At 41.0% G+C, this 42927-nt stretch carries 34 protein-coding genes; 17 read left to right on the top strand and 17 right to left on the bottom strand.

Features of this window, described 5'->3' with window-relative positions; genetic code table 11:
- The 3 genes from H6763_03680 to H6763_03670 all read left to right on the top strand — a co-directional run.
- A partial coding sequence (locus H6763_03680) for a hypothetical protein (protein ID MCB9803905.1) occupies positions 1-420 on the top strand: 420 nt, incomplete at its 5' end.
- A gap of 407 nt (positions 421-827) precedes the next feature.
- Positions 828-1094 (top strand): hypothetical protein, encoded by a 267-nt coding sequence (locus tag H6763_03675; GenBank protein ID MCB9803904.1) that lies wholly within the window; start codon positions 828-830, stop codon positions 1092-1094.
- 47 nt (positions 1095-1141) lie between these two features.
- Complete coding sequence (locus H6763_03670) at positions 1142-2059, top strand: hypothetical protein (protein MCB9803903.1); 918 nt, start codon at positions 1142-1144, stop codon at positions 2057-2059.
- 57 nt (positions 2060-2116) lie between these two features.
- On the opposite strand, the gene H6763_03665 is transcribed toward H6763_03670, so the two are convergent.
- The 6 genes from H6763_03665 to H6763_03640 all read right to left on the bottom strand — a co-directional run bounded on the left by H6763_03665 (position 2117) and on the right by H6763_03640 (position 11185).
- Entirely contained in the window at positions 2117-4840 is a 2724-nt protein-coding gene (locus tag H6763_03665) for a hypothetical protein (protein ID MCB9803902.1), read from the bottom strand.
- A 298-nt stretch (positions 4841-5138) separates the two neighbouring features.
- The gene (gene groL / locus H6763_03660; GenBank protein ID MCB9803901.1) at positions 5139-6758 is read right to left on the bottom strand and encodes a chaperonin GroEL; all 1620 of its coding nucleotides are present in this window, start codon (positions 6756-6758) and stop codon (positions 5139-5141) included.
- 25 nt (positions 6759-6783) lie between these two features.
- The gene (locus H6763_03655) at positions 6784-7077 is read right to left on the bottom strand and encodes a co-chaperone GroES (GenBank protein MCB9803900.1); all 294 of its coding nucleotides are present in this window, start codon (positions 7075-7077) and stop codon (positions 6784-6786) included.
- Between the two features lie 130 nt (positions 7078-7207).
- The gene (locus H6763_03650; protein MCB9803899.1) at positions 7208-8092 is read right to left on the bottom strand and encodes a hypothetical protein; all 885 of its coding nucleotides are present in this window, start codon (positions 8090-8092) and stop codon (positions 7208-7210) included.
- Positions 8049-9332 carry a hypothetical protein gene (locus H6763_03645; GenBank protein MCB9803898.1) on the bottom strand — a complete coding sequence of 428 codons (1284 nt, stop codon included), beginning with the start codon at positions 9330-9332 and terminating at the stop codon, positions 8049-8051. The genes H6763_03650 and H6763_03645 overlap by 44 nt, the downstream gene beginning before the upstream one ends.
- A gap of 38 nt (positions 9333-9370) precedes the next feature.
- Positions 9371-11185, bottom strand: coding sequence for a murein biosynthesis integral membrane protein MurJ (locus H6763_03640; protein MCB9803897.1), 1815 nt, complete (start codon positions 11183-11185; stop codon positions 9371-9373).
- Positions 11186-11857: 672 nt separating this feature from the next.
- Between H6763_03640 and H6763_03635 the strand changes: the two genes are divergently transcribed.
- Positions 11858-12670 carry a hypothetical protein gene (locus tag H6763_03635; protein MCB9803896.1) on the top strand — a complete coding sequence of 271 codons (813 nt, stop codon included), beginning with the start codon at positions 11858-11860 and terminating at the stop codon, positions 12668-12670.
- Positions 12671-12781: 111 nt separating this feature from the next.
- Here H6763_03635 and dnaK read toward each other — a convergent pair whose 3' ends face one another.
- From dnaK to H6763_03620, 3 genes are read right to left on the bottom strand one after another with little or no spacing between them, the layout of a single operon-like run.
- On the bottom strand, positions 12782-14752 hold the full coding sequence (dnaK, locus tag H6763_03630) for a molecular chaperone DnaK (protein MCB9803895.1): 1971 nt from the start codon (positions 14750-14752) through the stop codon (positions 12782-12784).
- Positions 14753-14777: 25 nt separating this feature from the next.
- Positions 14778-15362, bottom strand: a complete 585-nt coding sequence (locus H6763_03625; GenBank protein MCB9803894.1) for a nucleotide exchange factor GrpE — start codon at positions 15360-15362, stop codon at positions 14778-14780.
- A gap of 19 nt (positions 15363-15381) precedes the next feature.
- Complete coding sequence (locus H6763_03620; GenBank protein ID MCB9803893.1) at positions 15382-16107, bottom strand: hypothetical protein; 726 nt, start codon at positions 16105-16107, stop codon at positions 15382-15384.
- A 139-nt stretch (positions 16108-16246) separates the two neighbouring features.
- Here H6763_03620 and H6763_03615 point away from each other — a divergent pair, with 139 nt between their 5' ends.
- Positions 16247-16897 carry a 50S ribosomal protein L25 gene (locus tag H6763_03615; protein ID MCB9803892.1) on the top strand — a complete coding sequence of 217 codons (651 nt, stop codon included), beginning with the start codon at positions 16247-16249 and terminating at the stop codon, positions 16895-16897.
- Positions 16898-16974: 77 nt separating this feature from the next.
- Complete coding sequence (locus tag H6763_03610) at positions 16975-17904, top strand: glycosyltransferase family 2 protein (protein ID MCB9803891.1); 930 nt, start codon at positions 16975-16977, stop codon at positions 17902-17904.
- 219 nt (positions 17905-18123) lie between these two features.
- Here the strand turns inward: H6763_03610 and rpsG are convergent, their stop codons facing one another.
- Genes rpsG through H6763_03590 form a run of 4 tightly spaced genes read right to left on the bottom strand, consistent with a single transcriptional unit; the run spans position 18124 to position 26305 of the window.
- Complete coding sequence (gene rpsG, locus H6763_03605) at positions 18124-18591, bottom strand: 30S ribosomal protein S7 (GenBank protein MCB9803890.1); 468 nt, start codon at positions 18589-18591, stop codon at positions 18124-18126.
- Between the two features lie 17 nt (positions 18592-18608).
- Complete coding sequence (rpsL, locus tag H6763_03600) at positions 18609-19019, bottom strand: 30S ribosomal protein S12 (protein MCB9803889.1); 411 nt, start codon at positions 19017-19019, stop codon at positions 18609-18611.
- Positions 19020-19041: 22 nt separating this feature from the next.
- Entirely contained in the window at positions 19042-22950 is a 3909-nt protein-coding gene (gene rpoC / locus H6763_03595) for a DNA-directed RNA polymerase subunit beta' (protein MCB9803888.1), read from the bottom strand.
- Positions 22937-26305 (bottom strand): DNA-directed RNA polymerase subunit beta, encoded by a 3369-nt coding sequence (locus H6763_03590; protein ID MCB9803887.1) that lies wholly within the window; start codon positions 26303-26305, stop codon positions 22937-22939. The genes rpoC and H6763_03590 overlap by 14 nt, the downstream gene beginning before the upstream one ends.
- A gap of 353 nt (positions 26306-26658) precedes the next feature.
- Here H6763_03590 and H6763_03585 point away from each other — a divergent pair, with 353 nt between their 5' ends.
- The 9 genes from H6763_03585 to H6763_03545 all read left to right on the top strand — a co-directional run bounded on the left by H6763_03585 (position 26659) and on the right by H6763_03545 (position 39189).
- Positions 26659-28932, top strand: coding sequence for a DNA translocase FtsK 4TM domain-containing protein (locus tag H6763_03585; protein MCB9803886.1), 2274 nt, complete (start codon positions 26659-26661; stop codon positions 28930-28932).
- A gap of 26 nt (positions 28933-28958) precedes the next feature.
- Entirely contained in the window at positions 28959-29906 is a 948-nt protein-coding gene (locus tag H6763_03580; protein ID MCB9803885.1) for a helix-turn-helix domain-containing protein, read from the top strand.
- A gap of 6 nt (positions 29907-29912) precedes the next feature.
- Positions 29913-31679 carry a DNA primase gene (gene dnaG, locus H6763_03575; protein ID MCB9803884.1) on the top strand — a complete coding sequence of 589 codons (1767 nt, stop codon included), beginning with the start codon at positions 29913-29915 and terminating at the stop codon, positions 31677-31679.
- Positions 31657-32652 (top strand): methyltransferase domain-containing protein, encoded by a 996-nt coding sequence (locus tag H6763_03570; GenBank protein ID MCB9803883.1) that lies wholly within the window; start codon positions 31657-31659, stop codon positions 32650-32652. Before dnaG ends, H6763_03570 begins: the two co-directional genes overlap by 23 nt.
- On the top strand, positions 32642-33400 hold the full coding sequence (locus H6763_03565) for a hypothetical protein (GenBank protein MCB9803882.1): 759 nt from the start codon (positions 32642-32644) through the stop codon (positions 33398-33400). Before H6763_03570 ends, H6763_03565 begins: the two co-directional genes overlap by 11 nt.
- Positions 33401-33565: 165 nt before the next feature.
- On the top strand, positions 33566-34027 hold the full coding sequence (locus H6763_03560; GenBank protein MCB9803881.1) for a hypothetical protein: 462 nt from the start codon (positions 33566-33568) through the stop codon (positions 34025-34027).
- A gap of 4 nt (positions 34028-34031) precedes the next feature.
- Positions 34032-35267 (top strand): undecaprenyl/decaprenyl-phosphate alpha-N-acetylglucosaminyl 1-phosphate transferase, encoded by a 1236-nt coding sequence (locus H6763_03555; protein ID MCB9803880.1) that lies wholly within the window; start codon positions 34032-34034, stop codon positions 35265-35267.
- A gap of 90 nt (positions 35268-35357) precedes the next feature.
- On the top strand, positions 35358-36161 hold the full coding sequence (locus H6763_03550) for a PEGA domain-containing protein (protein MCB9803879.1): 804 nt from the start codon (positions 35358-35360) through the stop codon (positions 36159-36161).
- Position 36162: 1 nt separating this feature from the next.
- Positions 36163-39189 carry a DUF4012 domain-containing protein gene (locus tag H6763_03545; GenBank protein MCB9803878.1) on the top strand — a complete coding sequence of 1009 codons (3027 nt, stop codon included), beginning with the start codon at positions 36163-36165 and terminating at the stop codon, positions 39187-39189.
- A 102-nt stretch (positions 39190-39291) separates the two neighbouring features.
- Here H6763_03545 and H6763_03540 read toward each other — a convergent pair whose 3' ends face one another.
- Positions 39292-39681, bottom strand: coding sequence for a hypothetical protein (locus H6763_03540; GenBank protein ID MCB9803877.1), 390 nt, complete (start codon positions 39679-39681; stop codon positions 39292-39294).
- Between the two features lie 27 nt (positions 39682-39708).
- Between H6763_03540 and rpoD the strand changes: the two genes are divergently transcribed.
- On the top strand, positions 39709-40806 hold the full coding sequence (rpoD, locus tag H6763_03535; protein ID MCB9803876.1) for an RNA polymerase sigma factor RpoD: 1098 nt from the start codon (positions 39709-39711) through the stop codon (positions 40804-40806).
- Between the two features lie 127 nt (positions 40807-40933).
- Here rpoD and H6763_03530 read toward each other — a convergent pair whose 3' ends face one another.
- From H6763_03530 to H6763_03520, 3 genes are read right to left on the bottom strand one after another with little or no spacing between them, the layout of a single operon-like run.
- Positions 40934-41212, bottom strand: coding sequence for a hypothetical protein (locus tag H6763_03530; protein ID MCB9803875.1), 279 nt, complete (start codon positions 41210-41212; stop codon positions 40934-40936).
- 6 nt (positions 41213-41218) lie between these two features.
- Positions 41219-41803: a hypothetical protein gene (locus H6763_03525; protein MCB9803874.1), complete on the bottom strand. Its 585-nt coding sequence runs from the start codon at positions 41801-41803 to the stop codon at positions 41219-41221.
- 13 nt (positions 41804-41816) lie between these two features.
- The gene (locus H6763_03520; GenBank protein ID MCB9803873.1) at positions 41817-42392 is read right to left on the bottom strand and encodes a hypothetical protein; all 576 of its coding nucleotides are present in this window, start codon (positions 42390-42392) and stop codon (positions 41817-41819) included.
- Positions 42393-42559: 167 nt separating this feature from the next.
- Between H6763_03520 and H6763_03515 the strand changes: the two genes are divergently transcribed.
- Positions 42560-42927: class I tRNA ligase family protein (locus H6763_03515; protein ID MCB9803872.1), on the top strand; the 368-nt coding region annotated here is incomplete at its 3' end.

Below are 42927 nucleotides of genomic sequence, written 5' to 3'. Positions count from 1 at the left end.
GGTTTTCCGTACCTCCACCCTATCCAGCTAACCTATAGATATGAGAATCTTTCCGATTATGTCTTCACACCCGAGGGAGAGTTAAGGATCTTTGATACGGTCACAAATGAAAGACTTGCTAAGGAACGTCTTAATGCTGATGGTGCTAGAGCATATCCTGATAGAACATTCTCAGAGGATTTTACCTTTGACTTATGGACGATCGACAATGCATTCCACGACCTCCGTGTGGTGACCCGAACATACAATCAGTTCGATGATGCGTATTTGGAATCGGCCGTCATCATCCCGGGTTTGAATAAGTGGGTGGTGTATGGAATCGGTGCGGTGGTACTATTTGGAGTTTATAGGGTTGTGAAGAAAGTACGGAGAGGCATAGGCAAGAAGGGTGCAAAAGAGAAATCCACCAGATCTAAATAACCCCAGAGGGCATATTTTCCATTACTGTGACAAGAACAGAGCATCTGTGTCTATTTCACTTGACCAACTGTATATGTGGGGGGGTAGAATGTTGAATACTAACCTATATATTTTTATTAGATGATATAAGAATCATATCCCTCAACATTAGCACCTGATGCACGCTATAGGGAGTTGGAGGGAATAGCAACCGAATTATATGAACATGATTCTGATGTCGGTAGAGTTGGGCATATGCATCAAAGGGTTGCCCAGATCCTAGGGATCGAGATCTCATCGGAAACGATGGCTTACTTCCTCTCGAGTTACTTACTGATTATTGGAAGAGCCGACTCGCATCTGATACTACAAGAGAATTTGCACATGATAACGAGAGGATCGGTTCATATATGGCCATAGTAAATTGGATGAAGAAGGCGGGATACAGTGTAGATGAGGCTTCGGTACAAATACTTCCTCTTAGACTTCGACATTCGAATAATCCTGATGACTGGAGTTTGGGTCTGTATATTCAATTTGAGTCTAACGGTAGTACTCGAGAGTTTATGATCGAACCTGCATTAACGTATAGACAGGTTGGAGATGGCTTCCAACCAGTCTTTGACCAGAGAACAATACAGCATTTTTCAGACTTTGCCGGTGCGAGAGAGGTCTGGAGTTACCCTATTAATTAGATAGAAAGGTCACATATTGAATTACATTAAGCATTTCTGACAAGAATATGGTCGACAGATTGACAGCTCCAAATGCTGTAGAGCTCGAAGATCCAGCATCTCAATATCCAACTTTTTGGCAATGGTCTCAAGATCTAGTTGCCCATGACCGAATGGGAGGAATACTGTTAGAATTTTACTCCCAAACTGGTGGGATGCTTGGACTAGACCCAATAGAAATGTTGAATAATGAAAATGCCGTATACACGAGCTTTATTCCTGTTCCGGTATCGCTAGTGGGTGATAATGTTGAAAATCAAGAAAGAGCTGTGCTAGTTGTTTTACTCAGGATAGGGTCGGCATATAGCTCCGTTGTGATTATGCAGAATGATATCGATTATAGTGGTGCCCTACTATCAGTCGCCTCAAGACAAAAGAAGTTGGCAAAAGGTGCAAGGCAAAGGAACCTTCTAGCAATATCTGCAATATCTGGCCTCTCCATGACCCTAGAGGAACTGTCACTGTTTGATAGATGGAATACTCTACATCCATTATTCCAAGCATTACCTGGTGCTGACCAACTCTTGAACGAGAACTTGATCGAAAATTGGGTACCCTTCTCCAGATCTCATGCAGGTAGACATAGCATACAGGAGCTAAGCAGTACCAAAGGTGGTCGTGTACTGATGAAAAACGCCATGGAATACCATGCTCATCATTTAGGTCAAGGCACGCCAAGAGCCTTTCGTTTGATACCAGTACTTGACCCCGATGGAAAAGTACTTTTGTATACTACTTCTTATGATAGGTCTACAGAACTTAGGGAGATAGTTTTTTCAGCAGAAGATTCAGATGCTTATCAGAAGAGAAGAAGCCCTCACAGGCCAGATGACCCGGTCGAAGATTTCCGTAAAGTTGCACAAAAGTTTGATCTACGCACAAGAATGAGGCCAAATGTTGCCCTACCAAGACGGATCTGGTATTAGAAAAGAATCACCTTACCGGGTGGTTCTTACCAATGGCTAATATATCCTTCTTACGACCTACTGAGGAAGCTGCTGATCCACTACTTCTTCTCCTGTGTCCACCGGATTACCCTCTTCATCAACCAAACCAGTATCTACAGGTTCGTCAGGTAATTGTTCTTCGTCAACTTCCTCTCCCTGTAATGGGTCGTCATTCTCATTTGGTAACTGATCAGGATCAAGCTCACCTTGCAGAACTCCGCCATTCTCGATTGCCTGTTCGACTTGAGCTAGTCTATCCTCCATCAATGTGTAAACCTCAGAATCTGTCGCCTCCACAGCCTCAAGGATCTGCAACCCTCTTTCCAAAAGTGCCTTTGCTGTATCGAAATCTTCTCCTGCTATGCTTAATTCCGTGGCCAACAGCAGTGACGGTATATGATTTGGATTGATCTGAAGTGCCCTACTTACTGTCGCACCAGCCTCTTCTAGCTGTTCACCCGCTACATATAGCTGTGCGGCACGGAAGTATGAGAGGTAGTTTGTAGGATTCAATCTCACCGCCCTATCTGTAGCAGCAATACCGGATGCTACATAGCTAGTTAGGTTCAAATTCACTAGTTGAGAGTAAAGATATCCCCTTGCATCCCAATTTGAGAACAGTAATGGACCCAACTCAGTAGCCTGTCTTGTTTCCTCAACGGCTATTTCGATGACCTGGGTCAATTGAGCCTGAACTTGCTGAAAATCTTCACTTTCCTGAGGGTCAGAACCCTCGCCATTCTCTTTGACATATTCGGTCGAGATGGTATTTGCCTTTTCTACGAGGAGATTCATGTAATCAAGGAGTATCAAAGATCTCCTTCTGTGAAATTGTGAATTGTCTGGTTGTAAATTGGTTGCTTGAGCATACAGATCTATTATTTCTGTTAAAGCAGTTTCTCGCTGATCGATCGTATAGTTGCTAGGCTCATCTACTTGTCTGTCTCCATCTGCTTCTAAAATATCTTGTTGTACTTCTATTATTCGATCCTCTGCCTTTAATGCATAAAGATTTGCTCGAAGAGAATTGAAGTTGAGGTTCAACAAGAACACCCCAATTAATGCTGTTATAAAAGCTAATCCTTTGGGTATCAAGTTACTTTTATTTTGTCCCACCTTCTCAACCAATAGATCCAACTGCATAACAAATGTTTCTGCATCTCTAGGTTCGAGAACCGACCCTACGATCACCCTGAAAGATAACAACATAAAGAGAAGGAAATATAGCATAAAGCCGAAATACACCAGGAATGAAGAGATGAAAAGGAACAATAATACGAAATCAAATGAGAGTAAGGTTATTCTGTTGCTATCTGTTCTACCCTTCTTTGTATGATCATTGAATATCTGGTAGATGATCAATACTCCGACAGCCAACCAGAGAAGTGCTCCAAGTACTCCCCTATTACCCATCAACGTTAGTATCTCGCTATTTCCAAATGTGAAGTTTGTGTTTGTGAGGTCTACATTTCCTATTGCAGCAGGCTTATAGATGTTGTAATAGATGGAAAAGGTATCCACACCGAAACCCATCAACCCAATTCCGATATTCTCAGAGAGTGTGTTTGTGACGATCTGCCAGGTTATCTGACTGGGCAAAGCCACCTGTGAGATCGCATCTGTAGACTCTACTAATTTCTCGTTTACAGATGGGATCTGAGTGACCACTACTCCTACAATAAAGAAAGCTACTATCAAAGTGATCAGTGTAACCTGACTACCTGTGAATAATTTTCTATTTGTAAACAGCAAGAAGATCATCAAGCCTAAGACGACAGCTAAAAGTATCAATACAGACACACCCTGTCCTAATGAGAATAAAATAATTGCCAGAAGATCCACCAATGCAAGGATGAACGACAAGATCGACAGAGAGCTTGATCGCTCGCCCGTATTCATTATTTCAATCATACTTATAAGCACGCCACTCCCCCAGAGGACCAGACCTATGACAGCTGCAGCCACTAGTGGAAATCCCGGTACAAAGAGATCATCCATAGACCCTATAAAGCCAAATAGGTTCACTCCCAAAAAAGATAATGTGCTAAAAAATGCTGAGAGTGTGATCCCAATATTTGAGATCAAGAGGATAGTAAAAAAATCAGACCGATTCCTTACAATCGACCTACCAACGAAAAAGAATGCGATCATCGCCGTAATAGCAACAAAACCCGTACCCAAGCGCATATCATATCCGTACATACTGGATCCCAGATCCTTGGAGAATAGTGTAGATAACAAGTATGAACCGAAGATCGTCAACACAGCAATATCCAAGAACCCTTTCATCACAGCAAATCGCCCACTCAAAAACATTTTCATCACCTCTAGTGTGACTAAAAGTATCGTGATAAGTACTAGGAAGATACCTTTTGAATACTCTGACCACCCCCAAGGTATCGGAAGTATAAATGTTGGAATTATAGTCAATGTAAAGAGAAAGAGTGTTTTCTGAATATTTCCTAAGAATCTCAGGATCTTGTCATCCCCATTTTGGCTATTTATTGCAACCTCTTGATCACCGATCTTATCCTCTACTTCGGAGCTTATCTCTTGCAAGTTCCTCACTTGTGAATCTATCGGTGAATGCCTTATCTGTCCATCAACCACCTGATCTGCCATCGTGCGAGGTCTTTCAACAGAGGGTTCCACACTGGTTGAACTGTGCTGTCGATTCTGTTGATCCTCCTCCCGGAATCGCCTAAGTGCTTCCAATGGCGAAGCTCCTTGAGTACTACTATCAACATTTCCTTGAGTCATTTTTTCAGGTGTTAATTTAGTGCCTTATAGTCAGATAATCTTATCAGAATAGGGTATAGAATTCAATTTTATGATCACTCCAACTCCTTCAAAAACATATCCTCACTCCGCCATTCAAAATGCCTTGATCTGTTCGATAGATCTTCATACTCTCCCCTAGTAAACAACCACCCACTCAGACAAATCCACACCTCAAAGTCAACAGAGAGTTGGTATACCACCACTCGAAACAGATGAAAACGGAGGTCTTTCGACCTCCGTACTAATGCCACCCACGTCGCACTATAAGTTAGCGGGATCACATCATCCCATCCATCCCACCCGGCATCTCAGGCGCAGGCTTCTCCTGCTCTGGTTCATCAGCAACAACAGCCTCCGTTGTGATCAACATAGTTGCTACAGATGCACCATATACAAGTGCTAATCTAGTAACCTTAACAGGATCGGTCACCCCATCCTTCATAAGATCACTATACTCACCAGTCTTAGCATTGAAACCTTTTGTACCGTGACTTTTATCTGCGACAACAGCACCATCTTGACCAGCGTTCTCAGCGATCAACTTCAATGGCTCACTCAAAACCTTTCGCAAGATCTCAATACCAACCTTCTCATCAGGATCAGCCAACTCCATACCATCCAATGCTTCTACTGCATTGTGAAGAGCAAGTCCACCACCAACAACGACACCCTCTTCTAAAGCTGCTCTTGAAGCATGCATAGCATCCTCCACCCTATCTTTCTTCTCTTTCATCTCAACCTCAGAAGCCGCACCAACCTTGATCACTGCAACTCCTCCAGAGATCTTTGCTAATCTCTCTTGTAACTTCTCCTTATCGTAATCTGAAGTTGTAGCCTCTATCTGAGCTTTAACTTCTTTTACTCTTGCAGAGATATCTTCCTTTCGGCCTGCACCATCTACAATTATAGTATTATCCTTGTCCACGATAACCTTCTTAGCACTTCCTAAATCTGAAAGATCTATAGACTCGAGTGTTCTTCCGATCTCTTCAGAGATATAAGTACCACCGGTAAGAACTGCAATATCCTTAAGCATCTCTTTTCGTCTATCTCCAAACCCGGGAGCTTTTACAGCCACCACATTCAACGTTCCTCGAAGTTTATTGACAACTAATGTTGCCATAGCTTGATTCTCAATATCCTCAGCAATTATGAGAAGAGGTCTATCTGCTGCCTGGAGGACTTTCTCTGCGATCGCTTGAATATCTTGGAGTGTAGAGAGCTTCTTGTCAGTTATCAGAATGTAAGGATTATCCATCACTGCTTCAAGGGACTCAGCATCAGTGACGAAGTACGGACTAACATATCCTCTGTCGAATTGCATACCCTCGGTATACTCGACCTCATCAACAAATCCTTTAGCCTCCTCTACTGTGATCACACCATCCTTACCCACTTTGTCAAATACAGAAGCGATCAATTCACCCAAATGAGCATCATTATTTGCTGAAATAGTTGCAGCCTGGGCGATCTCCTCTTTTGTAGAGATCTTCTTTGCATTTCCAAGTAAGTGCTTTACAACTTCTTCGACACCTTTATCGATACCTCTTTTAAGAGCGATCGGATTAGAACCTGCTGCAACCACGCGTAAACCTTCACGAGCGATCGCCTGAGCGATCACTGTTGCTGTAGTTGTACCATCTCCTGCATTATCTGCAGTCTTTGAAGCAGCCTCCTTTATCATCTCTACACCAATATTTGCATAGGGATCTGAGAGTTCGATCTCTTTTGCCACTGTGACACCATCCTTAGTTACAGTTTGTGCTCCATACTTTTTACCTAAAGCCACATTTCGTCCTTTCGGACCGAGGGTGACCTTTACAGCATCAGCAAGGGTATCTACACCCTTCATCAGCTTCTTTCTAGCTTCCTCGTTAAATACGATCTGTTTTGCCATTTTTCTAGTAGATTGGATAATTTATTTAGCCTACAATTGCGAGGATATCTTCCTCAGCTAATACAAAGTATTTCTCTCCATCGATCTCGATCTCGTCAGGAGAATACTTTTTGAAAAAGACCTTGTCGCCTACTTTTACAGTAAATTTGAAGTCCTTTTCACCTGTCCCAAGAACAACAACTGTTCCTACTTCAGACTTCTGATCATCTTGAGCTGATGGAGGAATTATCAATCCACCCTTTGTGGTCTCCTCTACTTCTTCAGGTCGGACTACGACCCTTTTCCCTAACGGGGTGATCTTTACTTTCTTTTCTGCCATAACTTGTAAAGAAATTATTAAATTATATAACTTATGAATTTCCTGTTTCGCGAGTTTAGCAATCCACCTCACGAGCTGCTAAAGATTTTAGCAAAATAGAACAAGGTGTCAAGAGAGAAATGTAAAGAGATCAATTACCGGGTGGTTCGATCTTTTTTGCTTTTATAATAACGGAATCTTCAGTCAATTCGATATTCTCATATAGGCGTGACGTCACGCTTCCTTCATCTGTCACCAGTAAGGCCTCACGGTATCCATCATTGACCCTATCCACGATAAATCCCAAGCCGATACTTTTCAGATCGACCCCCGCTACAATTATAGTAGGTATATATAGCTCAGCACTCTCCTGATCTTCTTTAAACAACTGCACAGAGAACCAAGGGATAGACTTGTTCTCATAAGATAGCTTAAATGACATCTCCCAAAGATTTTCTGACGGTTTGATACTTACAGCATCTAAAGATGTTGGTTCATCTATCTGTTGTGCTATGACATCATATATCAACACTCCCAGTTCTCTTGGTGTAAATACAATAAATGTAGTTGTTTCTGCCTCTTCTTGGAAATTCTGTAATTTTGTCTGTAGATCTGCACGTTCATCTTCAGAAATACTATCCTCAGTGATCAGATAGCTTTGATCGCTCCCGGATGTGATCTCCTCTGCATAAGAACGATATTGTGAGACTAGTATAAATATCATCAAGACAAGCAAGAGAATTATGATCAATCCAAATGATACACACCCTGTGAATAGATATGACAAGCAGCTTCTTTTGTGCATCACAGATGGATAATCAGATGGTTGTACGGCTTGAGAATTCTGCATGGTAGAGATCTGATCACCTATAGGTATGACATCTGGTTCAATACCTAAGACAGCTTCACTCTGATAATCACGATCCGAGTGATTGGTAATTCCCCCATCATTATTAAGAGGTTGTACCTTTTGAGGATTACTTTGGATCTGGTCAGGTGTTTTGTTTATTTCTCTGATCAAGATATTTTTCAACAAAGATGACATAATCAGCAATAGATATTCTCTTATCGGAATTCAGGTCCGAACGCATGTTCAATTTCAGATCGTATTTCCATTCAATATAATCTGCTAGGAATATCGCGTAGTCTGCTAAATTCACAAACCCATCAGAATTGATATCTCCTATCAAGACTGGGGACGGTTCAGGAGGATCAGTTGGTGGTATAGAACCAGCAATTACACATACATTATTCGTACACACAGCCTCCGCATCTGTACATTTATAAACCTGAGGGCAAAGGATCCTAGAATTACACTTCAGGACATCATCACGATACTTCTGATAATATTCGCTATTTATCGCGATCTCATCGCCCCCTTCATTACAAGTACAACAGCTTGAGGAAGCTATACGACAATCCGAATCCACTTCACATGCAAACATAGGGTCTGGCGTACCTCCCGGCTCATTCACAACACAGATCCCATCATCAGAACAGGTACTATCGGTTTGACAAGTACCACAAGAGCCTCCACATCCGTCTGTTCCACACTGTTTCTTTGTACAATCAGGTACACAGCTTGCTGGTGCAGCTTTTTCTCTTATATCAAAATTATCCCCATACGAATACATCACAGCCGCTGTACCCGTCACGACCGCTACCCCAATAAGACCCAGCATAACAAGTTGTCCTGCTCTGGAGTTAGACTTTTTCGTTGTTAGATAAAGATACGTAAAGAGAAAGAGCGACATCAAACATATGCCAGCAAGCCACCAGATAGTATCAGCAAGGGTAATGTTTTTGAAAAGATATCCGGTGGTATCAACACCACCATTGGTCACTTGAAAGCTGATCGGCTCGATCAGTATCTCCTGATCTCCAAAATCAGCTCCAACTACATTGATGGTCACATTACCATCACCGGTAACATCAAATACGAGGTCTCCTAGAGTAGAGATCCTTTTTAGATTCTGACCGGGATTCATCAAGCAAAACAAACCAACCTGATCGGAAAATGATGACACGACTTCAGCAGGACAACTCTCATCTATTGGGCGAAATTCTCTAAATTCGATCGGACCTGAATATCTGACAGTCAGGTCATATCCCGGGGCATCTTGCACTAGAAGCCAAGAAACGGAAACCTCGACACGCTTATTGGTAACATTACCAAGTTTTAGGACGACATCGCCAGATGTTTTTGCATGAACAACACTACCAGATAGGAAAAATATCAGTGATACAAAGATAGCCAAATATCTTGCTGTTCTCATACTCAATTTTACAACAAAATCGACAAGGAAAGAAACTTTTACCGCTTCTTACTGAAATAAGGGATGCGTTGAAGAAGCTTACTACCTTTATCTGCTATCAATTCGACCTCTTTGACATTTGTGGTGAAACTCATCAGGACATAAACAACCCCACCGACAAAACTTGTGACAAAGAGAACCATGGCAACATAAATAGTACGTGTAGTGTCAAGCGAGAAGTCGGTCAAGCGGAATACGAAATACATAAATCCGCTCATGACGAGGGTATTTAATGTCATCTTTGTAATAGGTGCGATCAAAGTATCCCAACATACGATCTTAACCTTGCGGCTTAGAAAGTATAGGTTCAGAACCATCTCGATAAAGAAAGCTACACTAAGACTAAGTGATAGACCTCCAACAGATGCATCATAAACATTCCTCGTTGTGAACCATTTTCCGAGATCACCCCATAAACTCCCTGCACTCTGTAGAAAAGGATCTATCCCGCCGGCCGATATCCCTTCTGCAAGCTGGGATGTTACCTGTGAAATAATTGGTCGCCAATCTTGGTAATGGCTAAAGAAGTTCGTAAAATAGTAACTACCTGCGATATTCACTATCACAGTTATGATAGTAGCTACAAGTGGCAATCTAGTTTCATGAACTGCATATAATGCTCTCAGTGTCAGAGCTACAACAGATTGTCCGATAATTGCCAGACCTAACAGAGCAAGAGCCCAAGATGTCACCACAGTATCCCACCAATCGAACTTTCCAGTACCGTAAGCTAAACGCACGATCGGCAATCTAAGTATAACTAGAATTGCAACTGATGGCAGAACTACAAACATCATTTTTGTAAGAGCTTTATTAAAGGAATTTTTGAATGCCTGCATATCGTTCTTTGCATAATCCTCAGCAAACTGAGGAAGCGAGACTTGTGCGAAAGCACCAGCGAATATATGCACAGGGAATAGATGAAGCGATATCGCAAATCTATATGCACTGAGTGCTCCTTCCGTTAGACTGAAACTAATTATTGTGTTGATGATCACATTGATCTGTTCACCAACATACGCGATGATCCTCGGTATCGCCAACCTGAAAATATGTAGTATCTCTTTTGTGTAAAATTTTGCCTGACCATTGATATTACCTATATCCCGAATTCGTAAATGGATCCTGATGAACTGGTAGGTGATCGGCAGTTGAACAATTAGATGTAAAGCCGAGCCTATCACCACCGACCAAGCTAAGCCAGGAACTTTTGCATTCATTCCCCCAACCATGACCCAAGTACCCCCAATCATTCCGAGGTTATATAGTAATGGTGCAAGGGTAGTTATGAAGAATCTCTTATGCACCTGTAAGAATGCCGTAACAACAGAGCTTATCCCAAGTAGGATCGGAGAGAGTAGCATGATCCTCATCAGCTGGGTAAGAAGATCGATATCTGTCGAATTCAAGGTTGATGTTAGGGATAGTGTCGAATGAATATATCCTGAATCTACAAGAAAACCACTTACATCCCGCGCAAAAATGAATATCAATACACTCAGTAGTACAAAGATGATCGACATAGCAAAGATAGTTGCACTCATTAATTTCACTAATCGTTTTTCACCATCTTTGTAAAGCACATCGGAAAATACAGGTATTATTGCAGCATTAACACTTCCTGCGATTAGTATGTTGAAAAGCGTATCCGGTATAAGAAAAGCTGCCCAAAAAATATCGAGTTCCTTTGAGGCTCCAAAATAGCCGGCGATCAACCTAAACTTCACAAATCCTAGCAGTTTTGTGACAAAAAGTATGCCTGCAATGACTGCTACGGTATCTTTGAGTTTGAATATTCTCTTTAATATGCTCATTACTTTTATTCTGAGATCTATATCACATCTTGCAACTATATATCATCACAAGTAAAGCTCTTCAATGCAAAGATCTCGGTATGTAGGACTTTGCTTTCGTGGATCTCTACCTTTGATCACAGCTGTGTGACAGCCAGAAAACCCCGCTGAAACCTCGTCGAACCGCATCAAAACCTTCGATAAACGCCCGAACCCGCCTTGAGTTGCTTCTGAGTTGTCACGGATTCGCCACTAAATCGCCACTAAACAATACCAAATCACCATGAATCTCTACTGGATCATCGCCGAATCACCGTTGCATCTCCACCGGATCACCGCCGACTCCCCAAGGAATCTCGCAAAACCTAAAAATCCCTTTAAGTTCTGACTGGATCTCTTCAAATCTCCTTAAGCCTCTACCCAACCACAACAAGATCGTGATTTGTTCTCCTGGCAAGACCCAAACTACACGGACAGGAATATGATCCCTTAGAGTTACCGTTTGGTCTGAATTATTTCAGCTTCTTTTTAATTATACTTAACGATATCCGATTATTATAGTACATGTCCATATGGAACATCATCTTCCCAAGAACCTGTGTGAACTGTCAACGGATCGGAAGTTCTGTTTGTAAGAGTTGCTACGAACACAACTTCGTCAGATCTTTACCCGAATGTTATAGCTGTCGTCGATTGAACAGTAATTTTTCTACCCATCGATCATGCAGTCGATCATTATCAGCAGTATTCATTTTATGGCAATATAAAGATATTACCAGAGAATTCTTAAGGGAATATAAATTTCATCTTAACCGGTGTGCATTGGATGATCTACGACCGTATTTGGAAAAGCGGTTGGGTGAGGTACAGAGAGGTATTGTAGCTCGGTCGGTTACCGTACAGGGGTCGGGTGCGGTACAGGGGTCGGGTGCGGTACAGGGGGCGGATGCGGTACGGGGATCGGATGTGGTACGGGGATCGGATGCGGTACGGGGATCGGATGCGGTACGGGGTGCGGATGCGGTACAGGGGGCGGGTGCGGTACAGGGGGCGGATGCGATACGGGGGGCGGATGCGGTACAGGGGACGGATCAAACCCCATCAGATCACATTCTGAAAACGATCATCTGTCCGATTCCTACACATCGATATAGAAAGAATCAGAGAGGATTCGACCACACATATGAGATCGCCAAAGAGATATCAAAGATTCTTCAAATCAATATCCGAAGAGATCTACTCACAAAGCGTTTCGACAATATTAAGCAATCCGGACTAAGTAAGGAGCTTAGAGCAAAAAACTCTCAAGATGTTTTCGAATTATCTGGGGTTCTTGATATCAGTAAAGTAAATCAAGTTATTCTAGTGGATGATGTAATGACAACAGGCTCTACGGTCGAGCTTGCAGCTACTATGATCAAAAATAACTACCCTACAATAAACATAATTGGTTTGGTTCTATTCAGAGGGGTAAATAAAAGATGGTCGGATATCCGACCATCTTGAACATATACGATCTAAACGAGTTTATACCAATTAAGACGTTTTCGACTCTTGCTTGTATCTACGGTTAGTTATATATAACTAACCCACTCTAACTACCAGTTACAATTCCAATTATTCAACAACTTCAGCCTCCTGAGCTTCTGCCTCATCACCTTTATCATCTTTATCATTTTTCTTACCATCCTTCTTCCCGCTCTCATCCTTTACCTTATCTTTATCTCCATCTTTTTCCTTACCCTTCTCTTCAGCCTTTTTAGCCTCCTCTTCTTTAGCTGCCTCGGCGTATAGTTTCTCACTCAATTTCTGGACAACCTCGGTTAGCTCGTCTGTTTGTTTCTTCAGATCTTCTAATTCAACCGTTTCATTCTCTAGAAGTTTTTTGACTTCAGCAATCTTCTTCTCCGTATCCTCCTTCATCTCTTTATCCACTTTTTCGCCTAGATCTTTTAGAAGTTTTTCGGTGTTGAAGATCAATGAATCTGCTTCATTCCTGGCTTCTGCCATCTCTCTTTTCTCTTTATCTGCTTTTGCATTTTTTGCAGCCTCATCCACCATCTTCTCGATCTCATCATCCGTCAAACCTGTTGAGGCTGTTATTGTGATCTTCTGCTCTTTTCCAGTTGCTTTATCTACAGCGGCAACATTTAAGATCCCGTTTGCATCTATCGCAAAAGTCACTTCTACTTGTGGCACACCTCGTGGTGCAGGTGGGATACCGTCAAGTACAAATCTTCCTAATGTTTTATTGTCAGCGGCCATTTCTCTTTCACCTTGTAGTACATGTATCTCTACTGCAGGTTGATTATCTGCGGCCGTTGAGAAGATCTGCTTCTTTTCTACTGGAATTGTTGTGTTTCTTTCGATTATCTTTGTCATGACATTACCTAATGTCTCAAGACCTAGCGAAAGAGGTGTAACATCTAGAAGGGTAATATCTCTAACATCCCCAGCGATCACACCACCTTGAATTGCTGCACCAACAGCTACAACTTCATCTGGATTAACAGTCTTATTTGGTTCTTTTCCAAAAAACTCTTTTACTTTCTTCTGTACTGCTGGCATTCGCGTCATACCACCGACAAGTAGTACTTGGTCAATATCTTCCTTCTTCACTTTGGCATCTGCCAATGCTTTTTTACATGGTTCGACAGTAGCATCGATAAGATCTGATACTAATTTCTCTAACTCTGCTCTTGTGAGAGTTAATTTCAAATGTTTTGGTCCTTTTGCATCTGCGGTGATGTAAGGGATATTGATCTCTGTGTTCTCAGCAGAAGATAACTCTATCTTTGCTCTTTCAGCAGCTTCCTTTAATCTCTGCAGTGCTGTTTTATCATCCCTCAAGTCGATACCATGATCAGCCTTGAAACCATCTGCTAGGTGATCGATCAAAACCTGATCGAAATTATCCCCTCCCAGGTGCGTATCACCATTTGTTGAGAGTACTTCGAAAACGCCATCCCCGATCTCAAGTAGTGAGATATCGAACGTTCCTCCTCCTAGATCGTAGACGGCTATGACCTCGTCCTTCTGTTTGTCCATACCATAAGCAAGTGCTGCTGCAGTAGGCTCATTGATTACACGCTTAACTGTAAGCCCTGCTATCTTACCTGCATCTTTTGTTGCCTTACGTTGTGCGTCATCAAAATATGCTGGAACTGTGATCACAGCTTCAGTTACCGTATCTCCTAAGAATTCTTCGGCATCCTTTTTCAATTTTGCAAGAACCTTTGCAGAGATCTCCTGAGGTGTATACCAATTCTCACCCATTTTCACCTCTATTCCACCATTCTTTGCTTCACGCATTTCAAAAGGTAGTAATTTTTGATCTTTCTGTACCTCTGGATCATCCCATTTCCTTCCGATCAGTCGTTTTACCGAATATACAGTACCTTCCGGATTTGTGACAGCTTGGTTCTTTGCAGGCATTCCGACAAGGACTTGCTCTTTATCATCTACAGCTACTACTGAAGGTGTTAAACGACCTCCTTCAACATTACTGATCACTTCAGGTTTTCCTCCTGAAAGATGTGCAACAACAGAGTTAGTTGTTCCAAGATCTATTCCTATTATCTTTGACATATATGATTAAAAAATGAATTTATTTTTATTTTGCGAGTTTCTTACTTACAACAACCCGCGCAGGTCTGATGACCATTTCTCCCATGACATAACCTGGTTGAACAATTTCAACCACAGTATTCTCTTTACCCTGATCTACGACTGCTATCGCTTCATGTATGCCAGAGTCAAACTGATCACCAACATTCACCTGCATAACCTGTATATCCAAACTCTCCAATACTGTTTTCATCTTACTCATAGTGTCGACTAATCCTTGTATCCATGCCTGTACATCATCACCTATCGTCAATTCTGTAACTGCATTCAAACCGTATTGCACATCATCCATCAAGATGAGTAGGTCTTGTGCGATATGCTTACGTAACTGGATGGACTTCATATCCATTCGCTTATCCATAGCTCTTTCAAGGTTCTGATAGTCTGCTAAGGCTTTTTTCATCTGATTTTCGATCTGCTGTTTCTCATCCTCAACCTTATCTATAGTAAGTGCTAACTGCCTGATCTCTTCTTCCAGCTGAACGATCCTTGCATTTAACGAGCTTGGATCATTCTTTGTTGGAGTGTCCTTTCCTTTTGTATAATTATTGACAGAACTTTTCTTGTTCATACTTGTAGTAAGCCTAATCTTAATTCCATCCTTTTAATGAATCACGAACCGAATCCCTTACCGTATTCAGAACTGGGACCACTTTTCTATAATCCATCCTTCTTGAACCGATCACTCCCATATGTCCCGAACGATTATCCCAGAAGTCAAACTTTGTGAATGCCAATGCAAACTCATCAAGATCCTTTATTCCTAATTCTGCTCCTATCAAGACTGTCACCTCATCTCCGTCATAGCGTGAGAACACATTTTTGAGCATATTCTCATCTTCAAGTAGGTCCAGAGTTCTTTGTAATGCTTCGATATTTCTTAGTTCATCATAATTCATCAAAGAGGAGACTCCATAAGAACGAGACATATCGTCCAGAACAATGAAACTTGCTGAAGATGTGTTATCTACCAACAATTCAAGAATCTGACGTATAAGTTGTTCGGGGTAAAATCTCACTCTAAAGATACCTTGACGGATCTTTACTAGTGAAAGGTTATTATCAACTTTTCCGCTCACCCCTTCATTTAGATATAACCTAAAAGCAAGATCGGTTGGTAATCTACCTGAGGATACATGACTTTTATCTAAGTAACCCATATCCATGAGCTTGACCATCTCATTACGTACTGTTGCAGAGCTGACTTTGAGATTATAATTTTTCACAAGTTGAGTAGAACCCACCTCCTGCGGGTCTTTCATATACTCTTCAATTATCGCCAACAATATCTTCTTTTGTCTTTCTGTTAGATACAAGATTTAGCAAATAAAGAGGTTAACTGCCAATGATAATAGTGCAAGCACAAGCCCGTGTCAAGAAATACTGTTTTTATTGTTGCAAAGGGTATTTTCTTCTGATACAATCACACCGTCATTCAACTAAGTATGTTTTACTATGCAGAAAATCAAACTAGAGAAACGAGAGCTCACTGGGAAAAAAGCCAGAAGACTTCTTTTAGGTGGTGAAGTTCCAGCAGTTTTGTTCAACAGGAACGGAGAGTCCTTCAATACAAAAGTCGAGAAAGGTGACTTGGAGCGACTGATGACTGAGGCCACAACATCCACTATCGTAGACATCAATTATGATGGAAGAGAGGTTCGAGCATTGATCAAGGACACCGATTTTGACCCCATCCGAGGTAACATCCGACATATCTCATTCTTTGAGATCGATCCGGATGTAGACATGACCTTTGAGATCCCTATCGGACTTTCAGGGATATCACCTGCAGTTAAGAACAATCTCGGAGTTTTGGTAACACCTACAAAAACCGTAGAGGTTAGAGGTAAAGTAAAAGATATGGTGGATTCAATAATCATCGACATCACATGGATGGCAAATCCTGGTGACACGGTTACATTAGGCGAATTGAAACTTCCTGAGGGACTTACCTTACCTAATCAAGATCACCTCGATAGAGCTATAGTGACGATCGCCCAACTACAGAAACTTGTTGAGGCAGAGGTTGAAGAAACTGAGGATGAAGAAGATGCAGAAGCAAATGAGGGTGCTGAAGGAGCTGAAGAGACAGAAACAGCAGAGTAAATAGAGCTATCTGTGAGAATATTTGTGAATATCATGAGACCGGTGCAAGCCGGTCTTTTTTGTATATAATAGTGAGAATGAACAAGACGACAATAATCATTGCAGGGTATCAAGAGGAAAACGTTATAGGCAGATCGATAAAGGCTCTTGTGACCTCTGCACAAAAAGCAGGTTTGGATTTTCAGATCATACAGGTCTCACCCGACGAACCGACCTTGAGCGCAGGGAATCAGGTCGCTACTGAACTAGGGATAATTGGGCGGTACAAACAGATCGTTGACCCTCTGAAAGGAAAAGCGTATGCGTTGAACCAAGCCTTAGAGGTCTCTACGGGTGAACTCATCGTAATGTCTGATGGTGATGTATTTGTTGACCAAGAAGCCTTAAAATACCTCTTGGAGCCTTTCCAGGACCAAGATGTAGGTGGCGCAACCGGAAGGCCTTTACCCACTGATACAAAAACAACTTTTATGGGTTACTTAGCAAATCTACTCACCACTGTTGCCCATGTGAAAAGAACAAAGGTTTTTACAGAAAGTGTTGGGAGTTATCTGATGGGTGAGAATGCCTACTTCCCTCTTAGTGGTTATTTGCTGGCTTTTCGGAACAATGATCTACGCTATGCACCTGGATACATTGACGATACTTACATTTCGATCCAGATATTCGAGAAAGGTAAGAAGCTAGCTTATTGTCCCAAGGCAAAGGTATTTGTTACATACCCAAAGAACCTCACCGATTATTTTAAACAACGAAGAAGAAATATCGAAGGAAACCGCGAGCTTCATAAGAAGTTTTCAACCTCGGTAGATGATCAAAGAACCTTACGAAAAGAATTGGAGTTTATTCTATTCCCATTGATGTACGCCCAGAGTCCAAAACAGTACATCTGGTCATTATGTCTCTATCCGATACGATCAATTGCTTGGGTATTAGCTTTTGCCGATAGGTTCAAAAAGAAAGATCGGGATAGACCATGGGATCCAGTACGTTCTACAAAAGCCTGAGACAGAGAGATCCTTTCGTACTAACACGAACAACAACTCCACAACACCTCGACAATACCCTAGACCTATATTTAGCGCCTCTATCAATTCATTAGGTATCGGTTTATGTACGGAAAATATGAACGTGTGGGTTTTGACTCCAATTACTAACGGTGTGGAGATTAAAAAAGAGGTCATCAGACCTCTTTTATCATCAGAATTAAAGTTGTTAATAACGATCTACCATCTGAAATGTGCAAAGGCTTTGTTGGCTTCTGCCATTCTTTCAGTATCTTCCTTTTTCCTAGCGACATCACCGGTGCCATTATAAGCATCCAACATTTCCTTCATAAGTATGTTGGTGAATGAATCACCTGTTTTTGACCTTGCAACATCAACCATCCATCGGATCACAAGAGTTTCCTGTCGTGTTGGACTCACAGGTACTGGGACTTGATAGTTTGCTCCTCCGACACGTCGAGCTTTGATCTCTAATGCGGGTCTGACATTATCTGTCATAGTATTTAAGAATTCCAATGGGTCTACTCCTACTTTCTTTGCGGCTGCTTCAAGAGCATCGTAGAACATCTGCTCAGCTGTACCTCGCTTACCATGTAACATGATCTTATTAATAAATCTTGCCATTAGATCATCTCCGTACTTAGGATCTAATTGCACTTTTCTTTTTTTAGCACGCTTTCCTCGCATCTTTGGTCGTGTTGAAATTATTCAGATGATTTTGCACCGTATTTTGATCTTGCTTTCTTTCTGCCTTCTACCCCTGCTGCATCATATCTACCTCTAACAACAATATATCTAACACCTACCAAGTCTCGTTTTCTTCCAGCTTTGACCATAACTACAGAATGCTCCTGTAGGTTATGACCTTCTCCAGGTATATAAGCAGTCACCTCTTGACCATTTGAAAGTCTAACACGTGCGATCTTTCGTAAAGCAGAGTTAGGCTTCTTTGGTGTCACGGTTCTTACCTGAAGACATACACCACGTTTGAAAGGATTGTTCCTTGTAGTGTATTTATTCTTCAACGGATTGAAATTCGTAGCAAGAGCTTTATATCGTCTCTTTAGTTGCTTTGATTTCCTAGGTTTTCTTACGAGTTGGTTAATTGTCGGCATGGGTTGGATTATACAACATAAGTTATTCTATGACTACTTCTTTAAGATCTGTGATCTCATCATACTCAGCTTCTTCTCCGGAAGGAATCTTTCTACCTATCAAAACATTCTCCTTCATACCGCGTAGGTAGTCGATCTTACCGATGATGGATGATTCCGTGAGTACTCTGACCTGTTCTTGGAAGGACATCGCTGACAAGAAACTTTCGGTCTTTAATGCTGAGGTCTTTATACCCATCAATTTCTGCTGTACAAGTGCGATATTCTTTCCTTGTTTTCTAAGTAGTTCATTCTTTGCCTCGGCAACAAACACGTTCACTAATGATCCTACTAACTGATCAGAATCTCCCTGATCCATTATCATTCCCATCCTTGCCATCTGTCTGACAATGATCTCAACGTGTACGTCATCGATCTGTACACCTTGCTCTGCAAAGACTTCCTGAACTCCACGAACAACATATTCTTGAGCTTTCTCAATTCCTGCAACCTCAGCAAGTTTCTTTGGATCTATAGATCCTTCTGTTAGCGGAGTTCCTGCAACAACCTCTTGACCATCTTGTACAAGAACTGTAAACCCAGGAAGTACATTGACCGTTTCTTCAGCCTTCACATATCCCTCTAGCTTCATTATGCCTGCATCTATTGTTACGACACCATCAACTACAGCCTGCTTCTCAGTGCTAAGTTTGTCTATAAACAATACATCTCCAGTTTTTACTTTGTCTCCATGAGATACATTCACCTTCTTAGCTTCACCTACTACATAGATCCGACTGACCTTCTTCTTACCTTTTATGAGGATAGTCGCAGATCCGTCTTCTGCTTTTTCTACATTTACTTTTCCATCGATCTTGGAGATCTCAGCCTCAGCCTTTGGTGTTCTGGCTTCCAAGAGTTCTTCTACTCTTGGCAATCCCTGCGTGATATCAACCTTCATAGCGCCACCGAAGTGGAATGATCTCAAGGTCATCTGTGTTCCTGGTTCACCAATAGATTGAGCAGCGATGATACCAACAGCTTTACCCATTTCTACATCTTCACCCTGTTCGATATCAAATCCATAACACTTCTTACAGATACCCATAGGTGCTTCACATGTAATTGGTGATCGAGCATATAGACTGTCTATCCCTAATTCAGCTGATCTATCTGCAATATCTCTTGTGATAACGTCATTTTTCTTCACAACAACATTTCCATCCTTATCAACGACATCTTGGGATGCTACTCTTCCGTAGATAGTATCCTCAAAAGAGATCCTTCTGATGTCTTTTCGTCTTATCTGATAACCTTCTCCGTCATAACCACAATCATCCATCCTTATGATCACATCATGAGCAACATCGCACAATCTTCTCGTGAGATATCCAGACGATGCTGTTCTTAGTGCCATGTCAGCAACACCTTTTCTTCCTCCTCCTGTAGCTACAAAGTACTCGAACGAAGATAGACCCTCTCGATAGTTACCTCGGATAGGTAGTGGGATCCATTGACCCGCGGAGTTCCTTACTAATCCCTTCATAGAAATGATCTGTCTGGTCTGGATCTGTCCACCGTTTGCACCAGAGTTCACCATTTCATAAATAGCATTATTCTTGTCCAAGTCTGCCCATGCTTCCTCAGCTAACTGCTCGGTGAATTCACTCCACATATTTGTGGAAAGTGCCTTTTTCTCATTGAATGTAAGTAGTCCCTGTTGGTAGTTCTCCTGTAGTTGGATCTCTTTTGCATCCATCTCTGAGATCTTGCTCTTTAGATCTATGCTCACATCACAGTCTTGCATAGCAAATGAGAAGCCAAGATTTGTTGCATACTCAAAACCGAGTGTCTTCAATTCATCCAAAAGCTCAGTTGTTACTTCTGCAGGGTATCTATTCTTAATATCAGTAATGATGGTTTCTATTTCTGATTTCCCTATCCTTTCATTTATGTATGGATAGTCACTAGGTAAATGATCATGGAATATACATCTTCCAACACAAGTCTTGTACATCTCATCATTGATCTTCACATAGATCGCCTCGTCAACACCGATCTGATCCTGCTCATAAGCTCTGATCGCAGAGTTCTTATCTGCAAACAGTCGTGGTTTCTCGACCTCGTTGAGGTCCGTTAATAGATAAAATCCTAATAACATATCCTTAGTTGGACTAGCGAGAACCTGACCATTTGCGATACTTACGATATTTTTTGTTGAAAGCATCTTATCCTTACCCTCTTGTAGTGCTTCTTCGGTCAAAAGAACATGAACAGCCATCTGGTCACCATCAAAGTCAGCATTATATGCCTTACATACTAATGGGTGGATCCTGATAGCATCTCCCTCTACCAATACTGGATAAAATGCCTGGATACTATATTTGTGAAGTGTAGGAGCTCTATTTAGAAGTACAGGTTTATCCTTGATTATCTCCTCAAGAATATCCCATACAACATCTTCTGCCTCATCGATCATCTCTTTAGCTACTTTGATATTTGGAGCGAGTTCATTTTCAATTAGTTCGTGTATAACGAACGGTTTGAACATCTCTAAAGCTACTGACTTTGGAAGTCCACATTGGTGTAATCGCAATCTTGTGTCTCCAACTATCACCGCTCGACCAGAGTAATCCACTCGTTTACCAAGTAGATTCCTTCTAAAGATACCTTTTTTACCTCTAAGTTCGTCGGTAAGTGATCTAAAAGGCAATCTCTTACTATTGAGCATTGGCTTACTTGGTCTATGACTATTATCGATCAGTGCATCTACCGACTCCTGTAACATTCTCTTTTCGTTCCTTAGGATCACATCTGGAGCTCCGATCTCTATCAATCTCTTTAACCTATTATTCCTGTTGATGATCCTCCTATAAAGATCGTTAAGATCTGATGTTGCAAACTTACCTCCTGATAGAGGGATGATAGGTCTCAATTCTGGAGGAATGACTGGAAGAACATTAACGATCATCCATGTTGGGTTTATCTTGTTGATGAGAAAACCCTCTATATACTGAAGTCGTCTGATGTATGTAAGTTTTTTATTTTTGGATTTTTCAGCTTTTATTATCGCCTTAAGATTCTTAACTTCACTCTCTAAGTCAAGCTTTTCTAATAGGTGCTGGATTGCTTCTGCTCCCATTTTCGCTTCAAAGAAGATCAGGTCTCTATCAGCAAGGTCTACATACTCATCCTCAGTCAGGTTTGACCCGATCTCGACTTCATTGATAAGTTTGGCGAGCTTGGCGTAGAACATATCTAACTCTTCCTCATGTGCTGCATACTCTCGCCTGACCTTTGCAACAGCTTGGGATCTCTTATGATTGATCTGATTTGTCTTGAAGTCGGACTTTGATTTATCAAGTTTTGCTTTCTTGATCTCTGCTACTTGCTCATCAAATTGAGCGTTGATCTCGTCCAGATCCTCATCAAGCTGCTTCTGAAGCTCTTCCCTTGCTTTCTTTTGATATTCATCCAATTCGGCGAGTTTCGGTTTTCTTTGTTCATCATCAACCTCGATCACCATATATCTCGTATAGTAGATCACTGAGAGCATCTTTTTGTGAGACATGTCTAATACTATAGACATCTTGTTTGGTACACCATAAGCAAACCAAACGTGTGTCACAGGTACTGCAAGTTCGATATGTCCCATTCGCTCCCTTCGAACATCTTTTGAAGTGACCTCAACACCACATTTATCACATACGATACCTTTATATCGTACCTTCTTATATTTTCCACAGAAACACTCGAAATTCTTTGACGGTCCGAATATCTTTTCACAGAAAAGACCTTCCGGTTCTGTTCGAAATGTTCGATAATTGATAGTTTCTGCCTTTGTGACCTCGCCGTACGACCACTGAAGGATCTGCTCCGGAGAAGCCAATGTCAGCTTCAAAGCATCAAAGTCTGAGTAGTCCTGTCTGAATGTCTTCTTATTCGCTTTCATATTCTACTTCCTCGGTTTTAGTTGAAATTAGATCCATATTGATACAAAGCGCATTCAATTCTTTCACAAGAACCTTGAATGACTCCGGAATATTTACTGCCTCTATCTTTTCGCCATGGATGATCGCCTTATATGCAGCCGCTCGTCCTTTTACATCGTCAGATTTGATCGTCAGCATCTCTTGTAGAGCATAAGGAGTACCGTGTGCTTCTAATGCCCACACTTCCATTTCTCCAAATCTCTGTCCTCCCATTTGAGCTTTACCACCTAGTGGTTGCTGGGTGACCAGGGTGTACGGACCAGTAGATCGTGCATGGACCTTCTCATCTGCAATATGCTTCAATTTCAATACATACTTCACACCTACAGTCACTTTCCTAGGGAACTTGTTACCAGAACGACCATCATATAGATCTACTTTCTGATCCATATCATAACCTTCCTTCTTCAACTGCTCTCTCACCCACTCTTCATTAATATCCTCAAATAATGGGAAGGCGAGATTCTTACCCAGTAGGGATGCATACCTACCCCAATGAACCTCTAATGCCTGACCCATATTCATTCTCTTTACAAACGTTGGTGTCAAAACGATATCTACAGGTTCTCCATCAGCAGTGAAAGGCATATCTTCGACAGGTCGTATAGCCGCAACTGTGTTCTTATCTCCATGCCTTCCAGAGATCTTGTCTCCATAATCTAGCTTCTTTGTCTCTGCGACCCAAACCTTCACCTGCTTCAAGACACCAGGTTTTAACTTGTCATCATTATCTACAGATAGTACTTGTGTATTAACGACAATTCCTTTGCTACCATGCGGAACCCTAAGTGAAACATCCCTTACCTCACTAGCTGATTTTCCAAATATAGCTCTCAAAAGCCTCTCTTCTGCAGTTAATTCCTGCTCACCACGAGGAGCTACTACTCCACCGAGGATATCTCCACCAGTAACTCTAGCTCCTACTCTCACTACACCATCAAAATCTAGATTCTGCAAAATTCGCTCACTCACATGAGGAATATCTGCAGTCAATACCTCAGGACCCAGTTCAGTATCTCTAAGATCTATAGCGTATTCCTTGATATGGATCGAGGTTAGAGCATCATTTCTAACTAATCTCTCAGAGATGATCACCGAATCTTCATAATTGAAACCCTCATAGAACATTAGTGCAGCTCGTATATTTGTACCAAGAGCCAACTCTCCATCTTTCATCGTAGGACCATCAACAAGTATCTCACCCTTCTTAAACTTCTGTCCTAGATCAACGATCGGTTTCTGTGAGAAAGAGGTGTCATAGTTTGACCTAAAGAATTTGGTTAATTTGTATTCTTTCCTCCCCTTTTCTTTATAATTCACAATAAGTGTTGCTGCATCGACCAAGATCACCTCTCCATCATCCTCAGCATAAATACCCCAGCCGGATTGCTTGGCAACGATCTCTTCATATCCTGTACCAACAAGAGGAGCCTGTTGCTTGATCAGAGGTACTGCTTGTCTCTGCTGGTTTGAACCAGTAAGGGCTCGCTTGGAGTCGTCATGATTTACAAAAGGAATAAGTGCCATACCCACACCTGCTTGCTGTGAAGGCACAATATCAATATAGCTCACCAACCTTACATCCTGGATAAGAAAGTCTCCTTCATGCCTCACAGGTACGACCGGTGCAGTTATATTGGCGTACTCATCCTGCTCCACTCCATACATTGTGATATTCTGCTCAGTTTCAGTAGACGCATCTAGATAGACTACCTCTGTGCCTATATAAGGTACGATCTGTACCTCATCCAACTTCAGGGTTGCAACTTTTTTAGCGACTTCAGATGTCATCACCTCACCTGCCCTAGCAATTATCTTGTTGCCTGATTTGATATCCTCAAGAGGTATCCTGTTTTCTAATTCTTTAGCAACACCTTTTACCGTATTGATCACTGGATAGTAAGGTGCTTCGAGAAATCCGTATTTATTGACTCTGGCAAAGACGGCCAACTGGTTCACAACACCAATAGAAGCGCTCTCAGGACTGGTCACAGGATCAACCCTTGAATAATGTGTGTGGTGAACTTCACGTACTGAGAATGATGCTCGTTCCTTTGTAAGCCCACCAGGTCCAGCCGCAGTGATCTTTCTCTTATTTTCTAATTCTGAAAGGATATTTGCCTGATCCATGAACATTGACAGCTGATTAGAGCCAAAGAAGGTCAGGATTGCTGCAGATACAGGTTTTGCACTGATCAACATAGAAGGAGTAAGTTTTGCATCCTCACCATACATACTCATCTTGTCACGTATATTCTTCTCAACCCTCCTAACACCCACTCTCAATTGGTCAACCAACACCTCTCCAACACTCCTCAATCTTCTATTTGAAAGACTGTCGATATCATCCGGTTGAACAACTCCATTATGGATATTGATCAAACGCTTTATTATCAGAATGATATCGTCAACATACAATTTGCACTCATCGCCTTCAACATCGTATGTGGTTCCCAGTTTTCTGTTTAACTGATAACGTCCAACCTTTCCTAGATCAAACCTCTTATTATTGAAGAAATGACCTTTGATGTACTTCTCAGCACTATCAAGTGTGACGCTTTCGTCAGGTCGTACCTTATTGTATACATTTATTATTGCCTCTTCCTTTGTTCGAGTGAAGTCTCTAGCAAGGGTAGATTCGATAAATCTATGATCTTCATTAGTATCTACATCTTTAAAGAGTTCGTGGATCTGCTCATCGGTCTCATAACCAAAAACTCTCAACAGCTCTGTCACCAAGATCTTTGGTCTCTTCTGTGCCAATCTGATCGAGATAACATTATGCTTATTTACTTCAAATTCATACCACTGACCCCTCTCAGGCATCAGTTTTGCACTATAAAGGTTTCGCGTTGGCAACTTGTCAGTCACTTCGAATAGAACTCCCTCAGCTCTTACTATCTGATGTGTCACAACTCTACGAACACCATTGATAATGAAAAAACCCTGATCGCTCATCAGGGGTACATCAGCAATAAAGATCTCTTGCTCCTTGATCTCGCCAGTTCGATTGTTCATCAACTGTGCAGTAGCATAAAGCGGAGCGTCATACGAAAGACCCTTCTCAGTAGCTTCTTCCATACTTCGGTTTGGTTTATCGTATCTAAAATCCTTGAAATACAAGGTCCACATACGCTCCATCGAGTCTTTGACAGGGTTTATCTCATTAAAGAGAGTCTGAAAGCCTGTTTGTAAAAACTCCTCAAAAGATCTAAGTTGAGCCTCGATCAGATCTGGAAATTGTATCTGTTGTAGGTCAACAACTCCTAGGTTGACTCTACCTGATCGATTAGTGTAGGGTGTTCTGACAGCCATATTTACTTTTTCCGATGAGATTATAGATAAAAACCTAGCCGCGACGCGACGGCTTTGACTCACCTATATGTTTCAAATGTGTAGGGACACTAGACCGATAAAAAATAGCATGCGTATAATAAATTTCAGCGAATCGAAGGGATACTAACATATGGATAATGACATGTCAACAGGCATTTCTGTCTGTTGTGCTGATAATGTCGGAATTGTTTAAAACCATTGGCACATGATAGCAAATAAATAAATTTTAGCAACTGTTAATTTATAACAAATGTATCATATCGAATAGTTCAGGACATGATATAAATGCGATAACTAGCATTAATGCTATTAAACTTGTAAAATATCTTGTAATGCCCAAGAAGAAAAAGAAACAACTCACGATACATAGTAAAGAAACGCGTATCTTATTTGGCCTTTCGATCTTTGTTGTCGGTACTACGGTAACATTTTCCCCCTTTTTCTCTGACGCCACACTTTTAGATCAGATCCGTTCATTCTTTGGTCTTTCATCATTATTTTGGGGTATGACTCTGATAGTATTTTCCGCAAGATTCCTGACAGATTCAAAGTATCTACGTAGTTTAAAGACTTTTTCTGGTTTTTTCTTGGCAGCGATAGCCTCATCACTGTTCTTTACCTTTTGGGCTCCAAAGGACGAACTCGAAAAGCTGACAGACTTATCTGGGTACGGAGGAACGATCGGCAGATCCCTTCACCTCTCCTTATATAACGCTGTGGGAGGATTCATCGAATTTATTGTCATAATAATACTCACACTTATAGCTTTTTCTATGATCTCTGGTACAAGTCTGGAGAGCATCATTAATACCATCACTGCGATCTTTGGGATCTTTTCACGTAAGGATGCTAAGCAAGCAGATGGAAATGAAATTGAAGTGGTCGAAGACGGACAGAGTATAAAACCAGAGAAAAAGGGGTTGTTAGGGAGCTTCATCGGTGGCAAAGACACACACCAGGATGAGCTAGGTATAGAGGATGGGTCTGCAGCTGACATCCCTCCATATCAACCTTCAGTAGCACAACCCGGAAATAAAGATGAAATAGACCTTACAACCAATCCGGATCCAGTCGACGTGATAGACAATGGTGGAGATGATGGAGCTGAAGGCATCACTGGACCACAAAAATATTTGAACTGGACATATCCTCCTATAGATCTGTTACTTGAACCGGTGATGAAACCACAGGATAAAGAAATACACAAAAGAAATGCTGTGGTGATAGAAAAAACCTTGAAAAGCTTCGATATAGATTCAAAGGTTAACAAGATAACGATCGGTCCGACCGTTGTACAGTATGCACTCAGTATCACAGTAGGTACAAAAGTATCGAAAGTTAAGAATCTCACTAATGACCTTGCACTAGCTTTGGCAACCTCCGAATCACAGATCAGAGTAGAAGCACCTATCCCAGGCTCATCACTGATCGGTATAGAGATACCAAACCCCACACCAAACTTCGTCTATATCCGGGATCTGATAAATGAAGTGAAGAGTCAAAATGGAGACCTAGAGCTACCACTTGCCCTAGGGAAGAATGTCGCAGGAAAGATCTTCATAAAAGACTTAGCGAAATTACCCCATTTATTAGTAGCTGGAGCAACAGGTACCGGAAAATCCGTTGGTATCAATTCGATACTTACAGGATTACTGATGACAAAAACTCCTGATGAACTAAAGCTGATCCTTGTTGACCCTAAGATGGTCGAATTAGCCCCATACAATAGTATCCCTCATTTACTCGTACCTGTGATAACGGATATGGAAAATGTTGCTCATGCACTTCAATGGGCTGTAGAGGAGATGCACACGAGATATAGATTGTTAAAGCAACTGGGTACAAAAAATATCATTGAATACAATCGAAAATCAGGAAGTCTAACAATGCCATACATAGTAATCGTCATAGACGAGATGGCAGACCTAATGCAAACAAAAGGTCTTGAGGTCGAAGGACACATCTTAAGGTTGGCTCAGATGGCTCGTGCGGTTGGTATACATCTCATCCTTGCTACCCAGCGCCCTAGTGTAAACATCATTACGGGTGTTATCAAAGCTAACGTGCCTGGACGTATGGCATTTAGTGTTTCTACACAGGTAGACTCGAAGGTGATCATCGACCAAGGTGGTGCAGAGGCACTAATCGGACGAGGAGATATGCTTTTCAAATCCCCTGACATTATCAAGCCTGTGAGGATACAGGGGGCTTTCACAGACACGATCGATACTGAAAAACTCGCTGAATTCCTTCATTCACAATCACAAGGAGAGCCAAAGCCGGCAGGGATTTTAGAACCAGAGCCGATGCTAAGAGACGGAACTCTTGTAGGGATCGGTGGTATCTCAGATGAGCCACTTTTTCCGGATGCTGTCGATGTCTGTATCAATGAGGGTAAGGCTTCAGCTTCGATGCTACAAAGGAGATTGAAAATAGGTTACAATCGCGCTGCTAACCTAATTGAGGAACTTCACAAACTAGGCGTTGTTGGACCACAAGATGGGAGTAAACCAAGAGACGTACTGATCCGCAGTAAAGAGGAACTCCTAAACAAGATCAAAGGTCCATCAAATGAATCGCCAATGGTCGAAGATGAGATCGAATGACCGAATACCCCATTTCACAAAATAATATGCTGACGGTAGGTAAGATCCTATCAACAAGACGAGAGGAGCTGGGGCGTTCGATCCTTGAGATCGCCGAGCAAACAAAGATCCAGAAACATTATCTTGAGCTTATTGAGGCTGATGAATTCGAGAAGTTTGATAATGAGATCTTTCTTTTAGGATTTATAAAAAATTATGCAACCGCACTTGGATTAAATACCGAAAAGATCGTAGCGATCTATCGTAGAACGGTTAAAAGATCACCCAAGAAGACCATTGCCATCAGAGATACTACCATCAGAGACCTCAACATCTCATCAAGGTTTGTTATCGGAATGATACTTTCTGCTTCTGTTCTAGCGGTTTTTCTCTTCTTAATGTTCCAACTCTACAATTTTCAAAAAGTACCACAGATTACGATAATCACTCCAGAGAACGATGTGACAGTAGATACAACCCCCCTCGAAATAAAAGGTCTCACAGATGTTAATAGTATCGTACAAGTAAACGGAAATAGTATAGAGATCAACAACGATGGGACATTTCAGGTAGAAGTCGATCTTGTACCTGGAACAAACACAATAAGTATCAGAACCTCAAAGGAGAACAACGTATCCAAGGAAAGCGTAAAGGTCCTTACCGTAATATATGAACCTAAAGAGGAGGTTGTCGAGGAAAAAGAGCCTGAGGTCGAAGAGGTCGTTGTGACAGACTCGATCAAAGTACAGATATCAGGTGGAGATGCATGGGTACAAACTATCGTTGATGGCTCACAAGTTACCGGAGAGATCTTGCCAAATGGTTATGAGCAGTCTTTCACGATCAAAGAGACATTTGAACTCATAACCGGAGTTCCCTCGGTAACCAAAGTTTTTATCAACAACCTAGAGACTCCGGTACAGATACCAGTAGCAGATGGTATTGGTACATTAACCTGTAGCCTAGAATCAACCTCCGTTATCTGCGATAATTAGGACAATATGAATGATTTTCAAAATTCCGCACAAGAGGTCAAAGAACGCCTCGATATTGTCGAAACTATCGAAAAGTATGTGCATCTGAGGAAGATGGGTAAGAATTGGGCTGGAAACTGCCCTTTTCATTCTGAGAAAACACCGTCATTCATGGTGAACCCGGAGATACAACGTTTCAAATGTTACGGATGTGGCAAAGGAGGAGATATATTCAATTTCATACAGGAGATCGAGCATATCGAATTTCCGGAAGCTCTCGAAAAACTCGCTAAAGAGGCTGGGGTTGAGATAAAGAAACGACCAGTAAATACACGATTTTCAAAACTAGAAGATATTAACGCAACTGCCTCTGAATTTTTTTATGCTGAATTACATAAGTATAAACCAGCGCTTACTTATGCGCAGAAAAGGGGGTTGACAGTTGAAACATTAAAGGAATTCAAGATAGGTTTCGCACCTGGTCGCGGTCTTTTATACAATTACTTACATACGAAGGGTTATTCCGATAGAGTGATAATTGAGAGTGGTTTAGTAACTGATACTTCAGGTAGGATAAAGGATCGATTCATAAATCGCTTAATGTTCCCGATATGGAATATCTACGGAAAGATAGTTGCATATTCAGGCCGTCAACTTCCTGGTGATAATTTCGGTCCTAAATATCTTAACACCCCTGAAACTCCAATATTTCACAAAAGTAACACTGTTTTCGGCTTGTATCAGAACAAAAGTGAGATAAAGAAAAAGAACCTCACTATCCTTACCGAAGGACAGATGGATGTCATATCAGCATACGCATCTGGTATCAGAAATGTGATAGCTCCATTAGGTACTGCACTTACAGAACAACAACTTGATTCTTTAGGCAGATACTCAAAAAGATTACTGATCCTGTTTGATAATGACGAAGCAGGACAAAAGGCTCTTGAGCGCGCTTTTCATATCGCGATCTCGAAAGGTTTCAATGTATATGCAACAAACACCGGTGAGTATAAAGACCTAGACGAGTCGATCCAGGCATCGGTAAGCAAAACTAAAAGGACTCTCTCATCAAAGATGGATGCCTACTCTTACATACTTGCACGAAAACTGGATTCTCTAGATCTGACAGATATCACACAAGAAAGAGAGTTGGTAGATTTTCATAAAGAAACACTTATTCACTTAACCGACCCGATGGTTAGAGAGCATCTAACCAAAAAATTTAGGAAGATCACGAAACTAAATCCCGGTGCTATATCACAAGACATTGGTCCAATGAAAGGTACGCCTCCTGTCAAAACCTCTGGAGCATCGAGTCGTGATCGTAAGAATACAGCTCCAACAGATATAAATATCAACGACCCTGAAACTTACCTAATCGCGCTTCTTATCAAGATCGGAGATTACAAAAAATTTCATTCATTAAACATAAATGAGTTTACAAATCCCTTTTACAAAGAAATAATTTCGCAATTCGCCTCATCAGAAGACCCATCTATGCGAACAATTGCCGAATCATCCGCAATAAGTGATCAAGCAAAACAGATCCTTACTGATATAGCTCTAAGACAAGATAAGATCCCGGAACCAAAAGACCCTATATCAAGCCTCAATGAAGCATATATGCGGATCCGAATGACAAATAAGACAAAAAAACTCAATTCGATACAAAGACAACTCGCTATCGCTGAGGAGGAAAATGATGATATAAAGATTGATGAACTCACACAACAATTATTGCAACTAACTTCTCAGATACGTTCACTCGATGACAAAATTAGCAGACTATGATAAATATCATTACGATTACAGTACTTTCTGGGATAGACGAAAGTACGAGGATGGGGCAGAACGAATAGCCTTACGGTCGATACTCAAAGGAGAAAGGTTCGAAAGATTTATAGATATTGGAGGCTCATACGGTAGGCTGACCGACGAGTATTACGATCGAGCTGACCACATTTACATTCTGGATTACTCATTGGAAACTCTTTTGCGAAATAAACAGGAGATACTCTCGAGATTCCCCAACACAACTTTAGTGGCTGCAAATGCCTACTACATGCCTTTTAAAGACTCTGTATTTGATGGGGGGATGATGGTGAGGGTTCTACACCATATTGATGATCAATCTAAACTGTTTGATGAAATATCTAGAATATTTACAAGTGGAGGGAGGTTTATCCTAGAGTATGCTAATAAAAGAAACTTGAAGAATGTTCTTAAACTTAAGAAAGCAGAAAGAGAGAAATTTCTCAACGTGAAACCTTATCAACAACCACAACAGGGTAATAATGAGGGTACAAAGGGAGAATCCGTAGTCTTCTTAAATTATCACCCACTCTATTTAAACGAGATATCAACTTCTGCCGGTTTCAAGACATTATCAGCACGTTCGACTTCGTTTTTCAGGTCGACTCCTCTAACTAAACTACCACTGTCAATCTCACTCTTATTAGAGCGTTTTTTGCAATATACGATGTCTTGGGCACAGTTAACACCAGCAGTTTTTCTAGACCTAGAGAAGAACTCTCCCCATGTCCGAGAAGGTCTTTCTGGGAGAGATTCGAATGGCCTGGAGGATAAAAAAGTGGGTAGTCGCAAAGATATCTCCGACCAGAAAAACCCCCTCTCGATACTTTCCTGCCCGGTTTGCCATGGGGATCTCAATGATATTTCGACAAGTCCAACTTGCCGATCTTGCGAGAGAAAATACAGTTTACATGACGGAGTCTTAGATCTAAGGTACAACAATGAAACCTAAACGAAGTCTCGGACAAAACTTTCTCAGAAATAAGAATCTCGCAAACAGTATTGTGCGGTATGTGCTAAACAGTCAGCCCAAAAGGATCCTTGAGGTTGGACCCGGAACAGGTGTTTTTACTAATCTCTTTATCAAACAGGGAATCTCAGTTGTAGCTATTGAGAAAGATGACGAACTATCTCAAATTCTCTCTTCTCTCAATTCTCCTCAGTTGAAGCTGATCAATCGCGACATTCTGGAAATATCCCGTGAAGAAACAATTAAGCTGATGGAGAAAGATAGCGGATCGGTATGTTTCGGTGCCCTTCCTTACAATATCTCAAAGAAGATAATTTCTCACTTAGTGCCTTTTGGGATTTTTTCCGAATCATTTTTTATAATTCAGAAGGAGGTAGCAGAAAAATATCTACTAACCAAAAAAGGCAATCGATTATCTTCATTTATTAATGCTTTTGTTGAAACCAAGGTCATTATGAGTATTGCTCCTGCAAACTTCTTTCCTGTACCAAAGGTCACAAGTGCCCTGATACAATTCAAAAGGCTTAGAGAACCGATGATACTCGGAGAAGATTTATTGAGATACAATTCCTTTGTTAAGGCTCTTTATAACAATCAAAGGAAGATGTTGCATAAGAATCCAATATTCAAAAATACTACCCTTCCTAATTCTGTTGAGAACTTGAGACCAGAGGAGTTGTCTCTCGAAGCAGTCATAGAACTGTTTATTAACACAAAACAAAGCCTCTAGATCTGATCATCGCTGTATATAAGAGGATCTTCTCACATGGGATACGCAAATATTCGCTATGATCTATCTCACATTCAACTCACATATCTTTCTTACAAAATTTCTTGTATTGGTCATTTGAATATAACTGACTACACTACCCCTCTATTCTGATATAATCGCATTGTGAAGAAGAATGACTCAGTCGAAAAAGTAGAACAGCTCGACCTTGGTTTCAAGGAACCCCTACAAAACAAATTCTGGGGGTTTAAAAGTTCTTTGGCTAAGAGATTGAGATTTGTAGAGACGATCAGGTATATCCGTAGTCCGGCGGTACTTATTTTGATCGGCATTTCGATCTCACTTAACTACTTACTTTTTGACTATATATCGACCGGTATCAGAGAGCTTCCTAAGCAGGTGCCTTTCCTTCTCAACTACATCAACTTAGATATGAGATTGGTCAACAGAGAAGATCTCGAGCTGGTCTGGATCGTTAGTGGTATACTTACTTTTGTAAGTATTTTGACCACGGCAAAGATCTACAATCGTAAACAGTACATGAGTTATTTCATTTTGATCGTCTTAACTTTCTCTTTATCTACGACGCTTTATAAGATCCTTTTACTTTTAACCGAATATATCTGATCGTATGAACTTTAAAGATTTTCTCACGACAAACACATTGTTGAGATCCCTTCCGGTCGATTTTCATCGTTATTTCGAGTATCTACCAACTTTACTACTAGGATTTGTTGTCAGCCTCCTTTTAACCCCTGTTATCGGCTCTATAGCACGAAGATTCAATATCCTGAATGATACTGAAGAAGGGAAGATGAACAAACTGAATAAATATGAGAATTCTAAGAGACGTATCAACCCTAACCAAGTCCCTCTACTTGGAGGCTTGGCTGTTATGCTCCCATTATTAATTCTGATCATTGTTGTTTTTGGACTCAATAGCAGTACGCTCCCCCTGATCATATCCCTCTCGATCCTCACGATCATAGGTGTCTTAGATGACTACTATAATCTCCCCGCAACAGTACAATTCTCATTTCAATTCATCGCATCACTTATAGTCGCCGCCTCTTTGGTGGATCTAACTATCGTGAAGATTCCTTTTGACGGAACTATCGATCTAGAGTGGACTCGACTATTCTTCGAAAACAAGCTTATTCCGATAAGTTTGGTCTTGCCAGGTGATCTATTCCTGATACTCTGGTTCATGATAGCGATCAATGCTGTAAAGTGGATGGGTGGAGTTGATGCTTTGATGGAGAGCAATCTCGCCCTTGCGTTTCTTATGATCTTTGTCATCGCTACAAGATCCGAACAGGTCTTTTTAGTTGTTATAAGTATGTATCTAGTTGGCGCCTTATCAGGCTTCACATTTTATAACTTCCCACCTGCAAAGATCTTCACAGGAAGCTCTGGGAAGAGTGTTTATGGCTTTTTAGTAGCAACATTAGCAGTGATAAATGGTACTAAGGTGGCTGTGACATTGATGATCATCATGCTTCCTTTAGCCGATTTCCTGTTTGTACTATCGAAAAGAGCGTCTGTTCGCAGACCCAATAGCATCAAGTCTTTTATGACCCTACCTATACAGTTGATGCGTATGGCTGATACAAATCACTTACATCACAAACTTTTGCATATCGGTCTCTCTGTTAAACAGGTGCTGATGGTTGAAGTATCTATCGCATTGGTTGTTGGAATTATTGCTGTATTATCAACAGCAGCGTATCGACTGGTGATCATCATGTCGCTTTTCCTCGCAATTCTGTTGTTTATACTTGCTATGCATGTCCTCGCAAATAATCGCCTAAAACAAAAGGAAAAGGAGATCGAGAAAGAGTCTCCAGAATCGAAATATTCGTATTAAGCAAATTTTTAAGGATCTACTTGTTAATTAATTTTCACCTGATCGAAGTTTCTTCTAGACATGCAATTTTCAACTATCTATAATGGATTTATGAAAAAGTTCTTAATAATTCTAATTCCGGTGATACTTATCACCTTCGTTGTTTCGATATTACTGTTCTCTATATCAGGAACGGAGCTATTTTCGAAGTTACCATTCACAAATGAGCTATATAAAGAAAGCTCCCTTTCAATAACAACATCTGGGGGCATTGCCACTGTGCTGATCGATGATAACGAGATAGGACAAACACCTCTTGATCTGTCAGATCTAGAACCCGGCCCTCATAAGATACAGATCACACGTGATAGTGATACAACTGGTTATTACGAACCGGAGATCTACTTTATCGAGCTTATGCCGAATACAGAATCAATTATTGATGTTGAGATCGGTCCTGCAGGTGTAAGTGCTGGATATGTCCTATACTATACCGAATCACCACGAGTTAAAGGCTCCGGTTTGATCAGTATTTCAGGATTCCCAGGCAAAGCAGATGTATATATAAACGACGATATCACAGGCCAACTACCGATCTATTCAAGTGAACTCGAAACTGGTGAGTATCAGATAAGGATCAAGTCTGATGGTTTTGAAGATGTTGTATTTCCAGCTATAGTGAGAGAAGGTCTAAACCTCAACATATCTGTAAAACTTCTTCCTATACCTACCGATCTGGAATTATTGGATGTCACACAACCTGCAGAACCAAATGATGCAAATCCAAATAATGCAAATACGGATGGAAATTCGGAGGATCCATCCAATCCTCAAGATCAAGAGCAGAATTCAGACCAAAATACAGATCAGAACGTCGATCCAGAGCAATCTAATATTGAAGATCCACAACAATAGGATGAGCAGTGAAATATCAGAAGTAAAAGCAACAACACTTGTATCCGTGATCATTCACGGAGCAAATAATTTCGGTAGAGAACTTGCAAAAACCTTAACAGAGCAGGGTAGCAAGGTTATTGTCATAGATGTGTTTGACAAGGAAAGTAAAGACCATATCCAAGAACTTAAGAAGAATCCCAATGTTGATTTTGTAGAGTTTGATGGAATGGACCAACTTTTTTCTACTCTTCCGCGATTTGACTATCTCTTCTATCTACAGTTTACAGCTATCACTGATGGGCAACAGTACAGTAGTAAAGATTTTCTTGATGAATCGAATAAACTCGAGAAAAGCCTCAAGGTCGCATTAAAGCATAAAGCGAAAGCCTCTATAGTAACCTCTCTGGAGAAGAATAAACGGCTTGTAGAGATAACTCAAATGGAAGATGGTAAACCAAAACCGTATTCTGACCTTGAGATCCAACGTTACACAGAAACTATCACTGCAGAACATTATGATAAGTCAGGATTGAATGTTCGCATAATCAGGATGGGGTCGCTTTTGGGAAATTCACTTTTTGGATATGGTGATCCTCTCCTTCGACAGATCCTGCTAGATGCTGTTAATAGTGACAAGATAACAATAAAGGGTGAAGGTTTGGATTATCACTATCTGATCGATGTTGAGGATGCTGTGTATGGGTTACTTCGATTAACATTTGACAATCAAACAAGCGGAGAAGTTATTACTCTCAGTTATCCAAAACCTTTAACGACTCTATCTATTGCATACAAGCTTTTAGAACTTGATACAGAGGCGAAAAGGATCCATTTCGACCAGGACTCCGATACTTTTGTGTATCAATCACAATACACACCTGCACCAAATGCTGAACAGTATGGTTGGAAACCTAAACATACTATCGAGCAGACCTTTATAACTACTCTCAAGTCGCTGTATTCCTACAACAATAAAGCCTGGGAGGTTAAAAAGGATACAGAGAGTAAGCAGGGAGAAAAATCAGCGTTTTCGATAGTTCAAAATGTTAAAACTCCTTTTGGGAATATAGTAGATAAGATAGTATCTCCTATCAGATCCGTATTATCAAAATTACCCACAAGCAAGAAAGATGGGGAAAGCGGTTCCTCTGTGCGAAAGATCTCAAAGAAAGACCTTGCTATCTTCTTTGTTGTACTGGTGTTTATGTTATTAATATCGTTTTTCTTGATCACCCCACTAGCCAATATCACATATGGAAGTTACAGAACATATCAGCTTTCTAAAACAGCATATGCAGATCTTCAGTCATTCGATCTCACAAGTGCAGCTTCAAAGTTCGCCGAAGCCGATACACAGATCGATCGAATCAAAACAGGTGTCAGTCGATTATCATGGCTATTTACTATAACTGGTCGATCAGAATTAGGTAAAGATACTGAGATCATGGTGTTTGCTGCTGATTATGCGATGAAAGGTGCTGAAGACATGGCAGTGTCATTATCACCATTAGCTCAGTATTTTGAAGAGTTTCAACCCGCTCTATCTTTTGGTTCCGATGGTAATCCAACAACCACAACAGAGTATCGAACTTATCTCCAAGAACTCAGAGAGAACCGCAATCTACTGATCCGTGCGAGCGAATCTTTGAGATTTGCCTCTGCACAAATAGAAACAATTACTGTTGAGAACTTTCCGAGCCGTTTACAACCTTTTATCACTGAACTGAAGGCTAACAACCGTGAAGTTTCTAAGTTGATCGAACCTTTCAAAGAAACTGTCTATTTCCTACCCGAAATGCTCGGTGTCGATGAACGCCAAAGATACCTTATACTGCTCCAAAATCCCGGTGAGATAAGATCTACAGGGGGTTGGTTATCTAGTTATGCGATCATTGGTATCGAAGGTGGGCAGATAAGACAGCTTGATGTATCAGATATTTACGATCTTGAAGGGCTTCTCGTGATACAAGGAAAAGAGTATGAAGCCCCACAATCCATGCAAAATGCCCTTGATATAAAGAATTGGTCAATGTCATTATCAAACTGGGATCCTGATTTTCCTACTGCATCTAAGGACGCTTCATTCTTTATCCGTGAAGCCGGAAAAGCATTTGAAATAGATGGGGTGATCGCTATGGATACCAACGTTATCTCTATGCTTCTTGAACAGTGGGGTGAAGTAAAGGTAGGTGAAGAGCAGGTGTCCGTGACCGCTGACAATTTACAGACAAAATTGATCGAGATCCATAACGAATTTGAACCCGGATCACAAAGAAAAAGCACTTTCATAGCTGATCTTGCGAATGCTTCGATTACCAAGATCCTTACTGAAAAGGATAGTTATCCTATTGTTGCAGATGTTTTATATGACTCACTCATAAAGAAACATCTTCTAGTAAATCTATCAAATTCTGATGCGAATCTGTTCTTTTCTTCGCAAGGGTGGGGTGGTGCTATCACAAACGCGCATCTGGCGACCCCTGTGCCCGTTGAATGGAATTGGGGATCAAACAAGGCAAATCTATACCTAGAAGAAACAACAGACCTTACAATGAGGTTCGTAGACGAAGACACGATCAGATACACCTACCTGCTTTCTGTAAAGAATAATTCCACCACAAACACATATCCCGAAGGAGATTATCGAAATTACCATAGGATCCTTGTCCCTGAGGAAGCCGATCTGGTCACATCTGAGGGATTTGATCAAACTCCAGACGAATATTTAGAGGGGGGCAAAAAGGTCTTTGGAGGATTCTTTACCGTTGCATCCGGCAGTACAAATCAGTTGCAACTGATCTATGAGCTTAAGCGTGAGGAAGGAGGGTATTTCCCTCTCGATACAACAGGAAATTCCCTATCCCTAGATCTTCTTATCTACAAACAGCCCGGTCTTGCACCTGGTACATACAAATTGTCTATAGAATATCCTGATACATGGGCTGTGGTTGAGACATCAGATCTTAATCGTGGCGTTAACGAACTAACAAGTCAATTCACACAAGAAAGAGATCTTTCGCTTCCACTGATGTGGGAATACAAGTGATAAGCCACCATGGATCACAAATTAGCATGGAGAAAGATAGTGGGATCTAAATATTTAGGGGGTGATGCTTTGGAGATCATTGGTATCTTGCAATTCAACACACTAGACAATGATCCGATCCTCGACCTTCTCTAATTCATCATATAACTGAAGGACTTCATCGGATGTCACCTTGTCAAATTTCGCAAATCTGGAGATCTCATTCACGCTTAGATCGCTATTTACAGGAACTCGGCTACTCATGCCCATAGGCCTGATAAATGTTGCAATATGGTTAGATTTACAATTTGAACATGAAAAGTGTATAATGCTTGAGAAATTTGACTCTTGCACTATATGGATATCAGTGATCGAATATTCGGTCCCGCATTTGTCACAGAACTTTGCGATAGTATCAATAAAGAATTGCTTCTTACTTCCGTCCTGACCCGCACTCGTACCTGTACTAGCGGATTGATCTTTGTTGTTGTTACTTTTAGTTTTATTGGACATATATAAAATTATATCACATCAATCTAAATGGCCAAAAAGACCAAAGAAGAGAAGATTGCAGCGTTGATCAAGAAAGGGCAGGAACAAGGCTTTCTTACGCAAGAAGATATCCTTGCTGAATTACCTCATGCCGAAGATAATATCGATCTATTAGACAGCATATTCGCCCAACTTCAAGAGGTTGGCATCGAGGTTATCGAGCCAGATCCAATTGATCCTTCAGATCAGCAAACCGCTGAAACCCTCACATTAGAGAAAAAGATCAGGATCCTAAAGACCATACAATCCACCATCTCAACTGATGCTATCAGATCATACCTTCATGAGATCGGTAAGATCCCGCTTTTGACAGGAGCTGAGGAAGTCATCTTGGCCAAGAGGATCGAGGCTGGAGAGCACGAAGCTAAACAACTACTTATCACTGCAAACCTCAGATTAGTTGTGAGTATAGCTAAGAAATATGCTAAGAGAGGTTTAGAGCTTCTCGATCTGATCCAAGAGGGTAATATCGGGTTGATGAGAGCAGTTGAAAAATTCGATTATCACAAAGGATTCAAGTTCTCAACATATGCAACGTGGTGGATAAGACAGGCAATCACACGAGCAATAGCAGATCAAGCAAGAACGATCAGGATCCCAGTACACATGATAGAAACGATCAATAAGTACAATAAAGTACAAACTATCTTAACAAGCAAACTAGGGCGAAAACCAACTCAAGATGAGATCGCCAAAGAGATGGAGATCGAACCATCCCGAGTTGTCGAGATAGAAAAGATCAAGCAGAACCCCGCTTCCTTAAGCACTCCTATCGGAGAGGACAAGGATAACCTACTTCAGGATATCCTCGCTGACGATTGGTCAAAATCTCCAGAACAACTAGCCACTACAGAATATCTGCGCAACCAAATGAAAGATATTCTGGATACTTTGCAGGACAGAGAGAAGAGGGTTTTATCACTTCGATTCGGGCTAGAAGACGGTGTCACACGAACTCTAGAGGAGGTAGGTAGAGAATTTGGTGTCACAAGGGAAAGAATTCGTCAGATCGAGGCTAAGGCGCTCAAGAAATTAAAGGAGAAGTCTATGCAGAACAAACTCGAGGATTATATCGATATGGAATAGCTCCGCATCCAGAAGGAATTATCCAAAGACTCCTGATCACAGATCTTCGATGATCTTTCGATCCAGTTTTGCAGGCTTTTCACTTGCTGTGGGGTATTATGTTTCATTTATAATAAACTTGAGTTCCTTAGGGGGCTGGTTCAGTATTGGCATCATCAAGTAGTTTTTCTGGATTTGTCTGTTCATCCAGAAGGTGAAATATCTTTGGGGAAACGGGTAATTTGTCTATCTTTTCTGTTACTACATCGACAGCCTCAAGGTCGAATTCAGGTTTAATAGGCTTGATATACTGCTCTGCATTAGGATTTATCTCAACATCGTTAGATGCATCATACACAGAGATCCCAATCCAACAAAGGATGATCACTATAAGAACAGCAACGATAATTGTCACAAAACCCTTCATAATGTTTTATTCATAAAATGTTTCGTTTTCTATTTCATATATCACCAAAGATATCGAGATATTTGTGAGTCCTTCATTGCTGGTTTCATTTGAAAAGTTAACCGACCTGACGATCGGATACATAGGCATCTCTTCAAAAGCTTGCAGTAGTTGGATCATATCATTTTTGTCACCTAGTACAGTTAGAGTAACATCTATAGGTTTTAAGTTTTGAAGATTTAAGACTTCTGCTTTAAACCTGCTTCGTCCAAAACCGATAGTGTTTAGTTGAAAACCGTATGTACGACAGATATTCTCGATGTTTGCAAGAAACAGACTAAAGTCACCATTCGTGGGGAAGACCAATTTGAGGTCTTGTGCAGTTTCCTCAAAATCAGAGTATTGAAGTGAAAGGCTATTTAGGGTATTGATCTTAGTATCTAATGTTTCAAGTGTGACTTTCTTCTCTTTGATTTCCCCATTCAATCGCATGATCGTTTCGATCGATGGCTTAACTGCACCTACACCCAATGCAACAACTATAACGATAGTCAGAAGCGAGAAACTGTATACCTGCTTCTTTCGATCAGATACGATATTCACCCTTTCCATTAGATTTGCTGTATTAGGATCCAAGCTGATCAAATGATTCAGAATTTATTTTGAATGATACGGAAAAATCTATGTCGTCACTTACCTCCCCTGATTTACTGATCCTGACTGAGATATCGCTATATGCTGGATTAGATTGGATCTTCTGCTCATAATCCCTGATGCTCTCGAAGCTGGGTGCTGTGAAATTCATTGAGACCTGGTTTTCTCCGAAATTGAAGTTCTGTAGCTTGATATTTGAAGGTAATCCGTCCAGAACAGAGCTGACTTGCTTGGAGTTTAACGGTTGACTTTCATTGTTGGAGGCAAGGTCTTCTAAAAGTAGGTGCAAGTTCGAATATCTGATCTCGGCATTTTTAAAAAAGTCATTTCCTAGTGTATCTATCCGATTATTTATCTCCTCAGATAGGTCGTTATTCCTCCTGTCTATCATAAATCTCGATGCAAAAACTACGAGAACCAAAAACTCTACCATTACGAGGATGTACTTCCCTACATTGAAGATCCAGTAATACAACCTATCCCAAATATCATCCGGGGCGTACACGGGTTCGAGCAGGTTTATTGAATTTGGGGTCTTTTTAGCCATCTGGGCAGGTTGGACCAATTAACAGTCTTATATTCAGAAAGTATAGCACTTATGTGCCACTAGATTAAGATTCAACTACTATAGCCTATTTCCATATATTCTTCGCATATCTTGATAAAGTGCTGTTATGATAGTAGAATTAGCGGTCAGTAACTTATTGGAACGCTATCACGAACGAAAACTCACATATTCCTCAAAAGATATATATTGGAGCTTCATGGCCATATGCTAATGGCAATATTCACATTGGACACCTAGCAGGTCAGTATGTGGTTTGCGATATCTTTGCACGATACCATCGATTGAAAGGCAATAAAGTACTGCTAGTTTCAGGCTCTGACAGCCATGGTGCACCAGTCGTCTTTAAAGCAGAGCAAGAAGGTATCACTCCCGAACAGATGGCAAAACAAGCTCATGACCAGATCGTTTCAACGTATAAAAAACTCGGTTTGCTCTATGATAATTACACAAGGACAACCACAGAGATCCACAAAGAAGTTGCCCAGAACATTTTCTTAGTACTGAAAGAGAACGG

This window comes from Candidatus Nomurabacteria bacterium, assembly GCA_020632395.1.
Taxonomy (GTDB): Bacteria; Patescibacteriota; Dojkabacteria; order SC72; family JAHDCA01; genus JACKFQ01.
Note: the sequence above shows the minus strand (reverse complement) of the source record. Positions and strands in the feature narration are given on the sequence as shown.

Bases quoted from the DNA above. Each gene is read 5' to 3' on its own strand.
- H6763_03675 (MCB9803904.1), top strand. From the start codon at position 828: ATGAAGAAGGCGGGATACAGTGTAGATGAGGCTTCGGTACAAATACTT.
- H6763_03670 (MCB9803903.1), top strand. From the start codon at position 1,142: ATGGTCGACAGATTGACAGCTCCAAATGCTGTAGAGCTCGAAGATCCA.
- H6763_03665 (MCB9803902.1), bottom strand. From the start codon at position 4,840: ATGACTCAAGGAAATGTTGATAGTAGTACTCAAGGAGCTTCGCCATTG.
- groL (MCB9803901.1), bottom strand. From the start codon at position 6,758: ATGGCAAAACAGATCGTATTTAACGAGGAAGCTAGAAAGAAGCTGATG.
- H6763_03655 (MCB9803900.1), bottom strand. From the start codon at position 7,077: ATGGCAGAAAAGAAAGTAAAGATCACCCCGTTAGGGAAAAGGGTCGTA.
- H6763_03645 (MCB9803898.1), bottom strand. From the start codon at position 9,332: ATGAGAACAGCAAGATATTTGGCTATCTTTGTATCACTGATATTTTTC.
- H6763_03640 (MCB9803897.1), bottom strand. From the start codon at position 11,185: ATGAGCATATTAAAGAGAATATTCAAACTCAAAGATACCGTAGCAGTC.
- dnaK (MCB9803895.1), bottom strand. From the start codon at position 14,752: ATGTCAAAGATAATAGGAATAGATCTTGGAACAACTAACTCTGTTGTT.
- H6763_03625 (MCB9803894.1), bottom strand. From the start codon at position 15,362: ATGAACAAGAAAAGTTCTGTCAATAATTATACAAAAGGAAAGGACACT.
- H6763_03615 (MCB9803892.1), top strand. From the start codon at position 16,247: ATGCAGAAAATCAAACTAGAGAAACGAGAGCTCACTGGGAAAAAAGCC.
- H6763_03610 (MCB9803891.1), top strand. From the start codon at position 16,975: ATGAACAAGACGACAATAATCATTGCAGGGTATCAAGAGGAAAACGTT.
- rpsG (MCB9803890.1), bottom strand. From the start codon at position 18,591: ATGCGAGGAAAGCGTGCTAAAAAAAGAAAAGTGCAATTAGATCCTAAG.
- rpsL (MCB9803889.1), bottom strand. From the start codon at position 19,019: ATGCCGACAATTAACCAACTCGTAAGAAAACCTAGGAAATCAAAGCAA.
- rpoC (MCB9803888.1), bottom strand. From the start codon at position 22,950: ATGAAAGCGAATAAGAAGACATTCAGACAGGACTACTCAGACTTTGAT.
- H6763_03590 (MCB9803887.1), bottom strand. From the start codon at position 26,305: ATGGCTGTCAGAACACCCTACACTAATCGATCAGGTAGAGTCAACCTA.
- H6763_03585 (MCB9803886.1), top strand. From the start codon at position 26,659: ATGCCCAAGAAGAAAAAGAAACAACTCACGATACATAGTAAAGAAACG.
- H6763_03580 (MCB9803885.1), top strand. From the start codon at position 28,959: ATGCTGACGGTAGGTAAGATCCTATCAACAAGACGAGAGGAGCTGGGG.
- dnaG (MCB9803884.1), top strand. From the start codon at position 29,913: ATGAATGATTTTCAAAATTCCGCACAAGAGGTCAAAGAACGCCTCGAT.
- H6763_03570 (MCB9803883.1), top strand. From the start codon at position 31,657: ATGACAAAATTAGCAGACTATGATAAATATCATTACGATTACAGTACT.
- H6763_03565 (MCB9803882.1), top strand. From the start codon at position 32,642: ATGAAACCTAAACGAAGTCTCGGACAAAACTTTCTCAGAAATAAGAAT.
- H6763_03555 (MCB9803880.1), top strand. From the start codon at position 34,032: ATGAACTTTAAAGATTTTCTCACGACAAACACATTGTTGAGATCCCTT.
- H6763_03550 (MCB9803879.1), top strand. From the start codon at position 35,358: ATGAAAAAGTTCTTAATAATTCTAATTCCGGTGATACTTATCACCTTC.
- H6763_03545 (MCB9803878.1), top strand. From the start codon at position 36,163: ATGAGCAGTGAAATATCAGAAGTAAAAGCAACAACACTTGTATCCGTG.
- H6763_03540 (MCB9803877.1), bottom strand. From the start codon at position 39,681: ATGTCCAATAAAACTAAAAGTAACAACAACAAAGATCAATCCGCTAGT.
- rpoD (MCB9803876.1), top strand. From the start codon at position 39,709: ATGGCCAAAAAGACCAAAGAAGAGAAGATTGCAGCGTTGATCAAGAAA.
- H6763_03530 (MCB9803875.1), bottom strand. From the start codon at position 41,212: ATGAAGGGTTTTGTGACAATTATCGTTGCTGTTCTTATAGTGATCATC.
- H6763_03525 (MCB9803874.1), bottom strand. From the start codon at position 41,803: ATGGAAAGGGTGAATATCGTATCTGATCGAAAGAAGCAGGTATACAGT.
- H6763_03520 (MCB9803873.1), bottom strand. From the start codon at position 42,392: ATGGCTAAAAAGACCCCAAATTCAATAAACCTGCTCGAACCCGTGTAC.